The 50,713-nt window shown below is 72.3% G+C and carries 41 protein-coding genes and 3 tRNA genes; 19 read left to right on the plus strand and 25 right to left on the minus strand.

Annotated features, from left to right (window positions below; translation table 11 throughout):
* Positions 1-1,013: FAD-binding oxidoreductase (locus JZ5iCDA_RS01510; RefSeq protein WP_069385508.1), on the plus strand; the 1,013-nt coding region annotated here is incomplete at its 5' end.
* Between the two features lie 27 nt (positions 1,014-1,040).
* Here JZ5iCDA_RS01510 and JZ5iCDA_RS01515 read toward each other — a convergent pair.
* Entirely contained in the window at positions 1,041-1,610 is a 570-nt protein-coding gene (locus JZ5iCDA_RS01515) for a hypothetical protein (protein ID WP_139122905.1), read from the minus strand.
* Positions 1,611-1,957: 347 nt separating this feature from the next.
* A tRNA-Leu gene (locus JZ5iCDA_RS01520) sits at positions 1,958-2,041 on the minus strand.
* 255 nt (positions 2,042-2,296) lie between these two features.
* Between JZ5iCDA_RS01520 and JZ5iCDA_RS01525 the strand changes: the two genes are divergently transcribed.
* The 7 genes from JZ5iCDA_RS01525 to pknB all read left to right on the plus strand — a co-directional run bounded on the left by JZ5iCDA_RS01525 (position 2,297) and on the right by pknB (position 11,746).
* Positions 2,297-3,004 (plus strand): FhaA domain-containing protein, encoded by a 708-nt coding sequence (locus JZ5iCDA_RS01525; protein ID WP_069385510.1) that lies wholly within the window; start codon positions 2,297-2,299, stop codon positions 3,002-3,004.
* A gap of 10 nt (positions 3,005-3,014) precedes the next feature.
* The gene (locus JZ5iCDA_RS01530) at positions 3,015-3,527 is read left to right on the plus strand and encodes an FHA domain-containing protein FhaB/FipA (RefSeq protein ID WP_069385511.1); all 513 of its coding nucleotides are present in this window, start codon (positions 3,015-3,017) and stop codon (positions 3,525-3,527) included.
* A gap of 6 nt (positions 3,528-3,533) precedes the next feature.
* A complete protein-coding gene (locus JZ5iCDA_RS01535; protein WP_069385512.1) occupies positions 3,534-4,871 on the plus strand; it encodes a PP2C family protein-serine/threonine phosphatase in 1,338 nt (445 codons plus the stop codon).
* Positions 4,871-6,517: an FtsW/RodA/SpoVE family cell cycle protein gene (locus JZ5iCDA_RS01540; RefSeq protein ID WP_069385513.1), complete on the plus strand. Its 1,647-nt coding sequence runs from the start codon at positions 4,871-4,873 to the stop codon at positions 6,515-6,517. The genes JZ5iCDA_RS01535 and JZ5iCDA_RS01540 overlap by 1 nt, the downstream gene beginning before the upstream one ends.
* Positions 6,514-7,974: a peptidoglycan D,D-transpeptidase FtsI family protein gene (locus JZ5iCDA_RS01545; RefSeq protein WP_069385514.1), complete on the plus strand. Its 1,461-nt coding sequence runs from the start codon at positions 6,514-6,516 to the stop codon at positions 7,972-7,974. The genes JZ5iCDA_RS01540 and JZ5iCDA_RS01545 overlap by 4 nt, the downstream gene beginning before the upstream one ends.
* Positions 7,971-9,527 (plus strand): serine/threonine-protein kinase, encoded by a 1,557-nt coding sequence (locus JZ5iCDA_RS17815; RefSeq protein ID WP_083259536.1) that lies wholly within the window; start codon positions 7,971-7,973, stop codon positions 9,525-9,527. Before JZ5iCDA_RS01545 ends, JZ5iCDA_RS17815 begins: the two co-directional genes overlap by 4 nt.
* Before the next feature lie 128 nt (positions 9,528-9,655).
* Positions 9,656-11,746, plus strand: a complete 2,091-nt coding sequence (gene pknB, locus JZ5iCDA_RS01555; protein ID WP_069385515.1) for a Stk1 family PASTA domain-containing Ser/Thr kinase — start codon at positions 9,656-9,658, stop codon at positions 11,744-11,746.
* Between the two features lie 132 nt (positions 11,747-11,878).
* On the opposite strand, the gene JZ5iCDA_RS01560 is transcribed toward pknB, so the two are convergent.
* The 4 genes from JZ5iCDA_RS01560 to JZ5iCDA_RS01575 are packed head-to-tail and all read right to left on the minus strand — an operon-like array spanning position 11,879 to position 14,320.
* Positions 11,879-12,529, minus strand: coding sequence for an aminodeoxychorismate/anthranilate synthase component II (locus tag JZ5iCDA_RS01560; protein WP_069385516.1), 651 nt, complete (start codon positions 12,527-12,529; stop codon positions 11,879-11,881).
* Positions 12,526-12,753, minus strand: coding sequence for a hypothetical protein (locus JZ5iCDA_RS01565; RefSeq protein ID WP_069385517.1), 228 nt, complete (start codon positions 12,751-12,753; stop codon positions 12,526-12,528). Before JZ5iCDA_RS01565 ends, JZ5iCDA_RS01560 begins: the two co-directional genes overlap by 4 nt.
* Entirely contained in the window at positions 12,753-13,574 is an 822-nt protein-coding gene (locus tag JZ5iCDA_RS01570; protein WP_139122906.1) for a class E sortase, read from the minus strand. The genes JZ5iCDA_RS01565 and JZ5iCDA_RS01570 overlap by 1 nt, the downstream gene beginning before the upstream one ends.
* Positions 13,571-14,320 (minus strand): DUF881 domain-containing protein, encoded by a 750-nt coding sequence (locus tag JZ5iCDA_RS01575; protein WP_069385519.1) that lies wholly within the window; start codon positions 14,318-14,320, stop codon positions 13,571-13,573. Before JZ5iCDA_RS01575 ends, JZ5iCDA_RS01570 begins: the two co-directional genes overlap by 4 nt.
* Before the next feature lie 263 nt (positions 14,321-14,583).
* Here JZ5iCDA_RS01575 and JZ5iCDA_RS01580 point away from each other — a divergent pair, with 263 nt between their 5' ends.
* Positions 14,584-14,838, plus strand: coding sequence for a cell division protein CrgA (locus JZ5iCDA_RS01580; RefSeq protein ID WP_069385520.1), 255 nt, complete (start codon positions 14,584-14,586; stop codon positions 14,836-14,838).
* Between the two features lie 94 nt (positions 14,839-14,932).
* Here JZ5iCDA_RS01580 and JZ5iCDA_RS01585 read toward each other — a convergent pair whose 3' ends face one another.
* On the minus strand, positions 14,933-15,673 hold the full coding sequence (locus JZ5iCDA_RS01585; RefSeq protein ID WP_366246649.1) for a rhomboid family intramembrane serine protease: 741 nt from the start codon (positions 15,671-15,673) through the stop codon (positions 14,933-14,935).
* Between the two features lie 194 nt (positions 15,674-15,867).
* On the minus strand, positions 15,868-16,407 hold the full coding sequence (locus JZ5iCDA_RS01590) for a peptidylprolyl isomerase (protein WP_069385539.1): 540 nt from the start codon (positions 16,405-16,407) through the stop codon (positions 15,868-15,870).
* A 146-nt stretch (positions 16,408-16,553) separates the two neighbouring features.
* On the opposite strand from JZ5iCDA_RS01590, the gene JZ5iCDA_RS01595 reads away from it, so the two are divergent.
* Positions 16,554-17,711, plus strand: a complete 1,158-nt coding sequence (locus tag JZ5iCDA_RS01595) for a hypothetical protein (protein WP_069385522.1) — start codon at positions 16,554-16,556, stop codon at positions 17,709-17,711.
* Between the two features lie 73 nt (positions 17,712-17,784).
* Here the strand turns inward: JZ5iCDA_RS01595 and JZ5iCDA_RS01600 are convergent.
* The 6 genes from JZ5iCDA_RS01600 to gyrB all read right to left on the minus strand — a co-directional run bounded on the left by JZ5iCDA_RS01600 (position 17,785) and on the right by gyrB (position 24,308).
* A tRNA-Ala gene (locus tag JZ5iCDA_RS01600) sits at positions 17,785-17,857 on the minus strand.
* 40 nt (positions 17,858-17,897) lie between these two features.
* Positions 17,898-18,017 carry a DLW-39 family protein gene (locus JZ5iCDA_RS19330; RefSeq protein WP_216093382.1) on the minus strand — a complete coding sequence of 40 codons (120 nt, stop codon included), beginning with the start codon at positions 18,015-18,017 and terminating at the stop codon, positions 17,898-17,900.
* A 27-nt stretch (positions 18,018-18,044) separates the two neighbouring features.
* Positions 18,045-18,118, minus strand: a tRNA-Ile gene (locus JZ5iCDA_RS01605).
* A gap of 161 nt (positions 18,119-18,279) precedes the next feature.
* Positions 18,280-19,200 (minus strand): DUF3566 domain-containing protein, encoded by a 921-nt coding sequence (locus JZ5iCDA_RS19335; RefSeq protein WP_216093383.1) that lies wholly within the window; start codon positions 19,198-19,200, stop codon positions 18,280-18,282.
* The gene (gyrA, locus tag JZ5iCDA_RS01615) at positions 19,197-21,836 is read right to left on the minus strand and encodes a DNA gyrase subunit A (protein ID WP_139122909.1); all 2,640 of its coding nucleotides are present in this window, start codon (positions 21,834-21,836) and stop codon (positions 19,197-19,199) included. Before gyrA ends, JZ5iCDA_RS19335 begins: the two co-directional genes overlap by 4 nt.
* 387 nt (positions 21,837-22,223) lie before the next feature.
* A complete protein-coding gene (gene gyrB, locus JZ5iCDA_RS01620; protein ID WP_069385542.1) occupies positions 22,224-24,308 on the minus strand; it encodes a DNA topoisomerase (ATP-hydrolyzing) subunit B in 2,085 nt (694 codons plus the stop codon).
* A gap of 564 nt (positions 24,309-24,872) precedes the next feature.
* Between gyrB and JZ5iCDA_RS01625 the strand changes: the two genes are divergently transcribed.
* Entirely contained in the window at positions 24,873-26,432 is a 1,560-nt protein-coding gene (locus JZ5iCDA_RS01625; protein ID WP_069385523.1) for a hypothetical protein, read from the plus strand.
* A 134-nt stretch (positions 26,433-26,566) separates the two neighbouring features.
* Here JZ5iCDA_RS01625 and JZ5iCDA_RS01630 read toward each other — a convergent pair whose 3' ends face one another.
* The 5 genes from JZ5iCDA_RS01630 to dnaA all read right to left on the minus strand — a co-directional run bounded on the left by JZ5iCDA_RS01630 (position 26,567) and on the right by dnaA (position 33,007).
* A complete protein-coding gene (locus tag JZ5iCDA_RS01630; protein ID WP_069385543.1) occupies positions 26,567-27,067 on the minus strand; it encodes a DUF721 domain-containing protein in 501 nt (166 codons plus the stop codon).
* Positions 27,068-27,155: 88 nt separating this feature from the next.
* Positions 27,156-28,499 (minus strand): DNA replication/repair protein RecF, encoded by a 1,344-nt coding sequence (locus tag JZ5iCDA_RS01635; RefSeq protein WP_069385524.1) that lies wholly within the window; start codon positions 28,497-28,499, stop codon positions 27,156-27,158.
* Positions 28,500-28,536: 37 nt separating this feature from the next.
* Complete coding sequence (gene gnd, locus JZ5iCDA_RS01640) at positions 28,537-29,472, minus strand: phosphogluconate dehydrogenase (NAD(+)-dependent, decarboxylating) (RefSeq protein WP_069385525.1); 936 nt, start codon at positions 29,470-29,472, stop codon at positions 28,537-28,539.
* A gap of 70 nt (positions 29,473-29,542) precedes the next feature.
* The gene (dnaN, locus tag JZ5iCDA_RS01645; RefSeq protein WP_069385526.1) at positions 29,543-30,673 is read right to left on the minus strand and encodes a DNA polymerase III subunit beta; all 1,131 of its coding nucleotides are present in this window, start codon (positions 30,671-30,673) and stop codon (positions 29,543-29,545) included.
* Positions 30,674-31,588: 915 nt separating this feature from the next.
* Positions 31,589-33,007 (minus strand): chromosomal replication initiator protein DnaA, encoded by a 1,419-nt coding sequence (gene dnaA / locus JZ5iCDA_RS01655; RefSeq protein ID WP_069385528.1) that lies wholly within the window; start codon positions 33,005-33,007, stop codon positions 31,589-31,591.
* A gap of 486 nt (positions 33,008-33,493) precedes the next feature.
* On the opposite strand from dnaA, the gene rpmH reads away from it, so the two are divergent.
* The 8 genes from rpmH (at position 33,494) to JZ5iCDA_RS01690 (ending at position 39,550) form a co-directional block, all read left to right on the plus strand.
* Positions 33,494-33,631 (plus strand): 50S ribosomal protein L34, encoded by a 138-nt coding sequence (gene rpmH, locus JZ5iCDA_RS17820; protein WP_034225701.1) that lies wholly within the window; start codon positions 33,494-33,496, stop codon positions 33,629-33,631.
* Between the two features lie 6 nt (positions 33,632-33,637).
* A complete protein-coding gene (rnpA, locus tag JZ5iCDA_RS01660) occupies positions 33,638-34,006 on the plus strand; it encodes a ribonuclease P protein component (RefSeq protein WP_069385529.1) in 369 nt (122 codons plus the stop codon).
* Positions 34,003-34,380 carry a membrane protein insertion efficiency factor YidD gene (gene yidD / locus JZ5iCDA_RS19970; RefSeq protein ID WP_083259539.1) on the plus strand — a complete coding sequence of 126 codons (378 nt, stop codon included), beginning with the start codon at positions 34,003-34,005 and terminating at the stop codon, positions 34,378-34,380. The genes rnpA and yidD overlap by 4 nt, the downstream gene beginning before the upstream one ends.
* Before the next feature lie 54 nt (positions 34,381-34,434).
* Complete coding sequence (yidC, locus tag JZ5iCDA_RS01670) at positions 34,435-35,505, plus strand: membrane protein insertase YidC (RefSeq protein ID WP_069385530.1); 1,071 nt, start codon at positions 34,435-34,437, stop codon at positions 35,503-35,505.
* 42 nt (positions 35,506-35,547) lie between these two features.
* The gene (locus JZ5iCDA_RS01675) at positions 35,548-36,069 is read left to right on the plus strand and encodes a protein jag (RefSeq protein ID WP_069385531.1); all 522 of its coding nucleotides are present in this window, start codon (positions 35,548-35,550) and stop codon (positions 36,067-36,069) included.
* Between the two features lie 187 nt (positions 36,070-36,256).
* Positions 36,257-36,922, plus strand: coding sequence for a 16S rRNA (guanine(527)-N(7))-methyltransferase RsmG (rsmG, locus tag JZ5iCDA_RS01680; protein ID WP_069385532.1), 666 nt, complete (start codon positions 36,257-36,259; stop codon positions 36,920-36,922).
* An 82-nt stretch (positions 36,923-37,004) separates the two neighbouring features.
* On the plus strand, positions 37,005-38,207 hold the full coding sequence (locus tag JZ5iCDA_RS01685; protein ID WP_366246651.1) for a ParA family protein: 1,203 nt from the start codon (positions 37,005-37,007) through the stop codon (positions 38,205-38,207).
* Positions 38,204-39,550, plus strand: coding sequence for a ParB/RepB/Spo0J family partition protein (locus tag JZ5iCDA_RS01690; protein WP_069385533.1), 1,347 nt, complete (start codon positions 38,204-38,206; stop codon positions 39,548-39,550). The genes JZ5iCDA_RS01685 and JZ5iCDA_RS01690 overlap by 4 nt, the downstream gene beginning before the upstream one ends.
* 3,200 nt (positions 39,551-42,750) lie before the next feature.
* On the opposite strand, the gene JZ5iCDA_RS01700 is transcribed toward JZ5iCDA_RS01690, so the two are convergent.
* The 6 genes from JZ5iCDA_RS01700 to murJ all read right to left on the minus strand — a co-directional run.
* Complete coding sequence (locus JZ5iCDA_RS01700; protein WP_069385545.1) at positions 42,751-43,737, minus strand: D-alanine--D-alanine ligase family protein; 987 nt, start codon at positions 43,735-43,737, stop codon at positions 42,751-42,753.
* Positions 43,738-43,908: 171 nt separating this feature from the next.
* Positions 43,909-45,144 carry a PLP-dependent aminotransferase family protein gene (locus JZ5iCDA_RS01705; RefSeq protein WP_139122910.1) on the minus strand — a complete coding sequence of 412 codons (1,236 nt, stop codon included), beginning with the start codon at positions 45,142-45,144 and terminating at the stop codon, positions 43,909-43,911.
* A gap of 229 nt (positions 45,145-45,373) precedes the next feature.
* Entirely contained in the window at positions 45,374-45,706 is a 333-nt protein-coding gene (trxA, locus tag JZ5iCDA_RS01710) for a thioredoxin (RefSeq protein WP_069385536.1), read from the minus strand.
* Between the two features lie 59 nt (positions 45,707-45,765).
* Positions 45,766-46,794: a thioredoxin-disulfide reductase gene (trxB, locus tag JZ5iCDA_RS01715; protein ID WP_069385537.1), complete on the minus strand. Its 1,029-nt coding sequence runs from the start codon at positions 46,792-46,794 to the stop codon at positions 45,766-45,768.
* 193 nt (positions 46,795-46,987) lie between these two features.
* Complete coding sequence (locus JZ5iCDA_RS18685; RefSeq protein ID WP_171905264.1) at positions 46,988-48,856, minus strand: protein kinase family protein; 1,869 nt, start codon at positions 48,854-48,856, stop codon at positions 46,988-46,990.
* Positions 48,857-48,932: 76 nt separating this feature from the next.
* The coding region (gene murJ / locus JZ5iCDA_RS01725; protein ID WP_436967382.1) for a murein biosynthesis integral membrane protein MurJ at positions 48,933-50,713 on the minus strand (1,781 nt) is incomplete at its 5' end.

The following is a 50,713-nucleotide window of genomic DNA, read 5'->3' on the forward strand; positions in this document are numbered from 1 at the left end:
CGCGGTGGGGCTCCGTGCAGGCGGCCGCCGCCCCGCACGGGCTGACCGCGCTGCTCGGCAGCGCGCCGGGCGTGGGCGCCGTCGGCTACACGCTCGGCGGCGGGCTCGGGTGGTTCAGCCGTGCCCACGGCCTCGCGGCCCACCACGTCCGGTCGTTCGACGTGGTCGACGCCGTGGGCCAGCGCGCCACCGTCACGGCGGAGTCCGACCCGGACCTGTTCTGGGCGCTGCGCGGCGGGGGCGGCGATCTCGCCGTCGTCACCACGATGGAGATCGACCTCGTACCGGTGCGGTCCTTCTCCGGCGGACGGCTCGCATGGCCCGCCGAGCGCGCGCCCGAGGTGCTCGACGTGTTTCGCACGGTCACCGCGACCGCCCCGGACGCCCTCAGCCTCTGGCTCACCCGGGTGGAGGCCCCCGGCGCCCCGGCAGTCGTCGTCGTGCACGCGGCATACCTGGGCGACGCCGACGTCGCGCGCGACCTCCTGCGGCCGTTCGCCGCCGTGCCGGGCGCGCTCGGCCCGGGCCTCGACGCCGCGATCGGCCCGGTCGGCCTGGCGGACGTCGGAGCCATCACCGCGGACCCGACGGACCCGGCCGCCGGCCGGTCGCGGTCCGAGCTGCTGGCCCGGGTCGACGACGAGGCGGTGGACTACCTGTTCACGTCACCGGTCGCGCCGCTGCTCATGGTGCAGCTGCGGCACCTCGGCGGCGCGCTCGCCGCGGCGGGCGACGACGCCGGCGCGCTCGGCGCCATCACCGAGCCGTACCTGCTGTACGCGTTCGGACTCGCGTTCGAGCCCGGTCTCGCGACCGCCGTCGGCCACCGGCTCGCGGAGATGCCGGCCGAGCTGCGCGGCCTCGCCACCGGGCGCAAGCCCGCCACGTTCCTGTCCCCAGGGGAGAGCGTGTCCGCCGCGTACGACGAGGCGGCCCTCGCCCGGCTGCGGGACCTCAAGCGGTCGCGGGACCCCCAGGGGACCGTCCGCGGGAGCTACCCGCTGCTCGGCTGACGGGCGCTGCGACGGCCGCGCACAGGTCTACGGTCCCTGGAGGACCCCGGTGGGGACGACGAAGACCTCCGGCACGACGTCGGCCGGCATCTCGCCGAACGTGTGCGCAGCGAACTGCGCCGTCGCGCCTGGGGCGACGACCTCGTAGATCCCTGACGTGGCCACGTGGACGATGGTGCCGACCGGGTCGCGGAGCACGGCGATCACCTCGGGGTCCTGCTGCTCCTGCGTGAAGCGCGAGACGACGCTGCCGACGACGGCCGGTCGGCCCTCACCGTCGGTGGACACCTCCGCGTGCTGGACCTCGAAGAACCCCACCGAGCCCGGGTCGACGACCGTGGCCATCTCCGGGACGCTGACGGTGATGGTCTGCGCACCGAGTCCCGTGAGGTCGCGGAAGCTGCCGACGAGCGCGGCACGCCCTCCCGGCGCGACGGTGGAGTACGTGGTGCCCGTGTCCAGGACGGTGCCGTCCGCGGTGACGGCCTGGACGTCGAAGGCGTCGGAGAAGTAGGCGAGCTCGTCCGACGGGTTCTCGACGACGGCGACGTACGTCCACTGGCCCATCCCGTCGGGCCATGCCTGTCCCTCGACCACCTGCAGCTCCTCGTGAGGCTCGGGAGCCCGCGCGTCGGAGGCGGCGTCCGCACCTTCCTCCGTCGGAGAGGTCGGGCTCTCGGCACCCGCCCCCGGGGTCCCTGTGGTCACGCTCTCCACCGGGGCGTCCGGTGCCTCCGTGCTGCACGCGACCGCTCCGAGGGCCACGCCCGTCAGCGCCGCGACACCCATGATGAACCGCCCTGCCCGCCTCATGCGACGCCTGCCCTCTCCCGGCTGATGATGTGCCGGAGGCTACTGCACCCTGGGCAGACGACGAGACCCCCGGTCGGATCAACCGACCGGGGGTCTCGAGAAGAACCGTCCCGAAGGGACTTCTTCTCACGTGCGCGAGGGGGGAGTTGAACCCCCACGCCCTTTCGGGCACACGGACCTGAACCGTGCGCGTCTGCCTATTCCGCCACTCGCGCGTGCCGCAGAAGACTAGCACGCGCGGCGGTCGAGCCTGGAACCGCCGGCCACCGCCACGGGCACGTGCCCGACGTTCACACGCTCCGCCATGAAAGCGCCACATCCGTCCCGGATTCTCGCGACGTTTCGGGCCGGCGCCGCAGACGTGGTCGATACGATCTAGGTAGTGTGCCTGGACGTGGGTCGCCGACCTGCGCAGGCACTCGCGCCGCACGAGCGGTGCACCGAGCAGCACGCACCGGGGAGGAGGTGGCATGGGAGTCCTGGACCGCTTCGAGAAGAGCGTCGAGCGCGTCGTCAACAACGCGTTCGCCCGGGTCGGGCGCAGCGAGGTCAAGCCCGTGGAGCTCGCGAGCGCGCTGCGCCGTGAGGTCGACGACCGCGCCGCCGTCGTCGACCGCGAGCGTACGGTCGTCCCGAACGAGTTCACCATCGAGCTGTCGACCGACGACTTCGCCCAGGTCGAGGGGTGGGGCGCGGAGACGCTCGCCGACGAGCTGGCCTCCAACGTCACGCAGTACGCGGCGTCGCAGCACTACGCGTTCGTGGGCCCGGTGAGCGTGAGCTTCGAGCAGGTCGACTCCCTGGAGACCGGCCGCTTCCAGCTCCGGTCCGCGAGCGTGCGCGGCAACGTCGCGCCCGCGACCTCGGCGTCGCCCAGCACGCGCCACCCGCTCGTCGACATCGACGGTCAGCGCTACCTCCTCACCGGCCCGGTCACCGTCATCGGCCGCGGCTCGGAGGCCGACATCGTCGTGGACGACCCGGGCGTCTCACGCCGCCACCTGGAGATCCGCGTGACGGCCGAGGGCGTCATCGCGTCCGACCTCGGCTCGACGAACGGGCTGTTCGTCGAGGGCCACCAGGTTCCCGCGGCGACGCTCCTGGACGGGAACTCCCTGACGATCGGCCGCACCCGCATCATGTTCTGGACCGGCGCGTCCGACGACGAGGAGTGGTGATCCGGCCCCGATGACCGATCTCACGTTCACCCTGCTGCGGCTGGGCTACCTGGTGCTGCTCTGGGTGTTCGTGCTCTCCGCGATCGGGGTGCTGCGTCGGGACCTGTACGGGACGAAGATCACGCCGCGCCGCAACAAGCGGTCGGAGAACGGCAGCCGTCCCGCGGCGGCCTCCGGCTCCGCGCCCGCCGGTGCGGCCGCCCCCGAGCCGTCGCGTCCTGCGTCCTCGTCCGGCCCGAGCCGCCTCGCTGTGACCGCCGGCCCGCTGCGCGGCACGACGGTCCCGCTGTCGACGTCGTCGATCCTGCTCGGCCGCGCCCCCAGCTGCACCCTCGTGCTCGACGACGACTACTCCTCGTCGCGGCACGCGCGCATCTTCCCCCAGCACGGGAGCTGGTTCGTCGAGGACCTCGGGTCCACGAACGGCACGTACGTCGACGACCAGCGCATCTCCCAGGTGACCCCGCTCGGCCCGGGCACGCGCGTGCGGATCGGCCAGTCCGTCGTCGAGCTGCAGAGGTAGCCGGTCGTGAACATCGCCCTGCGCTACGCCGCGCGCTCCGACGTGGGGCTCGTGCGCTCCAACAACCAGGACTCGGGCTACGCGGGCCCGCACCTGCTCGTCGTCGCCGACGGCATGGGCGGCCACGCCGGGGGAGACGTCGCGTCGTCCATCGCCATCGCAGCGCTTGCGCCCCTCGACGGTGAGTCGCACGGCCCCGACGACGCGCTCGCCGAGCTCGAGCAGTCGATCGAGCACGCGCGGCAGGACCTCGTCGAGCGCAGCGTGTCCGACCCCGAGCTCGTCGGCATGGGCACGACGGTGACGGCGATCCTGCGCGCCGGCAACAAGCTCGCCATGGCCCACCTCGGCGACTCGCGCGCGTACCTGCTGCGCGACGGCGAGCTCAGCCAGGCGACGACGGACCACACGTTCGTCCAGCACCTCGTCGACACGGGGCGCATCTCGGCGGACGAGGCCGAGACGCACCCGCAGCGCAACGTCGTCATGCGGGTGCTCGGCGACTTCGACATCGACCTCACGCCCGACATGTCGGTGCGCGAGGCGAAGCCGGGCGACCGGTGGCTCCTGTGCTCCGACGGACTCTCGGGATTCGTGTCCCTGGAGACGCTCGAGCAGACGCTCCTCGACACGCCCGACGTCGACGAGTGCGCCGACCGGCTCCTGCAGCTCGCGCTGCGGGCCGGGAGCACGGACAACGTCACGGTCGTCGTGGCGGACGTCGTCGACGTCGACGCCCTGCCCGACGGCGGGGCGCCCACCACGCGCGCGCAGGTGGTCGGCTCGGCCGCCGTCGACCGCGACGCTCCCAGCGCGGCGTCGGACTCCCCGGCGGCGCGGGCGGCCGCGCTGGGCGCGGCGACGAAGCCCGGCGACGCCACGGAGGACGACGCCACGGCGCAGGAGGAGGGCGGTGACGGCGACGACGACGTGCGGCCCGGTCGCGCCCCGCGCCGCTGGGTGACGGTCGTCGCGGTCGCGCTCGTCGTCGTCGGCCTCGGCGTCGCGGCGTGGGCCGGCTACCGCTGGACGCAGACCCAGTACTACGTGGGCGTCGCGGACGGCCAGGTCGCCGTCTTCCGCGGCATCCCCGAGAGCGCGGGGCCCCTCACGCTGTCGACCGCCGTCGAGCTGACCGGCACGCGCGTCGACGACCTGCCCGGGTACGTCGTCGACCGGCTCGAGACGACGATCCCCGCCCAGTCGCTCGCCGACGCGCGGACGCGCGCCGACCGGCTCGTCGCCGAGGCGACCGCCGGCACCGAGGGGACGGACGAGACCGACGAGCCCACGGGGACCACCCCCGAGCCGACCACCACCACGACCACCGACGCGGGGGCCTGATGGCGACGGTGGAGACCACCCACGTGCGCCGCGGCCGCGGCGTGGAGCTCGGTCTGCTCGTCCTCGCGCTCGTGCTCGGCATCGGGGCGTACGCCCTCGTGGGCCTGCGGATGACGGGCGAGCTCCCGAGCCGCTTCTTCGTGTACTCGATCGGGATGGTCGTGCTCGCGGGCGCCGCGCACGTGCTGCTGCGCCTGCGCGCGCCGTACGCGGACCCGGTCATCCTGCCCGTCGCCGTCGCGCTCAACGGCATCGGCCTCGCGATGATCTTCCGGCTCGACCTCGGCTCCCAGCTCACGGGCGGCGAGCAGGACCTCGCGCCCCGCCAGCTCCAGTGGACGGCCCTCGGGATCCTCTGCGCGTTCCTCGTCATCTGGTTCCTGCGCGACCACCGCACGCTGCGGCGGTACACGTACACGGCGATGATCACCGGCATCGTGCTCGTCGCGCTGCCGCTCGTCCCGGGTCTCGGCACGCGGATCAACGGCGCGCAGATCTGGATCAACATCGCGGGGTTCTCGCTGCAGCCCGCGGAGTTCGCGAAGATCGCGTTTGCCGTGTTCTTCGCCGGCTACCTCGTGACCAACCGGGACACGCTCGCGCTCGCCGGGCCGAAGGTGCTCGGGCTGCAGCTGCCGCGCCTGCGCGACCTCGGCCCGATCATCATCGTCTGGCTCGTCTCGCTCGCGATCCTCGTGTTCGAGCGCGACCTCGGGACGTCGCTGCTGTTCTTCGGCCTGTTCGTCGCGATGCTCTACATCGCCACGGAGCGCGTGAGCTGGGTCGTCATCGGCCTCGTGCTCATCGCCGCCGGCGCGGTGCTCGCGGCGACGACGTTCGGCCACGTCCAGGCGCGCGTCGACGTGTGGCTCACCCCATTCGCGCCCGAAATCTTCGACCGCGACCCCGGTGGCTCGGGCCAGCTCGTGCGCGGCCTGTACGGCATGGCGAACGGCGGCCTCTTCGGCACCGGCCTGGGCGAGGGCTACCCGCGCCTCGTGCCGTACGCGTTCTCCGACTTCATCTACGCCTCCCTCGGCGAGGAGCTCGGGCTCACCGGGCTGCTCGGGATCCTGCTGTGCTACCTCGTGCTCGTCGAGCGCGGACTGCGCACCGCCATCGGCGTGCGCGACGGCTTCGGCAAGCTCCTCGCGGGCGGCCTCGCGTTCGTCATGGCGTGGCAGCTGTTCGTCGTCGTCGGCGGGATCACGCGCATCATCCCGCTCACCGGTCTGACCATGCCGTTCGTCGCGCAGGGCGGGTCCTCCCTCCTCGCGAACTGGCTCGTCGTCGGCCTGCTCCTGCGCATCAGCGACGACGCCCGCCGGCCCTCCTCGCTGCCCGTGCGCGGCCAGGTCGCCGCGGGCGGCGTCCGCACACGGACCGACAGCGACCCCGTCCCGGTGGTCGGCGGCACCGGGGCGGTCCCCGTGGGAGCCGCGCCCGACGACGCGCCCACCACGGTCGGCGCCGCCCGGCCGAGCACGGGGCCGGTGCGCGCGACGACGGGCGTCCAGCCCGCCGTCGACGCTCCGGGTGCTCCCGTCCCGGGTCCGGACGACCCGCACCCGGTCCCGGACGACCTGCGCACCGAGGTCGTGCAGCGCCCCCGTGACGGCGACGAGCCGCGAGGAGGTGCCCGGTGAACGTCCCCCTGCGCCGCGTCGCGAGCGTCGTGCTCGTCATGTTCCTCGCGCTCATGGTCTCGACGACGTACATCCAGGTCTTCCAGGCCGACCAGCTCAACAACGACCCGCGCAACGTGCGCACGATCTACCGCGAGTACGGCAACTTCCGCGGGCCGATCGTCGTCGCCGGCGAGGCCGTCGCGTCGTCGTCGCCCGTCGACGACCCGTTCGGGTTCCAGCGCGCCTACGCGAACGGGCCGCTGTACGCGCCCGTCACGGGCTACTTCTCCGTGGTCAACGGAACGTCCGAGGTCGAGCGGGCGGAGAACGAGTTCCTCAACGGCGAGGCGAGCTCCCTGTGGATGGAGCGTCTCAGCGCCCTCTTCACGGGTGAGCAGCCGCAAGGCGCGTCCGTCGAGCTCACCATCGACCCGGCGGCGCAGCAGGCGGCGTGGGACGCGCTCGGCGACCAGCGCGGCGCCGTCGTCGCGCTCGAGCCGAGCACCGGGCGCGTGCTCGCGCTCGTGTCCAAGCCCAGCTTCGACCCGAACGCCCTCGCCTCGCACGACACCGCCGCGGCGAGCGCGGCGTTCCAGGAGCTGACGAACGCCGACGGCAACCCGATGAGCAACCGGGCGATCCGCGGCAACACCTACCCGCCCGGGTCGACGTTCAAGCTCGTCACGGCGGCCGCGGCGATCGAGAGCGGGCAGTACACGGCGGAGTCCGTCATCCCGGCACCGGACGTGTACCAGCGGCCGCAGTCGACGACCCTGATGGAGAACTTCGGCGGCACCCGCTGCTCGCCGACGGGCGAGATGACGCTCGCGGACGCGCTGCGCATCTCGTGCAACACCGCGTTCGCCGACCTCGGCGTGACGCTCGGCGCCGACGCTCTGCGCGAGCAGGCGCAGGCATTCGGCTTCGACGAGGACTTCCAGATCCCCATGGACGTCACGGCCAGCCACTTCCCGACGGACGACCAGCTCAACGCGTCGAACATCGCTGACGTCTCGATCGGACAGGGCGAGCTGAAGGCCACGCCGCTCCAGATGGCGATGGTCTCCGCCGCGATCGCGAACGACGGCGTGCTCATGGAGCCGTACACCGTCAACACGATCCGCGGCCCGGACCTCGACGTGGTGCAGCAGCGGGAGCCGCAGCGTCTCGGCACGCCCGTGTCGCCGTCCACCGCGGAACAGCTCACGCAGATGATGGTCGGCGTGGTGCAGAACGGTTCCGGCACCGCGGCGCAGATGTCCGGCGTCCAGGTGGCGGGCAAGACGGGCACGGCGGAGAACGTGGTGGGCGCTGCGCCGCACGCGTGGTTCACGAGCTTCGCCCCGGCGGACAACCCGCAGGTCGCCGTCGCGGTCATCGTCGAGAACGGCGGGTCGAAGGGCAGCGAGGCGACCGGCGGCGCGGTCGCCGCGCCGATCGCCAAGGCGGTCATGGAGGCGGTGGTGAACCGATGAAGCCCGTGCGCGGGCTGCGCCTCGGCAACCGGTACCACCTCGTGCGGCGCATCGCCGTCGGCGGGATGGGCGAGGTGTGGGTGGCGTCGGACGACGCGCTGGGCCGCGAGGTCGCGGTCAAGGTGCTGCGCACGGAGTACGCGGGCAACGAGGACTTCCTCAACCGCCTGCGCACCGAGGCCCGCAACAGCGCGGCGCTGTCGCACCCGAACATCGCGCAGATGTACGACTACGGCGAGCAGGACAGGTCCGGCTACCTCGTCATGGAGCTCGTCGTCGGCGAGCCGATGGCGGACCTGCTCGAGCGCGAGCCCGTGCTCCCGCCGCTGCGGCTCCTGCCGATCCTGTCCCAGACGGCGCGCGCGCTGCACGCGGCGCACGTCGCCGGTGTCGTGCACCGCGACGTCAAGCCGGGCAACATCCTCATCGACCGCGCCGGCGTCGTGAAGATCACCGACTTCGGCGTCTCGCTCGCGGCCAACCAGGTGCCGATGACGGCGACCGGGATGGTCATGGGCACGGCCCAGTACCTGTCGCCCGAGCAGGCCGTCGGCCAGGCCGCGACCGGCGCGTCCGACGTGTACGCGCTCGGGATCGTCGCGTACGAGTCCGTGGCCGGGAACCGTCCGTTCACCGGGTCGACGCCGGTGGACATCGCCGTCGCGCACGTCAACGAGCCCGTGCCCCCGCTGCCGTCGTCCGTCGACCCCGAGCTCGCCGAGCTCATCATGGCGATGCTCGCCAAGGAGCCTGCCGCTCGTCCCCGGACGGCCGCGGCGCTCGCCCAGGCGCTCGACGAGATCGCCGCGCGCCTCGCGGCCGACCCCTGGTCGGCGCGCGTCACCACCCCGGCCCGTCGCGCGCGGCGCGCGCGCCCGGAGTCGACACCCGTCGCGGGCGACGCACCGACGCCCGCGCCCGAGGCGCCGCGCGAGCAGTACGCCGACGTCGCGCCCGTCATCACGCCGATCGTCATCCCGACGACGGTGCGCGGCTCCGAGGGCGAGGGGACGGTCGAGCCGTCGGCGCGCCCCGCCGGGGGCCCCGCCCTGCCGTGGGAGCGCCCGTCCGCGCCCGCCGACACCGAGCGTCTCGACCCTGTGCCGTCGGGCGACACGACCCTCCCGCGCGCCTACCCGCCCCGGCGCGAGATGCACGGCACGTCCCGCGGACGTCGGCCGGCCTCCGGGCAGCGTCCGGGCGAGCGCGTCGGTGCGGCCACGCGCTCCGGCGGACATCTCGACCGGGAGACGGCCGGAGAGAGCGAGCGGACGCCGTCGGCCCCGCCGTCCACGCGGGCCGAGATGCGCCGCCAGGCGCAGGAGGCGCCCAGCCGTCCCGCGGGCGCCCGCCGCACGTCGACGACGACCGGGCAGCGGCTGGGCGGCATCCCGCGCGGCATGACCTGGCCGCTCGTCGCTCTGCTCGGGCTCCTCCTCGTGGTGCTCGTCGCGACGATCGTCACCGGCGGTGGCGGCTCCGACGACTCCGCCGGGACGCTCGCCCCGCTGCTCGCCGAGCGAGCCGTGGCGCAGCCCGCGGACGCGGGGTGACTCAGGGTGACATCGTGACGACATCGTTGCCTGGTCCGCCCGCCGGGACCCCCACGGGTGGGATGATTGCGCCAGATGTGCCGCGCGCGGACGCGCCCGCGGCTCCGACGACACCGAAGGACGAATGAGTGGTGGACAACGCTCCCCGAGTGCTTGCCGGACGCTATGAGGTCGGCGAGCTCATCGGCCGCGGCGGCATGGCCGAGGTGCACATCGGGCACGACGCCCGCCTCGGGCGCACCGTCGCGATCAAGATCCTGCGCTCGGACCTCGCCCGCGACCCGTCGTTCCTCGCCCGCTTCCGTCGTGAGGCGCAGGCCGCCGCCGCGCTGAACCACCCCGCGATCGTCGCCGTGTACGACACGGGCGAGGACGTGCACACGGACACCCAGGGCGCCTCGGTGCACGTGCCGTTCATCGTCATGGAGTACGTCGAGGGCCACACCGTCCGCGACATCCTGCGCGACGGTCAGGCCGTGCCCATCGACGAGGCCGTCGAGATCACCGCCGGCGTGCTCGCGGCGCTCGAGTACTCCCACCACGCGGGCATCGTCCACCGCGACATCAAGCCCGCGAACGTCATGATCACGCCCACGGGCGCGGTCAAGGTCATGGACTTCGGCATCGCGCGCGCCGTCGCGGACTCCGCGGCGACCATGACGCAGACACAGGCCGTCATCGGGACGGCGCAGTACCTGTCGCCCGAGCAGGCGCGCGGCGAGACCGTCGACGCCCGCAGCGACCTCTACTCCACCGGCTGCCTGCTGTACGAGCTGCTCACCGGTCGTCCGCCGTTCATCGGCGACTCCCCGGTCGCCGTGGCGTACCAGCACGTGCGCGAGGCCCCGGTGACGCCGAGCGCCGTCGCGCCGGACGTCCCCGAGGTGCTCGACCGCATCACGCTCAAGGCCCTCGCGAAGGACCGCGACGCGCGTTACTCGAGCGCGGCGGAGTTCCGCGCCGACCTCGAGAACGCGGTGCGCGGCGGGTCGGTCATCGCGCCGGCGCTCGGCGTCGCCGCCGCTGCGGCGGGTCTCGGGGCGGGTGCCGCGGCCGCCGACATGCGGCCGACGATGGTCGAGTCCGCGACCCAAGTCATGAGCCCCGCCGGCGGACCCCCGTCGCCCTGGGCGACGACGGCGGCACCCGCCGTCCCGCCGAACGGCGGCACCGCGCCCGCGGAACCCGAGGAGGAGCCGAAGAACCGCAAGGGCCTCATGTGGGCGCTCATCGCGGTCGGCGTCATCGCGGTCGCGGCGATCGTCACCATGCTGCTGCTCAACCGGACGCCCCCGGAGCCGGACACCGTCGAGGTGCCGACCGTGCAGCAGGGCATGACCGAGGAGGAGGCGCGCGCTCTCTTCGAGGGCGTGGACCTCGAGTTCAGCCCGGTGCTCGAGCCGAGCGACTCGATCCCCGAGGGCCAGTTCGTCCGCCAGAGCCCGGAGGGCGGCGAGGAGGTCGAGCCCGGCGAGACCGTGGACGTGTGGTTCTCCACCGGCCCGAACAGCGTCCAGGTGCCCGACGTCGTCGGCCTCACGCAGGACGAGGCCCGTCAGGCGCTGGAGGAGGCCGGCCTCCAGGTCGGCAACGTCACGCCCGAGGACTCAGCAACGGTCGAGCAGGACGCCGTGACCCGGACCGAGCCCGCGGCGAACGAGAGCGTGGGTGCGGGTTCTGCCGTCACGCTCTTCATCTCCAGCGGTCGTGTGACGCTCCCCGACCTCACGACGATGAACCGGGAGCAGGCCGAGCAGGCCGTCCGCGAGCTCGGTCTCAACCCGGTGATCGAGGAGGTCGAGTCGGACGAGGCCGAGGGCACCGTGCTCGGTCAGAGCCCTGCACCGGGAAGCGTCCGGCAGGGCTCCGACGTGACGATCGAAGTCGCGATCCCGCGGGCGGTCGAGACCACGACCGTCCCGACGAACCTCGCGGGCATGACGGAGGAGCAGGCGCGCGAGGCGCTCGGCGGCGCGGGCCTCAACGCGGGCCCGCGGCAGACCCAGGCGTCCGACCAGTGGCCGGCGGGCACCGTCATCGGGTCCGACCCGCGCGGCGGCTCCGAGGTGCCCGAGGGCACGGAGGTGTCGCTCATCGTCTCGACGGGGCCGGGGCCGGGGCCGAACGGCGGCAACGGCGGCGGCAACGGTGGCGGCAACGGCGGTGGCAACGGTGGCGGCGGCGGCGAGGGCAACGAGAACAACAACAACGGCGGCTGACGTCCGTTGACGGCGACGCACGACGGCCCCTCACCTCGCGAGGTGAGGGGCCGTCGTCGTTCCCGGAGAAGCGCGCGGGTCGATCAGACCGTGGTCAGGAACGGCAGAGCCGGAACCGAGATCCGGGAGCGCTCACTGCCGGACGAGCGGCGCCATGCCGGCGGAACGCTCGACGGCGCCCTCGAGACCGCAGGCCTCGAGCCAGTTGGCCAGGAGCCGGTGCCCGCCCTCGGTGAGCACGGACTCGGGGTGGAACTGGACACCGTGCAGCGGCAGCTCCCGGTGCTGCAGCCCCATGACGACGCCGCCCGCGGTCTCGGCGGTGACGACGAGCTCGGCGGGCACGGTGTCGCGCACGACCGCGAGCGAGTGGTAGCGCGTCGCGGTGAACGGTTCCGCGAGGCCCGCCATGACGCCCGCACCGTCGTGCTCCACGAGGCTCGTCTTGCCGTGCATGAGCTCGGGCGCGTGCGTGACCGTCGCGCCGAACACCTCGGCCAGCGCCTGGTGGCCGAGGCAGACGCCGAGCATCGGGGTGCTCGACGCGGCGCACGTCCGGATCACCTGCTCGCTCTGGCCGGCCTCCTGGGGCGTACCGGGGCCGGGGGAGACGAGGACGCCGTCGAACGGCGTGCCGTCGGCGTCGCGGTAGACGCCGTCCGGGTCCGGCTCGGGCACGGCGTCGTTGCGCACGACGACGGTCTCGGCACCGAGCTGGTCGAGGTACCCGACGATCGTGTAGACGAACGAGTCGTAGTTGTCGACGACGAGGATGCGGGTCACGCGAGGACCTCCGGGGACTGGGCGGGACCGACCGTCGCGGGGACCGCGGGCAGGGCGCCGTCGGTGCCCGTCTGGACGTTCGGGTCGTTGAACGGCATGTGCTCCGCGACGACGGGGAAGAGCCACTCGAAGCACGCGAGCACGACGGCGGCCGCGAGCACGAGCAGCGTCAGCGCCCGCACCCACGCGGGTCCGGGCAGCGCCCGCCACAACGCTCCGTACATCACGCGCCTCCCTGGTCCGGTTCAGTGCCCTGCGCGGCCGGTGCACCGCCGTCCGCGGGGGGTGCCGCCTGGCCCACGAGGTCGGGCGGCGTCCCCGCGTCGACGGGGAGCCAGTAGTCGAGCACCGCGTTGACGATGTACCGCTCCTGCAGCGAGTTCAGGCCGATCGGGTGGCACGTCGTGAGCGTGAGGTAGCGCTCGGTCGGCTCGACCCCGGGCTGCCACGGCACGGGGGCGACGGCCTCGACCTGGCTCGGCTCGACCACGCGCGCCTCGGTGACGCGGTAGACGTACCACGTGCCGCCCGCCTCCACGACGAGCGGGTCGCCCGTCTGGAGCTCCTCGGCCCGGTGGAAGACGGCACCGTAGGTCATGCGGTGGCCCGCGACGGAGAAGTTGCCCACGTCGCCGGGCATGACCGTCTCGGGGTAGTGGCCCGCCATCGCGCGGTCGAGGACGGCGCGCTTGTCGGTGCCCTCGGCGAGCGGGATCACGGCGTCGTCCCAGCGCGGGACGTGGAGCGTGCCGAAGACCTCCTGGGCCGCGGCCGGCGTCGGCACGGGCGGTGCGTCGCGGCGCACCTCGACGGCGACGTCGGCCTCGTCGGGCACGGGCGCGTCCATCTCCGCGAGGATCTGCGCCTGGTCGCGGTCGGCGATGACGTCGGTCCACCACAGCTGCCACACCACGTAGAGGCCGAGCAGGACGCCGAGGGTGATGAGGAGCTCCCCGAGCACGCCGACAGCGGCGGCGACGGGTCCCCCGCGCCGGCCGGCGCGCGCGGACCGGTGCCGCACCAGTCGGGGAGGGGCGCTCGTCACGAGGCCACCCCGGCGGGCCGGGCGTACTCGAGCTCGAGCGCGCCCTCGTAGCGCGGCATGTCGATCCGGCCGTGGTCCTCGACGGCCCACCCGAGGTTCACCGCGTCGACGTACTGCTTGTAGAGGTCGATCTTCTCCGAGCGGTCGAGCGCGGCGCGCAGCCGCTCCGGGTCCCCGACGGCCTCCACGACGTACGGCGGGGAGTAGACGCGGCCGTGGAGCAGGAGGATGTTGCCGGCGCACCGGAACGCCGACGTCGCCGTGACCCGCTGGCCCTGCAGCGTCATCGCCTCCGCGCCCCCGGCCCACAGCGCGTTCACGACGGCCTGGATGTCCTGCTGGTGCACGACGAGGTCGTCGGGGCGGATCGACGCCGGGTACGTCGCGTCGCGCGGGGCGTCGTCGAGCATCACCGACACGCCCGGGCCGCTCACGGCCACGGTGCCGGCGGCGACGGCGGACCGCCGGGCGAGGTCCTCGTCGACGCCGGGTACGGAGGGGGCGGACGCGGAGAGCTGCGCGATCTCGTCGTCGAGCGCGTCCACCTGGCTCGCGAGACCCGCGTTGCGCCGCGACTCCTGGTCGACGAGCTGGGCGAGGTCCTCGGGGTAGCGGCTCTCCTCGCCCTGGGCGAGACGCGCGTTCGCCGTGAAGAGCAGGCCGGCGAGGACGAGCACGAGGGCGACGGACAGGGACGCGCGGAGGCGTCGCGCGCGCGAGGTCGCCGGGGTCGCCTCGGGACTCACGCGCCCTCCTTCCTGGGCCCGAGCGCTCGGGCCGTCGCCGGCGGGTGACACCGCCTATTGTGCGCGACCACTACGCTAGACGACGAACGCCGTCCACGGACGGGACGAGTGCCGCGACCGGGGACGCCTCCGGCGCCACGCGGACCGGTCGCCGACGACGTCCACCCGAGCCACGCACGGTCCCTGCACGACGACGGCAGCCGCCCGCACCCGCGGGTACCGCGTCGTCGGGCGGCGGACCCCACAGGACAGGAGCCACCCTCGTGCCCGAGTCGAAGTCCCGCAAGAAGCCGGCGAAGCCGGTCCGCGAGCCGCGCCAGCCGAAGGCCGAGGGCGGCAACCCGCGCTGGCTCGTCCCCGCCATGCTGGGACTCATGCTCCTGGGGCTCGCCTGGATCGTGCTCTTCTACCTCAGCGGCTCGGCGCAGCTCCCGATCCCCGCGCTCGGTGCGTGGAACCTCGCCGTCGGTTTCGCGTTCGTCATCGCCGGCTTCGCGCTGACGACCCGCTGGCGATAGCAGGCACACGGGTGAAGCGCTGCATAGGGCGAATGGCACCCGTGTAGTTCGATCCACACCTGTGGACAACCCTGGGGACGGTGTGGCGTAGGCCTCAGCCGAGGCCGACGGCCGGCACGAACGCCTGGTACGCGACCCGGTACGTGACCCACGCCGCGACGGCGAGAGCGAGAGCGACGGCCACGGTGGCGCCGACCGACACGAGGGTCCGCTGCGCACGCGGCGCGTACGCGTACGCGAGCCCGAGGAGCGCACCGACGACCAGGCCGCCGAGGTGGGCCTGCCACGCGATGCCGGGGAAGAAGAACCCGAGCGCGACGTTGATGCCGATGAGGACGACGATCTGCATCGCGTTGCGCCCGGTGCGGCGCAGCACGACGAGGACGGCGCCGAACAGCCCGAAGACGGCGCCCGAGGCGCCCACGACGGGCTGGTACCACGCGTCCGCGAGCGGACCGCCCGCGAGGACGAGGTAGCCGACGGACCCGCCGACGGCCGAGAGCGCGTAGAGGGCGGCGAACCGCCACCGCCCGAGCATCTGCTCGAGGAACGGCCCCGTGATCCACAGGGCGTACATGTTGAACAGGATGTGGACGGGGCTCGTGGCGTGCAGGAACGCCGACGTGAGGAAGCGGTAGGGCTCGGGCTCGCCGATCACGGGCGCGAACCACCACAGCCGCGTCCAGTCGCCTTCGGTCACGAGCTGGAGCACCCAGCTCACGACGCACAGCCCGATGATCGTGAACGTCACGACCGGCGGGCCGCCGCGGACCTTCGCGCCGAGCTCGGTGCGCGCCGTCGGCGCCTGGCGCGCGGCCTGCCGGACGCAGTCCACGCACTGCACCCCGACGGCCGCCGGCCGCTGGCACTCGGGGCACACGGGTCGCCCGCACCGCTGGCACCGCACGTACGAGACGCGGTCGGGGTGCCGCGGGCACACCGGCGGGACGACGGGGCCGTCGTGCGGACCCGCCGTCCCGTACGGGGGGTGCCCAGGAGGTCCTGGGGGGACCGGAGGCTGGGAGATGGTCAGTCCTCGATCGTCACGGAGGAGATGACCACGTCCTCCTGCGGCCGGTCGCCCGGGCGCGTGGGGGTCGCCTCGATCGCGTCGACGACCTTCTTCGACTCCTCGTCCGCGACGCGGCCGAAGATCGTGTGCTTGCCGTTGAGCCACGGCGTCGCGACGGTCGAGACGAAGAACTGCGAGCCGTTGGTGCCCTCGGTCGCGCCCGTCACCGGGTTGCGGCGCAGGCCGGCGTTCGCCATCGCGAGCAGGTAGGGCTGGTCGAACTGCAGCTCGGGGTGGATCTCGTCGTCGAACGTGTAGCCGGGGCCACCCGTGCCGGTGCCGAGCGGGCAGCCGCCCTGGATCATGAAGTCCTTGATGACCCGGTGGAAGATCAGGCCGTCGTAGAACGGGTCGGTGCGCTCCTCGCCCGTGCGGGGGTCGGACCACGCCTTGGTGCCCTGCGTGAGGCCGACGAAGTTCGCCACCGTCTTCGGGGCGTGGTTCGGCAGGAGCTCGATCCGGATGTCACCAGCGGTCGTGTGGAGGGTTGCGAACATGCGCACCATCCTCCCACGATCCCCGCTCAGGGCCCGTCCGAGAAGGACCCGCCGGACGCCTCGCGGTGCGCGCGGGGTGGTGGCAGAGTGGGCGGAACGTCACCTTCCACCACCGTCCGCGTCGGACGACGAACCGAGGAGCGCGCATGACTCGTTCTCGCTCAGGGACCAGCACGGTCAAGGACACGATCGGCACGCTGGACACCGAGAAGATGAAGGACCAGGCGGCGGGCGCCGTCGCGACGGCGCAGACCGCGGCGATGCATCTCGCCGGTCAGGCCAAGGACGCCGCGGTGCACGCCAGGGAGTGGGGGACGCCGAAGGCCGAGGCGTTCCTCGAGTGGCTGCAGCCGCGCGTCGAGAAGGCGTGGCAGGACAGCATCCAGGCCGCGGCGCCGCGCGTCGAGCTGGCCGCCGGCAAGGCCGGCCCCGTCATCGACAACGCCCACGACAAGCTCGTCGACGAGGTGCTGCCGAAGATCGTCACGAGCTTCAACGACGCCGCGCAGCGCGCGGCCGAGCACGCCGCGGCCGCGACGGCGACCGCGGCGACCGCGGCAGCCGCGACCACGGCGGCCGCCGCGGACAGCGGCACGGGCCGCAAGGGCGCCAAGCAGGCGAAGAAGGCCGCCAAGGAGGCCGCGAAGCAGGCGAAGAAGGCGTCGGGACGCGCGGGGAGGAAGGCGGCCAAGGCCGCCGACAAGGCCGCGCTCAAGGTCGCCGCCGCCGCCGACAAGGCAGCGAGGAAGGCCTCGAAGAAGGCCGCGGAGGCCGATTCCTCCGGCGGCAAGGGCCGCGCGATCTGGTGGGTCGTCGGCGGCGTGACGGCCGCGGGCGTCGGCTACGTGCTCTACCGGCGCGCGCAGCCCCAGACGGACCCGTGGGCCGAGCCGTGGGAGCAGGAGCAGCAGCAGGTCCGCTTCGACGACGTCGTCGGCGACGCGCGCCACGCCGTCGGCGACGCGGCCGAGCAGCTCGGCGAGGCGGCGGGCTCCGCCGTCGCGCGCGGGCGCGAGGCGACCGACAAGCTCGCCGAGCGTGCCGCGGGCGTCCGCGAGGACGTCTCGGGCCGCGTGAACGACGCCGTCTCCGACGCACGCGGCGCCGCGAAGAAGGCGACCGGCCGCTCGCGGGGTGGCGCGGCGAAGAACGCCACGGGCCAGTGGTCGGCCGAGCCGGGCGACGAGACGGAGGCCTCGGCCGGGACGGACGCCGACGAGGCCGCGGCGCACGTCGAGCACGCCGCGCGCAAGGCGGAGGAGAACAAGCCGGAGCAGGGCGGCGACAAGCCCGCCGGCGCCTGACCGCACCGGTACCCGCGCACGACGAAGGGTCCCGCACCGGGAGGTGCGGGACCCTTCGTGGTCGTGCGAGACGTGGAGCCAGGGGGACTCGAACCCCCAACCCCCTGCTTGCAAAGCAGGTGCGCTACCAATTGCGCCATGGCCCCTGGGATTCCGGCGGGGAGCCGGAGGTGCGAGCCGCGGGGCTCACTCGAACGTGTCGGTGACCTCGGCCCACAGGTCGCGCTCGGCCGCGTCCTCGGAGTACTTGCGCCACACGAAGAAGCCGGCGGCGGCGGCGAGGAGCAGGATCACGAGCTTCTTCATCACGTTCCCCCTCGGTGGGTTCGACAGTGGGCCTAAGAGGACTTGAACCTCTGACCTCTTCCTTATCAGGGAAGCGCTCTAACCGTCTGAGCTATAGGCCCGTTCGCACCCTGGTGCGACGTACCCGGACCGGGTCACGAGGACCGGAAGGGATTCCGCCGCACGCAGGCAGCGCTTGAGGTTACCCCACCCGGGCCCGCTGGCCCAAACCGGGACGGGTCCCGGTGCGGGTGCGCGGACCGCCGGGCGGGCGACCCTCGTGTCAGTCGTCGGTCAGCGTCAGGTGCACGCCGCCCACGAGCGCGGCGACGATGTTGTAGAGGAACGCGAGGATCGTCGACAGCGCGGTGATGATCACCACGTTGATGACGCCCAGCAGCGTCGCGAGCGAGACCACGCGGCCGAACTCGACGAACTGCATGATGTCGACGTTGCTCTCCTCGCCCGCGATCTGCGTGACGAAGTCCTGGATCTTCTGGAACACCATCATGCCGTCGAGCACGTACCAGACGACGGCCGTCGCGACGACCGTCATGATGCCGATCGCCACGGCGAGCAGGAAGCCCAGCTTCATCGCCGACCACGGGTCGATGCGTGACACCGACAGGCGCACGCGCCGCGGGCCGTCCCCGCGGACCGCCGGCGTCGCGCCCGTGGCGGTCGACGCCGCCGTCCCCGCGCCGGTGAGCGAGCTCGCCGTGCCGGTCACACCGGCCGCCGAGTAGTGCATCGTGGACGTGTCCGGTCCCGCCCCGGTGTCCGCGGTCGTGGCCATGCGGCTCTCCCCCTGGTCGACGTCGTGCTCCGCACGCCCCTGCTGCTCTGCCGGCGCGGAGGCGGAGACCTTCTTCGCGGCGGACCGCGCGGCCGCGAGGGCAGCGGCGGCGGCCTTGACCGCCCCGGCCCGGGCGACCGAGACGCGGCTCTCGCCCGACGCGGTCTCCATGCCCTCGTCCGTGGAGCGGTCACCCGCGGAGGCGTCGCCCGGCGGGGGCGGCGGCGGGGGAGGAGGCGCGCTCGTGCCGACGGCACCGTGCCCGTTGCTCGAGGCGGCAGCGTGACCGTTCGTCGACGCGGAGCCCTCTCCGGCGGCAGGACGGGTCGCGGTCCGCGTGGTCGTGTCGGGGCGCGGCACCGCGACCTCCGGCGTCACGCTCGGCGGGGCGTTCTTCTCGCTGCTCATCTGGTTTCCTCGGTGGTTCCGGGGGCCGTCTCGGTCCCACCGGCCTCCTCGGCCGTGGCGCTCTGGTCGGAGTCCGGGGCAGTGCTCGGCGTGCTCTCGTCGCCCACGGTATCCCGATCCTCCCCGAGACGACGTTCGACGTTCCGGGCGACCGCGATGATGCGGTCCCCCTTGTCCGGCTTCGCGAACGTCACTCCCTGGGTGTTGCGACCCGTGAGGTTGACCTCGCCGACGGCGGACCGCACGATCTTGCCCCGCTCCATGATGACGAGGACCTCGTCGTCGGCCTCCGTCACCAGAGCCCCCACGAGATCTCCACGCGCCTCCACCAGGTTTGCGACCTTGATGCCCAGGCCACCGCGTCCCTGGACGCGGTACTCGTCGACGCGCGTGCGCTTCGCGAACCCGCCCTCGGTCACGACGAACAGGTCGGAGCCCGGCACGACGACGTCCGCCGAGAGCAGCTCGTCGTCCTCGCGGAACTTCATGCCCGTCACGCCCGACGTCGCGCGACCCATCGGCCGCAGCGCCTCGTCGTCCGCCTGGAACCGGATCGACTGCCCCTTCCGGGAGACGAGGATGAGGTCGTCGGTCGCGTCGACGAGCCGCGCGGACACGAGCTCGTCGGGCGTGCCGTTCTCGTCCTCGCGCAGGTTGATCGCGATGAGACCGCCCGAGCGCGCCGAGTCGTACTCGGTCAGGCGCGTCTTCTTCACCAGGCCGCGGCGCGTCGCGAGCACGAGGTACTCCGCGGCGTCGTAGTCGCGCAGGTCGAGGACCTGCGCGATCTTCTCGCCCGGCTGGAACGCGAGCAGGTTGGCGACGTGCTGGCCCTTCGCGTCGCGGCCGCCCTCGGGCAGCTCGTACGCCTTCGCCCGGTACACGCGGCCGAGGTTCGTGAAGAACAGCAGCCAGTGGTGCGTGGTCGTGACGAAGAAGTGGTCGACGATGTCGTCCTCGCGCAGCTGCGCGCCGCGCACGCCCTTGCCGCCGCGCTTCTGGGCGCGGTAGCTGTCGCTGCGGGTGCGCTTCGCGTACCCGCCGCGCGTGATGGTGACGACCATCTCCTCCTCGGCGATGAGGTCCTCGACGGACACCTCGCCGTCGAACGGCAGGACCGTCGTCCGTCGCTCGTCGCCGTAGCGGTCCACGATCTCGCGGAGCTCGTCGCCCACGATCCGGCGCTGCCGCTCCGGCTTGGCGAGGATGTCGCGGAAGTCGACGATCCGGCGCTCGAGCTCGTCGTGCTCGTCGATGATCCGCTGCCGCTCCAGGGCGGCCAGACGGCGCAGCTGCAGGTTGAGGATCGCCGTCGCCTGGATCTCGTCGACGCCCAGGAGCTCCATGAGCCCCGAGCGCGCGACGTCCACGTCCGGGGAGCGGCGGATCAGCGCGATGACCTCGTCCAGCGCGTCGAGCGCCTTGAGGTACCCGCGCAGGATGTGGATGCTGCGCTCGGCCTCGTTCAGCAGGTAGCGCGTGCGGCGCTGGATCACGTCGACCTGGTGCGTCGTCCAGTGCCGGACGAACGCGTCGAGACTCAGCGTGCGCGGCACCCCGTCCACCAGCGCGAGCATGTTCGCGCCGAACGAGTCCTGCAGCTGCGTGTGCTTGTACAGGTTGTTCAGCACGACCTTCGCGACCGCGTCGCGCTTGAGCACGACGACGAGGCGCTGGCCTGTGCGGCCGGACGTCTCGTCACGGATGTCCGCGATCCCCTGGATCCGCCCCTCCTTGACGAGGTCCGCGATCTTCGCCGCGAGGTTGTCCGGGTTCACCTGGTACGGCAGCTCGGTGACCACCAGGCAGATGCGGCCCTGGATCTCCTCGACGTTGACCACCGCGCGCATCGTGATCGAGCCACGGCCCGTGCGGTACGCCTCCTCGATGCCCTTGTGCCCGAGGATCGTCGCGCCCGTCGGGAAGTCCGGTCCCTTGATGCGCTGCAGGAGCGCAGCGAGAAGCTCCTCGCGGCTCGCCTCCGGGTGGTCGAGGTGCCACTGCACGCCGTCCGCGACCTCGCGCAGGTTGTGCGGCGGGATGTTCGTCGCCATGCCGACGGCGATGCCCGCCGAGCCGTTGACCAGCAGGTTCGGGAACCGGGCCGGCAGGACCGCCGGCTCCTGCGTGCGGCCGTCGTAGTTGTCCTGGAAGTCGACCGTGTCCTTGTCGATGTCCCGGACCATCTCCATGGCCAGCGGGGCCATGCGGCACTCGGTGTACCGCGGCGCCGCCGCCGGGTCGTTGCCCGGCGAGCCGAAGTTGCCCTGGCCCGCGACGAGCGGGTAGCGCATCGACCAGTCCTGCACGAGGCGCACGAGCGCGTCGTAGATCGCGCTGTCGCCGTGCGGGTGGAACTTGCCCATGACGTCGCCGACGACGCGCGAGCACTTCGAGAACGAGCGGTCCGGCCGGTAGCCGCCGTCGTACATCGCGTACAGCACGCGGCGGTGCACCGGCTTGAGGCCGTCGCGCACGTCGGGCAGCGCGCGCCCGACGATGACGCTCATCGCGTAGTCGAGGTACGACCGCTGCATCTCGAGCTGCAGGTCGACCTGCTCGATGCGCCCGTGGTGCACCGCGACCGCGGTCCCGTCCGCGTGCACGACCTCGTCGGGCGCGCCGTCACCCGGCACGTTCGTCTCCGTCTCGGGGTTCTGCTCGTCGGTCACGGTCTACCTCGTTCGTTCGTCTCTTCGTGAGTCGTGGTTCCGTCAGGTGCGGCGGTCCGGTCCGCGGGCGGTGCGCCGTCGGTGCTCGGGCTGGCCGCGCCGTCACCTCGCGCTGCCGGCAGTCCGCGGCCGCGCCCGGCTTCTACGCCCTTCGCATCCGACGCCGCACCGCCCGCTCGCCCGTCGTCCCGCCACGGACCGGCCGTGCCAGGTCGTGGCCGGAGGGGCGGCCGTGCCGGGTCGTGGCGGGTCTGGCGGGAGCGGCCGAGGGACGAGGCCGCGGATGGTAGACCCGGCGCGGCCGCCCCGGAGAGCCGCGCCCCGGCACACCCGGCGACGGCTGCGCGCGGGTCAGATGTCAAGGAACCGCACGTCCTTGGCGTTGCGCTGGATGAAGCTGCGGCGCTGCTCGACGTCCTCGCCCATGAGGACGGAGAAGATCTCGTCCGCGGCGGCGGCGTCGTCGAGCGTGACCTGGTTGAGCGTGCGGTGCTCGGGGTCCATGGTCGTGTCCCAGAGCTCGGAGTAGTCCATCTCGCCGAGACCCTTGTAGCGCTGGATGCCGTTGTCCTTCGGGATGCGCTTGCCGGCGGCCTGGCCGGCGGCGAGGAACGCGTCGCGCTCCCGGTCGGAGTAGACGTAGTCGTGCGGCGCGTTGGACCACTTGAGCCGGTACAGCGGCGGCTGCGCGAGGTACACGTGGCCGTTCTCGATGAGCGGGCGCATGTAGCGGAACAGCAGCGTGAGCAGGAGCGTCGCGATGTGCTGGCCGTCGACGTCGGCGTCCGCCATGAGGACGATCTTGTGGTACCGCAGCTTGGGGAGGTCGAAGTCCTCGCCGATGCCCGTGCCGAACGCGGTGATGATCGACTGGACCTCCTGGTTGGACAGCGCCCGGTCGAGGCGCGCGCGCTCGACGTTGAGGATCTTGCCGCGGATGGGCAGGATCGCCTGGGTGTTCGGGTTGCGGCCGCGGACCGCGGACCCGCCCGCCGAGTCGCCCTCGACGATGAAGATCTCGCACTCCTCGGGGCGGTTCGACTGGCAGTCCCGGAGCTTGCCGGGCATGCCGCCGGACTCGAGGAGGCCCTTGCGGCGCGTCGCCTCGCGGGCCTTGCGCGCGGCGATGCGGGCCTGGGACGCCTGGATCGCCTTGCGGATGACGTCGCGGCCCTCGTTCGGGTGGGAGTCGAACCAGTCGACGAGTCGCTCGTTGACGACGCGCTGGACGAACGTCTTGGCCTCGGTGTTGCCGAGCTTGGTCTTCGTCTGGCCCTCGAACTGCGGCTCGCCGAGCTTCACGGAGACGACGGCGGTGAGCCCCTCGCGGATGTCGTCGCCCGTGAGGTTGTCGTCCTTCTCCTTGAGGATGCCCTTGTCGCGCGCGTAGCGGTTGACGAGGGACGTCATGGCCGCGCGGAAGCCCTCCTCGTGCGTGCCGCCCTCGGTCGTGGAGATCGTGTTGGCGTACGTGTGGACGGACTCGGAGTAGGCGCTGGTCCACTGCATCGCGATCTCGACGGAGATCTTGCGCTCGGTGTCCTCGGCCTCGAAGTCGATGACGTCGGGGTGGACGAGCTCGACCTTCTTCGCCGAGTTGAGGTGCTTGACGTAGTCGACGAGGCCGCCGTCGTACTTGTACGTCACGGTGCGTGCCGTCGGTGCGTCCGCGGACGCGCCGGCCGTCGTGCCGTCGGTGACCTCGGCGACGTCGCCCTCTGCAGGGTCCCGCGCGTCGTCCGCACCGGTCACCTCGTCGCCGGTGTCGAGGTGCGACGGGCGCTCGTCCGTCAGCGTGATACGCAGGCCCTTGTTGAGGAAGGCCATCTGCTGGAAGCGCGCGCGCAGGGTCTCGAAGTCGAACTCGGTCGTCTCGAAGATGCCCGGGTCGGCCCAGAACGTCTGCGACGTCCCGGTCTCCGTCGTCGCCTCGCCCCGCTCGAGCCCGGTGACGGGCTTGCCGCCGTCGGCGAACTCCTGGCGCCACGCGTAGCCGTCGCGACGCACCTCGGTGACCACGCGCGTGGAGAGCGCGTTGACGACCGAGATGCCGACGCCGTGCAGACCGCCCGAGACGGCGTAGCCGCCGCCGCCGAACTTGCCGCCCGCGTGGAGGATCGTCATGACGACCTCGACGGTCGGCTTGCCCTCGGTCGGGTGGATCGCCACAGGGATGCCGCGCCCGTTGTCGACGACGCGTACACCTCCGTCGGCGAGAAGTGTCACGTCGATGGTGTCGGCGTGCCCGGCGAGGGCCTCGTCCACCGAGTTGTCCACAACCTCGTACACAAGGTGGTGGAGGCCGCGCTCGCCGGTGGAGCCGATGTACATGCCCGGACGCTTGCGGACTGCCTCGAGGCCCTCGAGGACGGTGATGTTGCTGGCGTCGTAGCCACCACCCGCAGGGGGTGTGCCGTCGGCTGCTGCCGCGCTCAGGGGCTGGGCGGTGTCGGTGTGGTCTGCCACGGGCAGGACTGCTCCTCGTCGTCGTGCACACGACGGCTGCCGCTGCAGGTACGGGCCCGGATCCGGCCGGGTTCCGGCCCGGATCCGGCCGTTCCTCCCGCGCAGGACGGTCGTCGACGGCTCATAGGTTCCGGGCCTGCACCGCCAGCACCGCAGGTTCCTCGACGCGCCGTGGAGCGTGGCCGGCGGGTGGCCGGACGCGCGGGGCGCGAGGGCTGCGGGAAGGGCGGTGGCACGACCCGGAATGACCGTCCCAGTCTACCCGCAGCGAGCCGAAAACCGCGGATCTGCGCGTTCCTGAGGACGACCGGTCACGTGCTCGCCGGCATCGTCGCGCGACTTCTCCACACCGTTGTCCACAGGCCCGTCCACGGCGGCCGTACGGTACATACGTCCGGTTCCGTCGCTCTGTGCATACCTTGACCAGGTATCGGCTTTTCGGGCGGATGATGGTTGGATGGCCCGGACCATCCACATTCGTGCCGGCTGTCAGGGGGCAGCGGCCGGCCCATGCCTCGAAGGGACACCTCCCCCGTGAAGAGACTTCTCGCGGGCGCCACCACCACGGCGCTCGCACTGGGCGCCGCGCTGGTCGTGAGCGCCGCACCGGCCTCCGCGCACACCCCCGTGGTGGACGCCGACTGCTCGTCGGTCGACGTCGCGCTCTGGGCGTACGCGGACCAGGGCAAGGACAACGAGGTCACCATCAGCGTCGACGGCGACGTCGTGGAGCAGGCGAGCTTCGGACGGGACTTCCGGACGTCCGTGGACCTCGACCCGACGACCGACCACGAGTGGGAGGTCGAGGTCGACGCGGCGGACAGCTCGCGCTACGACTGGAGCGAGCGGGGCACCACGACGGCGTGCCCGACCGACGAGGACCTCGGTCAGGTCGGCGTGTACGTGTACCCGAAGGTCGACCCCACCAAGGACGCGGCCTGGGAGAACTCCGGCCCGCAGAAGTTCGTCACCGGTCACGAGGCCGCCGTGCCCGCAGACCCGTGGGCGATGACCTGGACCGTCCGGCCGCTCGAGCTGGACGCGGTGCGCGAGGTCGTGGGCGAGGACGTCCCGGTCGAGGAGCTCTGCACCGCGTGGGGCGTGCAGCAGGACCTCATCAACCTCCCCGCCGGCGAGTACGAGCTCCCGGCCGAGATCGAGTACTCGGCCGACGGCCACCACAAGGGCGACTTCCCCGCCGGGAGCCTCGTCGCGTGGGAGCACGCGGACCTCGTGGACCTGCTGCCCGAGGGCGCCTGCGCCCCGTCCCGCGGCCCGCAGGGCGCGCCACCCGCGCCCGTCGAGCCCGTCGAGCCCGTCGAGGCGACGCCCGTGGCGCCGGCCGCCGCCGCCGTCTGCGGTGCCACGCTCGAGGACGTCGTGCTGCCCGGGAGCACCGACCTCATCCGCTACACCACGACGGCCGAGGGCGTCGTCGCCGAGGCGGCGAAGGGCGTGACCCTCACCGACCTTCCCGCCGGCTACGTCCTCGCGGAGGACGGCCGCCGTGCCGTGCTCCCCGCGGAGGCGGTCCTGCCCGCCGCCGAGGACTGCGCGCTCGTCCCGGGCGCCGTCGAGGCCGTGTGCGAGGCCGACGTCCCGTACCTGGGCTACGAGGTCACGCTGCCCGAGGGCGTCGAGGCCGAGGGCGAGAACCCGCTGACGATCACGTTCCTCCACCCGCGCGGCGGCGAGGACTACGTCGTGGGCGAGCAGCCGCTGTCCGGCCGCGTCCTGTGGCCCGGTGCCTCGGCGACCGAGCCGAAGCAGTGGCCGGGGTACGTCCGCAACGAGGACGGCTCCTACACGCAGACCGAGGGCAACTACGCGTGGACGCGCGAGGGCGTGCAGGTGCGGTTCGAGGTCAACCCGTCGTACTCGACGGTCGTCGAGTACCCGCCGGCGTCGAGCGAGTGCGCGAACCCGCCGGTCGCGCCGATCGCCGCGGAGGACGTCACGCTCGTGAGCGACGAGGACGAGGGCTCGCAGCTCGCCTCGACGGGTGCGACCGTCGCCGGCGCCGCGGCATTCGCCGTGCTGCTGGTGGGCGGCGGCGTGCTCGTCTTCTGGCTGCGCCGTCGCGTCCAGGCGTGAGGCCGTCGCCGGACCGTCACCCCTGACGGCTCGGCCCGAGGGCCCGTCGCGAGAGATCGCGGCGGGCCCTCGACGTATCCACAGCTGCGCCGACCGTCATCCCCGGGTGTCGACCCCGGTCGTCATCTCCGGTGTCATCCCCAGGTGTCGCGCGGTCCGCGGCCGCGGACCGAGCGCTTGCCGCGCCGGAAGCTCGGCCCCGCCGGGCCCAGCACCGTCACCGTCTCGACGACGCCCTCGCCCACCTCCTGCGCGAGCCGCTCCAGCAGGCGCGGCGCGAGGAGCTGCACCTGCGTGGCCCACGCGGTGGAGTCGGCGCGCACGACGAGGACCTTGTCCTCGAACGTCTCCGGCTCGCAGTGGTCCGCGACCTGGTCGCCGACGACCTCGCGCCACCGGCCCACGACCCCGCCGACGGAGACGTCGGCGACCCAGTCGCGCTCGCGCAGCAGGTGGGCGAGCACGTCCGCGAGACGCTGCGGGTCGCGCCCTCCCGGCCGTGCGCCCGACGTCGGCTGGTCACCGAGGACGCGACGGCGCGGCTCCTGCCCGGGCCGCAGGCCCTTGGCGCGCGCCGCGGCCTTCGCACGGTTCAGCGCCTGCCGTGCGACCTCCGCCGGCGGTGTGAGGTCCACGACGTGCCCGACGGGCAGCCCCGTGGCGCGCGGCTCCTCGTCCACAGGGTCGGTGGACGGGGCGTGCGTCTCGCGCTCCGCTTCGTCGTCAGTCGGCACGGGTCACCGTCCCGCTCTGGACCGCGAAGCGCGCACCGGTGAGCAGCGCGGGGACGTCCTCCGCGACCGCCGCGGTGATGATCACCTGCCCGGCGTCCGCGACGAGCTCCGCGAGGCGGTCGCGGCGCCGCGCGTCGAGCTCGGCGAACACGTCGTCGAGCACGAGGATCGGCTCGCCGTCGGGCCCCCACTGGTCCGCCCACAGGAGGGACTCGAGGCCCGCGGGCGCGCCGTCCTTGAGCAGGCGGTAGGACGCGAGGCGCAGCGCGAGCGCGAAGGACCAGGACTCGCCGTGGCTCGCGTACCCCTTGGCCGGCAGGCCGCCGAGGGTGAGCACGAGGTCGTCACGGTGTGGCCCGACGAGGTTGACGCCGCGCTCGATCTCCTTGGCCCGCACGACGCGCAGCGCCTCGAGCATGCGCTTCTCCAGCGTGGGCACGTCGGGGAGGTCCGACGTCGCCGCCTCGCCGGGCGCGGTGGCGCCGGCCTCCGCGGTCCCGGGTCGGGCGTCGGGCGCTGAGCCGTCGGGCCCCGGGAGGTCGTCACCGAGGGCCTCGTCCACGGACGAGCGGTAGGTGACGCGCGCCTCGCCCTGCCCCGAGCTGACCTGCTCGTACGCGTGCGCCACGTACGGCGTCAGGGCGGCGACGAGCTGCAGGCGCAGCGCGGTGATCTCGGCGCCGAGGGTCGCGAGGCGCGCGTCCCAGACGTCGAGCGTGGCGAGAGCCGCCTCGGGGCCGTCCGCTGCAGAGGCGTCCGAGGCGTCGTCGGGCACCGGGGGAGCCGGGGTGCGCGACGGGCGGCCGCGGCCACGACCACGCAGCGCCGCGGCCGACTTGAGGAGCGCGCCGCGCTGCCTCAGCACACGCTCGTAGTCCGCGACCAGCGCCGCGACGCGGGGGACCAGCAGCACGGCGAGCTGGTCGAGGAAGCGCCGGCGCCCGTCGGGGTCGCCCTTGACCAGGGCGAGGTCCTCCGGGGCGAACAGCACGGTGCGGACGATCCCCAGGACGTCCCGCGGCCGCGACGCGGGCGAGCGGTTGATCCGCGCGCGGTTGGCCTTGCCGGGGTTGAGCTCGAGCTCGACCGTGCTCGCCCGGTCGCCGCGGACGACACGCGTGCGCACGACGGCGCGTGGTGCCCCCGCGCGGACGAGGGCGACGTCGCCGGCCACGCGGTGGCTCGACAGCGTGGCGACGTACCCGATCGCCTCGACGAGGTTGGTCTTGCCCTGGCCGTTCGGACCGACGAGCGCGTTGACGCCCGGCACGAGCTCGACGTCGACCGTCTCGTACGAGCGGAAGTCGACGAGGGACAGGTGCGAGACGTACATGGCAGCTCGAGGTGGTGCGTCGGGAAGGGGGAGCGAGTCAGGCGGGGGGCTCGAGCGGCCCCGCGCCGGGCGACGCCGGACCGGCCGCCTTCACCGCGTGGCCGCCGAACTGCTGGCGCAGCGCCGCGACGGCCTTCATCGAGGGCGACTGCTCCTGGCGCGAGGCGAAGCGGGCGAACAGCGCGGCCGAGATGACGGGCAGCGGGACGGCGTTGTCGATCGCCTCGTCGACCGTCCACCGGCCCTCGCCCGAGTCGTCGACCCAGTCGTCGATCTGCGCGAGCTCCGGGTCCTCCTCGAGCGCGCGCACGAACAGGTCGAGCAGCCACGAGCGCACGACCGTGCCGCGCGTCCACGCCTTCATCGTGCCGTGCACGTCCGTGACGACGTCCTTCGCGGCGAGCAGCTCGTAGCCCTCCGCGTACGCCTGCATGAGCCCGTACTCGATGCCGTTGTGGACCATCTTCGCGAAGTGGCCCGCACCGACGTCGCCGGCGTGCACGAAGCCCTCCTCGCGCGGCCCCTCGGGCCGCAGCGCGTCGAAGACCGGCATGGCGGCGTCGACGAGCTCCTTCGGGCCGCCGACCATGAGGCCGTAGCCGTTCGCGAGCCCCCACACCCCGCCCGAGACGCCGCAGTCGAGGTAGCCGACGCCCTTCTCGGCCAGCTCTGCCGCCCGGGCCTGGTCCTCGCGGTAGTAGGAGTTGCCGCCCTCGATGACGACGTCGCCCTCGCCCAGAAGACCGCCCAGCTCGGTGACCACGCCGCGGGTCGGGTCGCCGGCGGGCACCATGACCCAGACGATCCGCGGGCCGTCGGTCGGCAGCGCGGCGACGAGGTCGGCGAGCGTCGCGACGTCGGACACCTCCGGGCGCGGGTCGTACCCCGTCACCTCGATGCCCGCGGCGCGGATCCGCTCGCGCATGTTGTTGCCCATCTTGCCGAGACCGACGAGACCGATGCGGGTGACCATGCGGAGTCCTCCGGGTGCGTGGATGCGGTGGGGTGCCGTGGTGACCGGGCGGGCGCGCGCTGGACGCGCGTCAGCCGGCGAAGCGGATCGGGACCAGGAGGTAGCGGTAGGCGGACGAGTCCTCGCCGTCCAGCGACTCCTGACCCGTGAACTCGACCGGCTTGTTCGGGTGCGTGAAGCTGAGGCGCACGAAGTCCGTGCCGAGCGCGCCGAGGCCGTCGAGGAGGAACTGCGGGTTGAACGCGACGGAGATCTCCTCACCCACCAGGACCGCCTCGAGCGCCTCCGACGCCTGCGCGTCGTCGCCCTGGCCGGCGTCGAGGACGACCTGGCCGTCGGTGAACGACAACCGGATCGGGGTGTTGCGCTCCGCCACGAGCGACACGCGCTTCGCGGCGTCGATGAGGGCCGCGGTGGGGACGACGGCGTGGATCGGGGTCTCGTCCGGGAAGAGACGGCGCACGGCGGGGTAGTCGCCGTCCACCAGCTGCGACGTCGTATGGCGACCGCCCGCCTCGAAGCCGATGAGGTCGACGCCCGCACCGGTGCTGAGGCCGACGTTGACGAGGCCCGAGCCGCCGAGCGACTTCGCGACGTCGTTGAGCGTGCGCGCGCGCACGAGCGCGACGGCCGAGTAGCTCGGCGTCACGGGCGTCCAGGTGAGCTCGCGCAGCGCGAGGCGGTAGCGGTCGGTCGCGAGCAGCGTGATGCGCTCGCCCTCGATCTCCACGCGCACGCCCGTGAGGAGGGGGAGCGTGTCGTCGCGGCTCGCCGCGACGGTGACCTGCGCGACGGCGTGCGTCAGCTCGTCGCCGGAGACCGTGCCCGTGAGCTCGGGCATCGCGGGGAGGGCCGGGTACTCCTCGACGGGCATGGTCAGGAGCGTGAAGCGGCTCGCGCCGCACGTGACGATGACCTTGTTGCCCTCGAGCACGACGTCGACGGGCTTGGCGGGCAGCGCGCGGGAGATCTCCGCGAGGAGGCGGCCGGAGACGAGCACCGTGCCGGGCTCGCTGACCTCGGCCGGGATCTCCGAGCGCGCGGAGACCTCGTAGTCGAAGCTCGACAGGCCGATCGTGCCGGAGGCGTCGGCCTCGAGCCGGACGCCGGCGAGGACGGGAGCCGGGGGCCGGGTCGGCAGGGTCCGCGCCGTCCAGGTCACCGCGTCGGCCAGGACATCACGCTCAACCCGGAACTTCATCCCACACCCTCTCGTCCCTGCGTCCAGGATCGGACTCGATCTTCACATGTCCCGGACGTCCGTGCTGCTCGTGACCGTCGGGGCGTCCCGCCGCGCTCCGCGTCCCGGCCCGCACGGGCGTCGAGGTCCGACCTCGGTGCGGTGGCGCGTCACGGCGCGAGCAGCAGCGGCCACGGTGCACGTCATCTCGTGCATGAACCCTACGCGAGGAGCAGCATCGGAGGCACCAGTCCTCCCCGGGAGGACGCAGGGTGTGTCGCTCGACCGGCCGAGGCCTGATGAAGGCGTGTGGAATCTCCCCTTGAAGAACACCTTCGTCATCGTCATCGGTGTTGTGGGAACCGGGGAAATCGTGCGTCGCCGCAGGTCAGCGGCAATTTCTGGGTGTGGACGAGGTGGTGGTCGGGATGTGGGTAAGTCGCGCGGCCTGTGGGCGGAGCGTTCGTCCCCACACGGCGTCCACCGACGCGAGGGTGCGTGTCCACATCGAAGGGCCCGTCGTCCACAGTTATCCACAGAGCCGTGCACAAGTGTGTACATGTGGCCCGACCGTCGTTGTCCCACGCCGCGAACCGTCCACATGCAGGTCGTGGACGACGGCGCGTGCCGACGCGTCCCGACCGATGCGGCGCGGGGTCGTTCGACACGACCGCCGCATGATCCCGGGAGTCTCGTTGCCCACAGCAACCCTGTGGATGGCTGTGGACAACTCGGCCCACACCATGTGCACGGCCGGAGGGTGGCGTGGCAGGGCGGCAGGGGAGAGGCGCCGGTCGTCGTGGTCCGGTGCTGGCGCCGCGAGGTGCGCGAGGGTGCGGGACGACGGCATGCTGCCGTCCGGGTGCGACGGCGCGCGGTACGGGACGTCACCGGCGTCGTCCGTGGTGATGACGGGCCGGCACCACGGGGCGGAGGTCAGCCCCGGTGCTGCTGCTTGATGCGGCTCGTGAGCTCGGTGACCTGGTTGTAGGTCGACCGACGCTCGGCCATCTGCTCGGTGATCTTGCGGTTCGCGTGCATGACTGTGGTGTGGTCACGCCCGCCGAACTGCTGCCCGATCTTCGGGAGCGAGAGGTCCGTGAGCTCACGGCACAGGTACATGGCGATCTGGCGGGCCGTGACGAGCACGCGCGAGCGCGAGCCACCGCACAGGTCCTCGATCGTCAGGCCGAAGTAGGCGGCGGTCTGCGCGATGATCGCGGCCGGCGTGATCTCCGCCGAGTCCTCGTCGGTGATGAGGTCCTTGAGGACGATCTCGGCGAGGGGCAGGTCGACCTGCTGCCGGTTGAGGTTCGCGAACGCGGTGACCCGGATGAGCGCGCCCTCGAGCTCACGGATGTTCGTCGAGATCCGGGAGCCGATGTACGACAGGACGTCGTCCGGCGCGTTCAGACGCTCGCTGCTGGCCTTCTTGCGGAGGATCGCGATGCGCGTCTCGAGGTCCGGCGGCTGCACGTCGGTGATGAGGCCCCACTCGAAGCGCGAGCGCAGCCGGTCCTCGAAACCGTTGAGCTGCTTCGGCGGCAGGTCGGACGTGATGACGACCTGCTTGTTCGCGTTGTGGAGCGCGTTGAACGTGTGGAAGAACTCCTCCATCGTCTGTTCCTTGCCCTGCAGGAACTGGATGTCGTCGATGAGGAGCACGTCGACGTCACGGTAGCGGCGCTGGAACGCCCCGGCCTTGCCCTCACCGATGGAGTTGATGAAGTCGTTCGTGAACTCCTCGGAGTTCACGTAGCGCACGCGCACGTTGGGGTACAGGTTGTGCGCGTAGTGCCCGATCGCGTGCAGCAGGTGGGTCTTGCCGAGCCCGGAGTCGCCGTAGATGAACAGCGGGTTGTACGCCTTCGCGGGCGCCTCCGCGACGGCGACGGCCGCCGCGTGGGCGAAGCGGTTGGACGAGCCGATGACGAACGTCTCGAAGACGTACTTCGGGTTGAGGCGGCTCGGCTCGGCCTGCGGGCGCGGCGGGGGCGGGGGCGGCAGGTCCGGGAGGTCGTCGTCCGGGTCGACGTAGGGCCGTTCGACCGCGGGCCGCGCGGCGGGTGCCGAGACGGGCTCCGAGCTGAGCTCCGGGTCGACGGTGATGCCGAAGCGCACGTCACGCCCCAGGCACGAGGACATGGCCGTGACGAGCTCGTCCCGGACCCGCGTCTCGAGATACGTGCGCGTCTGCTCGTGCGGGACCGCGATGAAGACCGTGTCGTCCAGGATCGCGAGCGGCTTGGCGAGCCGGATGAAGGCGATCTGGCGCGGGGTGATGTCCGGGCTCGCCTCGAGGATGCTCAGCGTCTGTGCCCAGACGTCGCCGATGTTCTCGTCCGGGTTCGGCACGGGTGGGTCCTCACGGGCTCGTGGGTGTGCGTCGGCCGTGCGTCCGCGGGTCGGGCGACGGATCGGCACGACGGGCGGCGCGGAGCGACGTGGTGTCAGGATGGCGGTGGTGCACGGACGATCGTGCCACGGATCCACTCGTCCACATAGTTGTCCACAGGCTGTGCGTAGCTACCGCACGGGAGCGCACCGGGTCAAGCTCGCGACCCGGGTTTGACCGTACGCGTCTCGGCAGCGTAACGTCAGACAGCCTTTCCAGGTGCTCTTGGCGCGCCCACACGAGGGACGTCGACGACATGCCGTCGCCGGACGACTCGACCGTGAGACGAGCGCCCGCCGCGTGCGTCGTGGCGATCGAGCTGGACGGCCAGGGGCGGGAGACCGCCCGTGCAGCAGTACCGAACCATCGGCAGGGTCCACCGGAGCCTGTCACTGCATCGTCGAGGACACTGACGGTGTACCTCCCCGACGTTCTTGGAGTACCTCGTGAGCAAGCGGACCTTCCAGCCGAACAACCGGCGCCGTGCGAAGACCCACGGCTTCCGGCTGCGCATGCGGACCCGTGCCGGCCGCGCCATCCTGGCTGCTCGCCGCCGCAAGGGCCGCACCGAGCTCTCTGCCTGATCGCACGTGCTCCCCGCGGCGCACCGACTGCGCCGTTCCGTGGATTTCGAGCGGGCGGTGCGTCGCGGCGTGCGCGCCGGCAGGTCGACCGTGGTGGTCCATCTCGCTGAGGATTCTCAGGGAGACGGAGCACCACAGGTCGGCTTTGTCGTATCCAAGGCCGTGGGGAACGCCGTGCACCGCAACCTCGTGAAGCGCCGCCTGCGTGCCGCGACCGCGCCGCAGCTCGAGCGTCTTCCTGCGCACAGCCGGGCGGTCGTCCGTGCCCTGCCGGGGTCCGCCGACGCGACGTACGCCGAGCTGAGCCGCGACCTCGTCCGCGGTCTCGAGCGTGCGGTGGCGCGTCTGCGCGAGCGCGAGAACGTCCGCCCATGACGGCGCCCCAGGCCGTCGACACGGCGGTCCGCGACCAGCCGTCGCCGCCGTCGGACCCGACCAGCGAGACGGACGAGCGTCACACCGGCGCCGCGGGCCACGCGCGCCGTGTGCTCGACGTCATCCGCCGGGTGCCGGCGTTGACGCTGATCGGCATGCTGCGGGCCTACCAGGCCGTGATCTCGCCGATGACGGGACCGACCTGCAAGTACTACCCGTCCTGCTCCCACTACGCCCTGACCGCTGTGCAGCGGCATGGTGCCCTGCGGGGCACCGGGCTCGCCCTCTGGAGACTGCTCCGGTGCAACCCCTGGAGCCTCGGCGGGGTCGACGACGTCCCGCCGGCACGAGACGCGCACACGCACCAGTCCTGAGCCCCGCCGAGGGCGATTCACGAGCTTTGTCAGAAGGTTAGGGAGCAGTCACCGATGGACTTCTTCGCGTTCCTCGCCCCCATCGAGTGGGCCGTCGCGTGGATCATGTACCTGTGTCACCAGGGCCTGACGTACCTGGGCTTCTCCGACGGACCGGGCCCGGCGTGGGTCCTGTCGATCGTCGGCCTGGTGATCATCATCCGGATCCTGCTCATCCCGCTCTTCTTCAAGCAGATCAAGGCGTCGCGCGGGATGCAGATGCTGCAGCCCGAGATGCAGGCGATCCAGAAGAAGTACAAGGGGAAGACCGACCCGGCGTCCCGCGAGGCCATGAGCCGCGAGACGATGGAGCTCTACCGCAAGCACGGCACGAACCCGTTCGCCTCGTGCCTGCCGATCCTCTTGCAGTCCCCGATCTTCTTCGCGCTGTTCCGAGTGCTCAACGGCCTCGTGCCGATCTCCGAAGGTCGGGACGACGCGATCGGGCCGATCGACGCGTCGGTGGCCTCGGACATTGAGAGCTCCACCGTCTTCGGGGCCCAGCTCTCGGACATCTTCCTGCGGACCGACGACCTCCAGACGCGGATCGTCATCGCGGTCCTCATCATCGCGATGTGCGCCACGACGTTCTTCACGCAGCGCCAGCTGACGATGAAGAACATGCCGAAGGCCGCGCTCGAGGGCCCGATGGCCCAGACGCAGAAGATGATGCTGTACCTGTTCCCCTTCATCTTCGCGGTGTCGGGCGTGAACTTCCCGGTGGGTGTCCTCGTCTACTGGACGACGACGAACCTCTGGTCGATGGGCCAGCAGTTCTACACGATCCGACGGATGCCGGCCCCCGGCTCGGAGGCGGAACGCCTCCTCAAGGAGCGCCAGGCCCGGAAGAAGGCCGCCAAGGGCATCGTCGAGGAGACGACCACGCCCGTGATCGAGCAGCCCCGCGGACAGCGTCAGCAGCCCAAGCGCAAGGACCGGCAGAAGGGTGCGCGACCTCAGCAGGGGAACGGTGGCACGTCCGCCGCCAACCGGCAGGGCAAGCCCGTCGAGGACGCACCGGTGGAGGAAGCACCGAGCGACTCACCGTCGACCGGCACGTCGAAGAAGCCGAAGAAGAAGCCGTAGTCACCGCGCTCGCGCGCCCCTGCCGTCCAGAGGAGCACCTGCATGCCGTCCACCGAGATCCCCCTGCCTGACGAGACGGAGTCCGTCGACGCTGCCACCGGCCGCCTCGAGGAGGAAGGCGAGATCGCCGCTGACTACCTCGAGGAGCTGCTCGACATCGCCGACCTCGACGGCGACATCGACATCGACGTGGAGCACGACCGTGCCGCGGTCGAGATCGTCGCCGAGGACGACGGCGCGCTGGACGCGCTCGTCGGCGAGGACGGCGAGGTGCTCGAGGCGCTCCAGGAGCTCACCCGGCTCGCCGTCCAGGCGCGCACCGGCGAGCGCAGCCGCCTGATGCTCGACGTCGCGGGCTTCCGTGCCCGTCGCAAGCGGGAACTGACCGCGCTGGCCGAGGAGTCCATCGCCCGCGCGCGTGCGGAGCAGTCGAAGATCGCGCTCGAGCCGCTCAACGCGTTCGAGCGCAAGGTGGTGCACGACGTCGTCGCGGCCGCAGGCCTGCGCAGCGACTCGGAGGGCGTGGAGCCGAACCGCCACGTGGTGATCTACCCCGACGCCTGAGGCGCTCCGGCAGCACCCACCAGCGCCCCGTGTTTCACGTGAAACGTCGCGTGAGGCACGGGGCGTCGTCGTGTCGCGCGGACGTCTCCTTCCGTGGAGAGCCGGTGCGAAAGATGAACGACGGAACAGGGCGGACGCTGCGGCGTGACACGATAGGCCCGTTTCGACGGAGAGAGAAGGACGAACAATGAGCCCCGACACCGGGAACCCGGATGCGCCTCAGTCGCTCGACACGGATGCGGTGGCGGCGTACTTCGGCGACGCGTATCCGAAAGTCGAGGCCTTCGCGGAACGACTTCGCGTCGAAGGCGAGCTCCGGGGGCTCATCGGTCCGCGGGAGGTCGATCGCATCTGGGACCGGCATATCCTCAACTCCGCCGCTGTCGTCCCGTTTCTGCCGACGTCAGGCCTCATCGCTGACGTCGGATCGGGTGCTGGGCTGCCGGGAATCGTCGTCGCAGCGATGCGTCCGGACGCGAGCCTGTATCTCATCGAACCGATGGAGCGGCGGTGTGCGTGGCTCACGGAGATCGCGACAAATCTCGCCCTTCCAAACGTCGAGGTGAAGCGCGGCCGTGCGGAGGAGTATCACGGTGCGTTCGAGTGCGATGCGGTGACTTCGCGGGCAGTCGCCGCGCTCGACAAGCTGGCGCGCATCTCGCTCCCGTTGGTGCGGCCGGGCGGCGCGATGGTCGTCCTGAAGGGGAGGAACGTCGCGAAGGAGGTCGATCCTGCGCGCAAGGTGGTGCGCAAGCTCAAGGGTGCGGAGCCCGAGATTCTCGACGCGTCGACGGTTCCCGGTGTGGAGAGCACCACGGTCGTGCGGATCGTACGGCAGACTGGAGCACGCTGATCGCGGTCGCCCCGCGATGCGCACCCGACCACCAGGGTGTGTCGTGGCTCAAGCGGGTCGGAGAGTCGAGAGGAAGAGACGCGTGACGGACAGCACCCATGGGGGCAGCGGGGACACGACGCGCTGGGACGGGACGGCGGCGCGGCCAGACGGGACGATGCCCGACAGTGAGGACGACCGTCGCGCAGCGCTGATGGCAAGCCTTCCTGAGACGGACGAGTCGACGCCGCTTGCCGCGCAGCTGGCGGTCGACGCGCGCCGCCGCATCGACCTGCAAGGCCGCAAGTTCGAGCGCCCGCCGTCGACTCGCATCATCACGGTGGCGAACCAAAAGGGCGGCGTTGGCAAGACGACCACCACCGTGAATCTCGCGGCAGGGCTGGCCCTCTCCGGGCTTAACGTCCTCGTCATCGACAACGACCCGCAGGGCAACGCGTCTACGGCGCTCGGAGTGGAGCACCGTGCGGGCACGCCGTCGGTGTACGAGGTGCTTGTCGAGGGAGATCCTCTGAGCAGCGCTGTCCAGCAGTGCCCCGAGATCCCGACGCTGTGGTGCGTGCCGGCGACGATTGACCTTTCCGGCGCGGAGATCGAGCTCGTGTCGATGGTTTCACGTGAAACACGGCTTCGGCGGGCCCTGGATGACTATCTCGAGGAGCGGGTCAGGAACGGCGAGCCTCGAATCGACTACGTGCTCGTCGACTGCCCGCCGAGTCTCGGGTTGCTGACGATCAACGCCTTCGTCGTCGGGCGTGAGGTGCTCATCCCCATTCAGTGCGAGTACTACGCGCTCGAGGGACTGAGCCAGTTGCTCAAGACGATCGAGCTGATCCGCGCTCACTTAAACCCCAGCCTTCACGTGTCGACGATCCTGTTGACGATGTACGACGGGCGGACGAACCTCGCACAGCAGGTGGCGTCGGAGGTCCGTGAGCATTTCCCGGACCAGACGTTGAGGACGACGGTGCCGCGCTCGGTGCGAATCTCAGAGGCGCCCAGCCACGGCCAGACCGTCATGACCTATGACGGTGGCTCGACCGGAGCGTTGGCGTACCTGGAAGCGGCACGTGAGCTCACTCAGCGGGGCGCGCAGGGAGGTCCGCCCGGACCGCCACTCCTCGCCGTATCGACGGCGCCGGGCGTGGCGTCGGACGAGGCGAGGTCGCGGTCAGGTGATGTCCTCAGCGATGAGCACGCCGTCCAGAACCGCGCCGAGGCGCATAGGGATCACGAGTTGGCCGGGTCCATCGGAGGAACGGCCGTCCACCTTGAGGAGCAGCGATGAGCGAGAAGCGGCGCGGACTGGGCCGCGGCTTGGGTGCCTTGATCCCCACCAGCTCGGAGGGCACACGTCCCGTCGACGTGTTCTTCCCGAGCGTCGCGAAGGCCGACCAGGGCGAGCAGGCCTCCTCCGCACCCGCTGGGGACGACCAGGGCGCATCTGCCCGGGTCGAGCCTTCGGCGGTGAAGGCCGCGGTGGTCACCCTTGAGGCGGGTGCCGGGCCCGCGGACCTTGACTCGATCGCCACGCTGTCCGTGGACGATCTCGCGACACTCGAGGCGATCGCCGACCCTCAGGACGTCGCCATCACGGACGCCGTCGCGGACGGCGCGGCCGATCACCTCGATGGCGGTTCTCGCACCGATATCGACGGTGACGCGGGCGTTTCACGTGAAACGACGTCGTCGGGTGCGACCGAGTCGGTCGATATCTCGGCCGAGGAGCAGTCCAGAGACACCGCGGACGCCGGGAGCCCTGTTGTGGAATGGGCTGGCGGCGTCGCCGACGATCTCGTTCCAGTTCCTGGTGCCCGGTTCGCGGAGGTGCCTGTCACGGCGATTCGTCCTAATCCCCGTCAGCCGCGGACGGTGTTCGACGAAGGTGAGCTCGAGGAGCTCGTGGGCTCGATCCGGGAGATCGGCGTTCTGCAGCCTGTCGTGGTGCGACCGGTGCCCGATGAGGACGCCGCCTTCGAGCTCATCATGGGTGAACGCCGCTGGCGTGCCTCGCAGGCCGCTGGGCTGGCGACGGTCCCCGCCATCATCCGGGAGACGGAGGACTCGGATCTCCTTCGCGACGCCCTGCTGGAGAACCTGCACCGGAGTGCGCTGAACCCGCTGGAGGAGGCGGCCGCGTACCGGCAGCTTCTTGACGACTTCGGGTGCACGCACGAGGAGCTTGCGGAGCGGATCTCGCGCAGCCGGCCGCAGATCTCGAACACCCTGCGACTGCTCCGGCTCCCGCCGCTCGTGCAGCGCCGTGTCGCGGCGGGTGTGCTGTCGGCCGGCCACGCGCGTGCTCTGCTGGGTCTGACGGACGGTGCCGAGATCGAGCGCCTTGCACAGCGCATCGTGGCGGAAGGACTGTCCGTCCGTGCGACGGAGGAGATCGTCGCGATGGGCGGCCTCGACGAGGAGAGGCGTCAGAAGCGCACACCGCGCGCCGGGCAGCGATCGGAGGCCCTCGACGGGCTGGCGACCCGTCTCTCCGACCGCTTCGAGACGCGGGTCAAGGTCGACCTTGGGAAGAACAAGGGACGTCTGACGGTCGAGTTCGCCTCGGTGGAGGACCTCAACCGCATCCTCGATCTCATGGCACCGGACGACCCAGGTCTGCTCCGCGCCTGATCCAGGCCCGCGACCTCAAGAAGCCCGGGAAGGTGTAAAGCCCTCCCGGGCTTCGTCCGTTGTGGAGCCGCGGTGGGGGAGGGGAGTGGTTTGACGCCGGGCGTTGGTGTGAGCGATGGGGCGTCGCCGACTTCCGCTTCCGACCGATCTCGTTGACCACGGTCAGGACGACGACTGCTGTCGGTGCAAGGCTGCGGTATGCGTGGCGCACGGACGGTCCGACGTCAGGGGCGCTGTGGCCGTGGGACTCGGCAATCTAGGAGGTCGAGCTCTCGAGAGCGCGGGTGGCCTGGCGCGTCACTCACGGGCGCGCGCCGGGGTTGTGCGCCGCGCACTGTGGTCGTGGTGCGCGGCGCGTGATGAACCCCTCGTACTGAGGATCGGCTCGTGATCATCCCGCACGGCACCAGGAAAGCGCACCTCTCAGACGGGACTGTTCGGCCTTCAGATGGTGCCGCAACGGGCGTCGCAGCAAAGGTCTCCACGCGGGGGCAGCTATCCGCCCGCCGTGATGACCGTCACGCATACCGAAATGGCGGCGTCGATGTTCCACGTGAAACCACCGTGGCACCATCACGGCAGGGTCGTTCCATGTCGCGCGCCCTGGTGAGGTGTTTCACGTGAAACGGCGACTCTTCTCGGACAGGGGTCGGTGTGCGATCCCGCGCGTGGACTAGTCGGGATGGACTTCGCCTGCGGGCCGCCGTCGCGCAGGCGCGAGTGATTCACATCGCCGGTGCAGAACGAGCGCTTCGGACAGCGGCGCGTTGCGATGCCGAAGTCTCGGTGACGTCGTGGCGGACGACGCTGGGCCTACAGGCGAGCCGCTCGGCAGCGCGCTGATGACGGTGCTCGTGGCGCCCGCCATGTGCTCAGCGCCGACCGGCCGAAGGCTGGGGCGGCGGCCCGGGATTCCATCGTGGCAGACGGCGACGCCATTCTGCCAGGGCGTGGGTACACGGTCGATACGCGGTGGAGCCGGCGTTTCACGTGGAACAACGCCCTTCGGGAGCGCGGTGTCGTGTGTTGAGCTCGGTGTCTTGTGCGGGGTTGGTGGGCTGGTGCTGGCCTGCGTGGCGAGTTGGAACGCCGACGGGTGCGGTCCGTAACGCTCGTACGTTCCGCGGATAGGTGGTTGCGCAGCTAGCCGCCGGTCTGGCTGTGTGTGCGTCCTCTCGAGAAGTTCCCACCGCTGTCGGGGCACGGGGCTGCCGGCGGCGGTTTGGCGTGCTAGAACGCGCCGGTCTGAGGCGGAGTGCACACCGAGCCTCACGTCGATCTTTCCCACGGCACATTCAGCTTTCGACCGTACGCGTCCGCGGTCGGGCCCGACGGAGCGTCGACGCGCCATCCGAATGCACTTCAGGATGCTCGCCCGCGACCGCCGAAGACAATGGCGACGCCCTTGAGCCCTTCCCGGTTCGGCGACCACGCAAGCGCCGGTCAGATGCACGGGCGGGCTTCTCGCCGGACGGTGGATGGCGCACGGTGCTCGCGCCTGGTCCGCGCGAGGGGCGGGGGCGACGGTGTTTCGTGCCCGTGCCCGTGCCCGTGCCCGCAACCGTGTCCGTATCCGTGCCTGTGCGTGGGGAGCTGCGGGAGCGTGCCACCACGAGGCCACGCACAGGCGAATGCGCACGCGCCCGCCCGAGGAGGACGTACGGCGACGGTGGCATACCTGGACGCGCGAGCGCGCGGACATCGGTGCAGTCGAGGCCAGGCGCGCGCCGGGATCCGACATCCCACGCGCAGGCCCGGAGCGTCGCCAACCGAATCTCCCGACGTCGATCGCAATGCTGCGGCGCTATCCACAACCCGCGCCCGGGCGCCGATAGCGGCGAGCGCGGGTCCCCTCGTTTCACGTGAAACCGCGGTCGCGCCATCAGGAGCTTCGTGGCGCCTGCCGTGCCTCGGCGCCGTCTTCGCCCGCGGGGGGCCGCTGGCTCTGGCTTGCCGGGAGCCTGCTGACGGAGCGGGGGACAGGAGCCGATGTGGGTCAGTCGCCGCCCTGAGAGAAAGGCGGATCGTGACGCTGCCACCGGTCGCAGGCCATGTGGTGGTCCCGAGGCAACGCCGAGATCGTCCTCCCTGGCCTGGTGTCACACTCCGGACCGTGGGCACGCGCGTCAGCGCCTCGTCGACGTGCGTCCATGTCGCCGCGGCCGATCACACGCGCTCGGATCGACATCATGACGACCTTCGAGGCGGAGGCGGACCGGACCCCGTGCGCGCGGACGGCGCACCATGAGTCCTCGGCCCATCTCGAGTACCTCCGTGCGCCAGCGGCGTCGCTGCGTGCCGTCCACGGCATGTGGCACGGCATCCTCGACAGGATCGGTACCTGAGCCGCAGGCTCGTGAGCTGGTCCCGGACGTTGCGGTGGACGTGGCGGTACGGGTGAGGCGTCCACCCCAAGCCGGAGTCCGACGAAGCGATGAAGCGATGTGCGCGACGCCTCTCATGCACGTCACCGCCGTTCCCCGCGCGGTGCGGACCGGCGCCGACACCTGAATCGGCAATCGGAGATTGTGTAACTCGTCGGCAGCGCGTCGTCCGTCCCCGGAGGCGCGCGTACCCGTCCAGCATGCGGAGTTCGCGACGCGCCGGGCCGAACGACACAAGGGCCGCCCCGTCACAAGCCAGCGCGAGCGGCTCGGGGCGACCCCGACGTCGCAGTCGACGTCGCCGTCATGGCCTGCTGCACCAGCACGTCGACGCGTGGCCGGGGTCGGGTCGAGCGCTCGGTCGCCTACCCGCCCGTGGCGTTTCACGTGAAACCGCCGCCGCACCGCGACAGTCGGGATGGTGCGAATCCACGATGACCAGCCCGGGGTACGGACGCCGACACGAAGCGCGACACCTTCGCACGGGCGCGGCGCAACGGCCTCGACGCCCCACAGGGCACCGCAGGCGCACGCCAGCGCTCTACCGAGCGGCGACGACCGACGCCGTGCCTCTACGCCGGCCGCGAGGCCCACCCCGGACTCCGGCTATGAACATCCCTCCGGACTACGACCAGAGACCACGACGAGTCCGGTGCGCCGCCGAAGCCGCCTCTACCGCGACATCTCGCGGTCGGCTCGGGCTCGAGCTCAGGCTCTGCCGCGGCCGCCGGCGCAGCCACGGGCCTAGGGCCAGACTCCGACCTCGTCCGGTCGACCACGACGTCCGACGAGGAGCCTCCCCGTCGTCGACGAAGGTCAGGCCGCTGCGTGAAGCCGGACGAGCGAGACGTAGAGCTCGGTCAGGTCGAGCCCGGCCGCGCGTGCGGCCTGCGGGAAGAGCGACGTCTCCGTCATCCCCGGAGCGACGTTCACCTCGAGGAACTGGACGACACCGTCGGCGTCGAGGACGACGTCGGTGCGGGAGAGGTCCCGGAGGCCGAGTGCCTTGTGCGCGCGGACGGCGACGTCCTGCACGCGGGCGGTGACGTCGGCGTCGAGACGTGCCGGCGCGAAGTACTCGGTGCGGCCGGGGTTGTACCGGGCGTCGTAGTCGTAGGGACCGTCGGTGACGATCTCGACCGGGGGCAGGGCTCGCGGTCCGCCGTCGAGGTCGACGACGCTCACGGCCAGCTCGGTGCCGCGCACGGCCCTCTCGATGAGCGCGACGTTGCCGTAGGCGAAGCAGTCCACCATGGCCCGGGGGAGCTGGTCCGCCCTCTCGACGAGCGTGACGCCGAGGGCTGAGCCGCCCTGGGTGGGCTTGACGACGAGCGGCAGGCCCAGGCGCGCGACGACGGCGTCGAGTACCGGCTGGGCGCCGAGCTCGCGGAACAGGCTCTGGGGGAGCGTGACGTACTCCGGGGTGGAGAGCCCGGCGCCGAGGACGATGCTCTTCGCGACGGGCTTGCTCCACGCGGTCCGGCACTCGCGAGGACCGGTGCCGACGTAGGGGACGCCCACGAGCTCGAGCACGTCGCGGACGGACCCGTCCTCGCCGCTCGCGCCGTGCAGCAGCGGCCACACGACGTCGGGGCGGTGCTGGTCGAGGAAGCCGAGCAGGTCGGCGTCGAGGTCGTGGACGGACACCTCGAGGCCGGCTGCGCGCAGGCTCTCGGCGACGCGGCGGCCGGACCGGAGCGACACGTCGCGCTCGTGGGAGAGCCCGCCGGCGAGGATCGCGACGTGCTGCTCCGGTCGGCGAGCAGCACCACGCGCCGCGTCGCTCGCGTCGCGACCGTCCACCGTCGCCGACCCGGCGCTCGTGCCGGGCACCGGGTGCTCAGGCGTCGTGACCGCGGCCGTCCCGGCGGTCGAGGTGCGGGGTCCGGGGGGCGTGTCCACGAAGACTCCTTGTCACGAAGGCGCGTCGTCGCCCGTGCTCCGGGCAACGATCGGCGAGGCGGTCGGTGAGGCTCAGGCGAGGTCGGGGGAGGGGTTCTCGACGTCCGTGGGGTCGGGGTCGAGACCGGCGCCGGTGCCGAACATCTCGGCGAGCTCGCGCTCCGCGTTGACGACGCCGGCGAGCCGGCGGACGCCCTCACGGATCCGCTCGGGGGTCGGGTAGCAGAACGACAGCCGCATGTGGTCGGCGCCGTTGCCGTCGGCGTAGAACGCCGTGCCGGGCACGTACGCGACGCGGGCGGTGACGGCGCGCGGGAGCATCGACCGGGCGTCCACACCCTCGGGGAGGCGGACCCACGTGTAGAAGCCGCCCTCGGGGACGGTCCAGCTCGCGGTGGGCAGGTGCTCGGCGAGCGCCCCGACCATCGCGTCCCGACGCTCGCGGTACAGCTCGCGGAACTGCTTGATCTGGCCCTTCCAGTCGCACGTGTCGAGGTACGCGCCGATGGCCATCTGCGAGGCGTTCGACGGGCAGAGGATCGCCGACTCGCTCGCGAGCACGAGCTTCTCGCGCACGGCGTGCGGCGCGACGACCCAGCCGACGCGGTATCCCGGCGCGAAGGTCTTGGAGAACGACCCGAGGTAGAGGACGCCGTCCTCGTCGAGCGACCGCAGCGCAGGGAGCGTCTCGCCGTCGAACCCGAGCAGGCCGTACGGGTTGTCCTCGATGACGAGCACGCCGTGGCGCTTCGCGATCTCGAGCACGCGTGGCCGTCGCTCCGCGGAGAGCGTCACGCCGGCGGGGTTGTGGAAGTTCGGCACCGTGTAGAGCAGCTTGACGCGGCGTCCGGCGGCCGCGAGCGACGTCAGGGTCTCGTCGAGGATCTCCGGGACGAGGCCGTGCTCGTCGAGCGGCACGTGCACGACGTCGGCCTGGTACGACCGGAAGACGCCGAGCGCCCCGACGTAGCTCGGCGCCTCGGCGACGATGACGTCGCCCGGGTCGATGAAGATCCGGGTGACGAGGTCGAGCGCCTGCTGCGACCCGGTCGTCACGACGACGTCGTCCGGGTGGCACTCGATGCCCTCGAGACGGACGACGTCGAGGATGCGCGCGCGCAGCGCCTCGTCGCCCTGGCCGGATCCGTACTGCAGGACCGTCGCACCGCGCGTCGCGACGAGGTGCTGGACCGTCTCGGCGATCGTGTCGAGGGGGAGCCCGTCGAGGTACGGCATGCCGCCGGCGAGCGACACGACCTCCGGCCGGTTCGCGACGGCGAACAGCGCCCGGATCTCCGACGCCCGCATGCCGTGCGCTCGCTCCGCGTACGCCCCGAACCAGGGGTCGAGTCGGGTCCCGCCCGTGGCGGGCGGCTGCGGAGGGTTCGTCGGCGCGCTCACGATCCCCAGTGTGGCACGGCGGGTCGGGGGATCCCGTGAAGACGCCGGAGGGCGGACCACCCGCAGGTGGCCCGCCCTCCGGCGTCGTGCGGTCGTGGACCGGGGTCGGCCGGGTTCTCCGGCCGACGCGCGACGGTCAGACGCTGGTCGTGAGGACCGCGTCGATCTCCTCGGTCAGCGCGCGCTTGGGGCGGGCGCCGATGATGGAGCGCTGCAGCTCGCCGCCGACGTAGACGTTGAGCGTCGGGATCGACACGATGCCGTAGGCGCCGGTCGTCTCGGGGTTCGCGTCGGTGTCGAGCTTCGCGATCTTGATCTTGCCCGCGTACTCCTCGGAGAGCTCCTCGAGGATGGGCGCGACCTGGCGGCACGGACCGCACCACGTGGCCCAGAAGTCGACGAGCACGGGCAAGTCGGACTCCAGGACCTCGGAGCGGAAGGTGGCGTCGGTGACGGGGACGGTGGCCACGTGACCTCCTGTGGTCGGTCGGGCGTCCGGGACGGACGGGAGCGAGAGAGGGGGAAGGGTCAGGAGCCGAGCTCGGCGAGGGCCTCGGGCAGCTCCTCGGGGTTCGGCGCCTCGGGGGTGCCGGCGAGGTCGGCGTGCCCGGCGGCGTCGGCCAGCTCGGTGAGGTAGCGCTGGGCGTCGAGCGCGGCAGAGCAGCCGGATCCGGCGGCGGTGATGGCCTGCCGGTAGGTGTGGTCCACGAGGTCGCCGCACGCGAAGACGCCGGGGAGGTTCGTCGCGGTGGAGCGCCCGACGACCTGCACGTAGCCCTCGGGGTCGAGGTCGACCTGGCCGGCGAGGAGCTCGCTGCGCGGCTCGTGGCCGATGGCGACGAACAGGCCGGTCACGGGGAACGGACGCTCCTCGCCGGTCACGGTGTCGCGCAGCGTGACGCCCTCGACCTTGTTCTCGCCCTGGATCCCGACGACCTCGGAGTTCCAGGCGAAGTCGATCTTCGGGTCGTTGAGGGCGCGGTCGGCCATGATCTTCGACGCACGCAGCTCGTCGCGACGGTGGATGATCGTCACCTTCTCGGCGAAGCGCGTGAGGAAGGTCGCCTCCTCCATCGCGGAGTCGCCGCCGCCGACGACGGCGATGTGCTGGTCGCGGAAGAAGAAGCCGTCGCACGTCGCGCACCACGACACGCCGCGGCCCGACAGGCGCTTCTCGTCGTCGATGCCGAGCTCGCGGTACGCAGAGCCGGTCGCGAGGATCACGGCACGGCCGCGGAACGTCTCGCCGTTCGCGGTCACGACCGTCTTGACGGGGCCGTCGAGCTCGAGCTTCTCCGCGTCGTCCCACAGCACGCGCGCGCCGAACCGCTCGGCCTGCTTGCGCATGGACTCCATGAGGTCCGGCCCCATGATGCCGTCGGGGAACCCGGGGAAGTTTTCGACCTCCGTCGTGTTCATCAGGGCGCCGCCGGCGGTCACCGACCCGGCGAGCACGACGGGGTTCAGCCCGGCGCGCGCGGCGTAGACGGCCGCGGTGTACCCCGCGGGTCCCGACCCCACGATGATCAGGTTCTCGACGGTCGGCTGCTCGGTCACGTGAAAGCTCCTCGATCTCGGTGCGTGGCGGTCGGCCACGCGATGTGGTGAACACGCGGGGGCCGGCTTCTGTTCCACGGTACGGCCCGCGACGCGGCGGCGTGCGCGCGCCTCGCCAGGACCGGGACGACGACGCGGTCCGGCCCTGGCGGTACCCGCACGGCGCCGGCCGGACGGGTACGGCGAACGGACGTCAGGAGACGAGCAGCTCGTTGATCTCGATCCGGTTCTCGCCCTGCGCGTTCTGCGGCAGCTCGGTGAACCACAGGACGATCGAGCCCGTCTCGACCGGCTCCGGGAACGTGAACTCCACGCCCGGCGACAGCGGGCCGGACGCGAGGACCTCGCCCTCGGTGGGGGCGTCGGGCGACGTCGCGCGGATCTCGACGTTGCCGCCGTTGACGGACGTCTCGACGATGATCGTCTGGACCGGGGCCGGCTGCTCGAGCGTGATCGCGTACCCGATGCCGCTCTTGAGCCCGGCGAACTGGGGGCTGTTGTACCGGCGCGTGTACCACGCGGTCTCGGGCTGGCCGTCGTACGCGAGCGCCACGGCCTCCGGGTGCTCGCCCTCGTTCTCCGGGTCGGCGGCGTCGCCCTCGGGGTCGAGCGCGGTCCCGGACGCGATGACCGGCCGGACCTCCGGCTCGGGCTCCGGCGGGGGCTGTTCCTCGGTGCCGTCCGAGGTGCCCTCGTCGGCGGGCTCGCTCGCCTCGGCCGAGGGGCGTCCGTCCGTCGTCACGGCAGGGTCGAAGCCGGAGAACGCCGTGTTGATCGCCCAGATCACGCCGATGCCGACGAGGAGAAGCACGAGGACGAGGACGACGGGCGTCGCGTTGAACCGTCGGCTCCCTCGGCGCGGCGGGCCGTCGTCGCCGGTACCGCCCTGCTGGACCTCGGCCGGGCCGTCGGCGCCGGGAGCGGGGGCGTAGGCGGGGGCCGGCGCGGTGCCGGGGCCGTAGCCGGGCGGCGGGGGCGGGACGGGCTGCGCGCCGACCGCGGTGGCACCGTCCTGGGCGGCACTGGACACGGCGTAGGCGCCGGCGGCGTAGGCGGCCGTGGGTGCGACGGCGCCGGCCGACCCGGGCACCTCGCCCACCCGGTGGATCCGGCCCGTGGTGGGGCGCCGGACGGGCGGTGCCGGGGGCGGCGTCCCGGGGGGAGCGGCCGCCCCGCGGTTGTCGAACGCGCTGCGGACGGACTGCCGGCTGACGCCCGCGCCCGCGCCCGCCTGCGCGGCGCCCTGCGGCGAGACCGCGGACACCTCGCCCCACGGCTCGAGCGCGCTCACGACGTCGGCGGGCGTCTGCGGACCGTCGCCCGGGACGGGGGCCGACCAGGCGCCCACGGCGGCGACGTCGCGGGAGAACGTCCGCACGCACAGGTCGTCGAGCTCCGGCGGGACGTCGCCGCGCACCGCGGACGGCGCCAGCACGGCGTCGCCCGACCGCAGGGCCGGCAGCGGGTGGATCGCAGCGTCGGAGATCCACGGGACGTCGAGCGACGGCCCGGGCCAGCGCGCCGTCGTCGCGTAGTAGAAGAGGGCCACGAGCCCGACGGCGTCCAGGCGCGACGTGCGCTCGGCGTCGTGCTGGTCCTGGCCCGCGACGCCGGCGTCGAGGCCGAGACCGGTGACGACGACGCGGCCGTCGTGCACGCGCACCGCGTCGGGCCGGACGGCGAGGTGGTGCACGCCCCGGCCGCGCGCGGCCTCGAGCGCGGAGGCCGCCTCGCCGACGATGGCCCGGGCCTGGCGCGCGTCGAGGACGCCGCCCGCGACGAGGTCCGTGAGCGTGGTGCCGACGAACGGTTCGGTCACGACGTACGCGACGTCGCCCTCGGAGCCCACGTCGAGCACTCGCGTGAGGCGCGGGTCCGCGACGAGTGCGGCGCGGCGCGCGGAGTCGAGCGCCTCGGCGACGTGCGGGCCGGTGACGAGCGACACGCGGACCGGGCGGTCGAGGATCTGGTCGTGCGCCGCCCACGCCGAGACGTCGGCGAGGTCGGACGCGAGCCGGTCGTCCAACCGGTAGCGGGCGACGAGCAGTGTTCCGGGAGCCACGCCGTTCACCGGACCTCCTTCGGGGGACTCGTGGTCGGCATCACCACATCGTACGCGGGCCCGGATTGCCCGGTATCTACCGGCGAAGGACCCGCCGGAGCCGTCCGGCGAACGGGCCGACGAGCTCGTCCAGCTCGCGCACCCGCAAGGCTCGCAGCCCGGCGACGTACACGCCCGTCATGACGAGGCCCACGAGCGCCACGACGAGAAGCGCCTCCCACCACGACAGCCCGTAGATGTCCCCGGTGACGCGCACGTAGAGCTGGAGCACGCCCCAGCCGGCGCCCGCGCTGACGAGCGCGGCGAGCACGGTCTTCACGTGCATGCGCACGATCCGGTAGCCGTCGAGCCCCCGCAGCGTGCGCCGCAGCCCGACGGTCCGCAGCGCGACGGCCACGACGTTCGACAGGCTCATCGCCGCACCGACGCCGACGACCCACCACTGCGGGTCGAGCGTGCGCGTCGCGAGCCACGACACGCCGACGAGCACGATCGTGCCGGGGACCTGGATCCAGAACACCGTCCGGCCGTCCTCGAACGCGTAGTAGACCCACTTCATGAGGACCATGCCGCCGAGCGGCACGAGGCCGAACGCCATCGCCACGAGCACCTGGGCGACCGCGGCGCCCGACGCGGCCCCCACCGACGGCACGAGCAGCTTGGTGATCGGCAGGGCCAGCACCGCGAACACCGCGGTGGCGAAGACGGTGAACACGCCGACGGTGCGCACGCCCCGCGACAGGTCCTGGCGCACGCGCGCGACGTCGCCCGCGTGCGCGGCCGCGCTCATCCCGGTGAACAGGGCGGTCGCGATGGAGACGGTCACGAGCGAGTGGGGGAGCAGGTAGATCATGAGCGCCTGCGTGTACGCGGCGTTGCCCGCGACGGTGAGCTGGTCCGCGAACGCCTCGGGGGACGCGACGGTGAGGCTCGTGACGACGCCCTGCGCGCCTGCGTCACCCGCGTAGTCGCCGAAGCGCTGCGCGAGGGCGGCGCGCGGCGCCTCGCTCGCGAACCGCGTCGTGAACAGCACGCCGACCTGCTCGAGGACGACGGCGGCGAACGTCCACAGGGCGACCTGGCCCGCCGAGCGCAGCCCGATCCCGCGCAGGCCGAACCGCACGTGCCACCGGAACCCGGCGCGCCAGAGCGGCACGACGAGGACGAGCGCCTGCGCCGCGACGCCGAGCGTCGCCGTGCCGGCGAGGATCGCTATCTTGGTGCCGTCCCACTGCGTCAGGTCGTCGACGGACCCGGTGGCCGCCGGACCGTAGACGGCGATGAACGCCCCGAACCCGACGATCGACACGACGTTGTTGAGCACGGGCGCCCACATGAACGGCCCGAACTGCCCGCGCGCGTTGAGCACCTGGCCGAGCAGCGTGTACAGGCCGTAGAAGAACAGCTGGGGCGTGCACCACAGGGCGAACGACACGGCGAGGGCCATCTGCGGGGAGGTCCACCCGTCGCCCGTGTAGAGCCCGACGAGGATGCTCGAGCCCGCGGTGAGCAGAGCCGAGATCGCGAGCAGCACCGTGCCCGAGAGAGTGAGCAGCTTGTCGAGGCGCTGCTGGGTGTCGTGCGCACGGTAGGCCCGCACGATCTGCGGCACGAGCACGGCGTTGAGCACGCCGCCCGCGAGGATCGCGAAGAGGACGTTGGGGATCTTGTTCGCGACGTCGAACGCGTCGGCGACGAGCCCCGTCGTCCCGATAGCGGCGACGAGCAGCACGTTGCGCACGAGCCCCAGCGCGCGCGAGACGAGCGTGCCCGACGCCATGAGCGCCGACGACCGGCCGAGCCCGCCGGTCCGCCCGCCGGCGGGGGCCTCGGCGGCGCCCGCCTCCGCGGCCTCGT

This window comes from Cellulosimicrobium cellulans (assembly GCF_001722485.1).
GTDB classification, from domain to species: domain Bacteria; phylum Actinomycetota; class Actinomycetes; order Actinomycetales; family Cellulomonadaceae; genus Cellulosimicrobium; species Cellulosimicrobium cellulans_A.

Coding starts and splice junctions, on each gene's coding strand:
- JZ5iCDA_RS01525 (WP_069385510.1), top strand. CDS start 2,297: ATGGGAGTCCTGGACCGCTTCGAGAAGAGCGTCGAGCGCGTCGTCAAC.
- JZ5iCDA_RS01595 (WP_069385522.1), top strand. CDS start 16,554: ATGACTCGTTCTCGCTCAGGGACCAGCACGGTCAAGGACACGATCGGC.
- JZ5iCDA_RS19335 (WP_216093383.1), bottom strand. CDS start 19,200: ATGAGCAGCGAGAAGAACGCCCCGCCGAGCGTGACGCCGGAGGTCGCG.
- rsmG (WP_069385532.1), top strand. CDS start 36,257: ATGAGCCCCGACACCGGGAACCCGGATGCGCCTCAGTCGCTCGACACG.
- dnaN (WP_069385526.1), bottom strand. CDS start 30,673: ATGAAGTTCCGGGTTGAGCGTGATGTCCTGGCCGACGCGGTGACCTGG.
- JZ5iCDA_RS17815 (WP_083259536.1), top strand. CDS start 7,971: ATGAAGCCCGTGCGCGGGCTGCGCCTCGGCAACCGGTACCACCTCGTG.
- yidD (WP_083259539.1), top strand. CDS start 34,003: ATGACGGCGCCCCAGGCCGTCGACACGGCGGTCCGCGACCAGCCGTCG.
- JZ5iCDA_RS01635 (WP_069385524.1), bottom strand. CDS start 28,499: ATGTACGTCTCGCACCTGTCCCTCGTCGACTTCCGCTCGTACGAGACG.
- JZ5iCDA_RS01675 (WP_069385531.1), top strand. CDS start 35,548: ATGCCGTCCACCGAGATCCCCCTGCCTGACGAGACGGAGTCCGTCGAC.
- JZ5iCDA_RS01565 (WP_069385517.1), bottom strand. CDS start 12,753: ATGTACGGAGCGTTGTGGCGGGCGCTGCCCGGACCCGCGTGGGTGCGG.
- JZ5iCDA_RS19330 (WP_216093382.1), bottom strand. CDS start 18,017: ATGAAGAAGCTCGTGATCCTGCTCCTCGCCGCCGCCGCCGGCTTCTTC.
- gnd (WP_069385525.1), bottom strand. CDS start 29,472: ATGGTCACCCGCATCGGTCTCGTCGGTCTCGGCAAGATGGGCAACAAC.
- JZ5iCDA_RS01540 (WP_069385513.1), top strand. CDS start 4,871: ATGGCGACGGTGGAGACCACCCACGTGCGCCGCGGCCGCGGCGTGGAG.
- yidC (WP_069385530.1), top strand. CDS start 34,435: ATGGACTTCTTCGCGTTCCTCGCCCCCATCGAGTGGGCCGTCGCGTGG.
- JZ5iCDA_RS01690 (WP_069385533.1), top strand. CDS start 38,204: ATGAGCGAGAAGCGGCGCGGACTGGGCCGCGGCTTGGGTGCCTTGATC.
- JZ5iCDA_RS01590 (WP_069385539.1), bottom strand. CDS start 16,407: ATGTTCGCAACCCTCCACACGACCGCTGGTGACATCCGGATCGAGCTC.
- JZ5iCDA_RS01705 (WP_139122910.1), bottom strand. CDS start 45,144: ATGCGGGCGTCGGAGATCCGGGCGCTGTTCGCCGTCGCGAACCGGCCG.
- JZ5iCDA_RS01530 (WP_069385511.1), top strand. CDS start 3,015: ATGACCGATCTCACGTTCACCCTGCTGCGGCTGGGCTACCTGGTGCTG.